This is a genomic window from Granulicoccus phenolivorans DSM 17626 = NBRC 107789 = JCM 15570 (assembly GCF_000423085.1).
Taxonomy (GTDB): Bacteria; Actinomycetota; Actinomycetes; order Propionibacteriales; family Propionibacteriaceae; genus Granulicoccus; species Granulicoccus phenolivorans.
The window spans coordinates 1-41,631 of the sequence record NZ_AUHH01000040.1 but is presented as its reverse complement, the minus strand read 5'-3'; the positions used below and the strand labels follow the sequence as shown (position 1 = coordinate 41,631).

Annotated in this window: 36 protein-coding genes and 2 tRNA genes; 25 read left to right on the top strand and 13 right to left on the bottom strand. The window is 69.5% G+C overall.

The window, feature by feature from the left end:
• The 5 genes from G531_RS22970 to G531_RS0114825 all read right to left on the bottom strand — a co-directional run.
• A partial coding sequence (locus G531_RS22970) for a YcbK family protein (RefSeq protein WP_035759186.1) occupies positions 1-845 on the bottom strand: 845 nt, incomplete at its 3' end.
• A gap of 144 nt (positions 846-989) precedes the next feature.
• Complete coding sequence (locus G531_RS22965) at positions 990-2,144, bottom strand: hypothetical protein (RefSeq protein WP_051215552.1); 1,155 nt, start codon at positions 2,142-2,144, stop codon at positions 990-992.
• Positions 2,145-2,195: 51 nt separating this feature from the next.
• Positions 2,196-2,618 carry a hypothetical protein gene (locus tag G531_RS0114835; RefSeq protein ID WP_026927848.1) on the bottom strand — a complete coding sequence of 141 codons (423 nt, stop codon included), beginning with the start codon at positions 2,616-2,618 and terminating at the stop codon, positions 2,196-2,198.
• A gap of 24 nt (positions 2,619-2,642) precedes the next feature.
• Positions 2,643-3,914 (bottom strand): hypothetical protein, encoded by a 1,272-nt coding sequence (locus G531_RS0114830; RefSeq protein ID WP_211221868.1) that lies wholly within the window; start codon positions 3,912-3,914, stop codon positions 2,643-2,645.
• Entirely contained in the window at positions 3,911-6,319 is a 2,409-nt protein-coding gene (locus tag G531_RS0114825) for a hypothetical protein (RefSeq protein ID WP_026927846.1), read from the bottom strand. Before G531_RS0114825 ends, G531_RS0114830 begins: the two co-directional genes overlap by 4 nt.
• 342 nt (positions 6,320-6,661) lie before the next feature.
• Here G531_RS0114825 and G531_RS22960 point away from each other — a divergent pair, with 342 nt between their 5' ends.
• The gene (locus G531_RS22960; protein ID WP_035759155.1) at positions 6,662-7,360 is read left to right on the top strand and encodes an AfsR/SARP family transcriptional regulator; all 699 of its coding nucleotides are present in this window, start codon (positions 6,662-6,664) and stop codon (positions 7,358-7,360) included.
• A gap of 112 nt (positions 7,361-7,472) precedes the next feature.
• On the opposite strand, the gene G531_RS24790 is transcribed toward G531_RS22960, so the two are convergent.
• Positions 7,473-8,174 carry a winged helix-turn-helix transcriptional regulator gene (locus G531_RS24790; protein WP_051215551.1) on the bottom strand — a complete coding sequence of 234 codons (702 nt, stop codon included), beginning with the start codon at positions 8,172-8,174 and terminating at the stop codon, positions 7,473-7,475.
• 72 nt (positions 8,175-8,246) lie between these two features.
• Between G531_RS24790 and G531_RS22950 the strand changes: the two genes are divergently transcribed.
• On the top strand, positions 8,247-9,056 hold the full coding sequence (locus G531_RS22950; RefSeq protein WP_051215550.1) for an alpha/beta fold hydrolase: 810 nt from the start codon (positions 8,247-8,249) through the stop codon (positions 9,054-9,056).
• Between the two features lie 13 nt (positions 9,057-9,069).
• Here G531_RS22950 and G531_RS22945 read toward each other — a convergent pair whose 3' ends face one another.
• Positions 9,070-11,259, bottom strand: coding sequence for a glycosyltransferase family 2 protein (locus G531_RS22945; RefSeq protein ID WP_051215549.1), 2,190 nt, complete (start codon positions 11,257-11,259; stop codon positions 9,070-9,072).
• 387 nt (positions 11,260-11,646) lie between these two features.
• On the opposite strand from G531_RS22945, the gene G531_RS25795 reads away from it, so the two are divergent.
• Positions 11,647-12,036 carry a hypothetical protein gene (locus G531_RS25795; RefSeq protein ID WP_145978612.1) on the top strand — a complete coding sequence of 130 codons (390 nt, stop codon included), beginning with the start codon at positions 11,647-11,649 and terminating at the stop codon, positions 12,034-12,036.
• Between the two features lie 103 nt (positions 12,037-12,139).
• Here the strand turns inward: G531_RS25795 and G531_RS0114795 are convergent, their stop codons facing one another.
• On the bottom strand, positions 12,140-12,796 hold the full coding sequence (locus G531_RS0114795; RefSeq protein ID WP_026927844.1) for a DUF4352 domain-containing protein: 657 nt from the start codon (positions 12,794-12,796) through the stop codon (positions 12,140-12,142).
• 354 nt (positions 12,797-13,150) lie between these two features.
• Between G531_RS0114795 and G531_RS25790 the strand changes: the two genes are divergently transcribed.
• Positions 13,151-13,549 (top strand): hypothetical protein, encoded by a 399-nt coding sequence (locus tag G531_RS25790; protein ID WP_145978613.1) that lies wholly within the window; start codon positions 13,151-13,153, stop codon positions 13,547-13,549.
• 350 nt (positions 13,550-13,899) lie between these two features.
• Here the strand turns inward: G531_RS25790 and G531_RS0114785 are convergent.
• Positions 13,900-13,973, bottom strand: a tRNA-Lys gene (locus G531_RS0114785).
• A gap of 50 nt (positions 13,974-14,023) precedes the next feature.
• Between G531_RS0114785 and G531_RS0114780 the strand changes: the two genes are divergently transcribed.
• Genes G531_RS0114780 through G531_RS0114770 form a run of 3 tightly spaced genes read left to right on the top strand, consistent with a single transcriptional unit; the run spans position 14,024 to position 15,438 of the window.
• On the top strand, positions 14,024-14,704 hold the full coding sequence (locus tag G531_RS0114780; protein ID WP_026927842.1) for a hypothetical protein: 681 nt from the start codon (positions 14,024-14,026) through the stop codon (positions 14,702-14,704).
• Entirely contained in the window at positions 14,701-15,105 is a 405-nt protein-coding gene (locus tag G531_RS0114775; protein ID WP_035759153.1) for a YidH family protein, read from the top strand. The genes G531_RS0114780 and G531_RS0114775 overlap by 4 nt, the downstream gene beginning before the upstream one ends.
• Before the next feature lie 9 nt (positions 15,106-15,114).
• Positions 15,115-15,438 carry a YidH family protein gene (locus G531_RS0114770; protein ID WP_026927840.1) on the top strand — a complete coding sequence of 108 codons (324 nt, stop codon included), beginning with the start codon at positions 15,115-15,117 and terminating at the stop codon, positions 15,436-15,438.
• A 92-nt stretch (positions 15,439-15,530) separates the two neighbouring features.
• On the opposite strand, the gene G531_RS0114765 is transcribed toward G531_RS0114770, so the two are convergent.
• Entirely contained in the window at positions 15,531-15,884 is a 354-nt protein-coding gene (locus G531_RS0114765) for a metallopeptidase family protein (protein WP_035759152.1), read from the bottom strand.
• Positions 15,885-16,095: 211 nt separating this feature from the next.
• Here G531_RS0114765 and G531_RS0114760 point away from each other — a divergent pair, with 211 nt between their 5' ends.
• From G531_RS0114760 to G531_RS22925, 5 genes are all read left to right on the top strand, one after another.
• Positions 16,096-17,520, top strand: a complete 1,425-nt coding sequence (locus G531_RS0114760; protein ID WP_026927838.1) for an SH3 domain-containing protein — start codon at positions 16,096-16,098, stop codon at positions 17,518-17,520.
• Positions 17,521-17,819: 299 nt separating this feature from the next.
• Entirely contained in the window at positions 17,820-19,250 is a 1,431-nt protein-coding gene (locus G531_RS25305; protein WP_081684160.1) for an alpha/beta fold hydrolase, read from the top strand.
• Positions 19,251-19,321: 71 nt separating this feature from the next.
• Positions 19,322-19,394, top strand: a tRNA-Glu gene (locus tag G531_RS0114750).
• Positions 19,395-19,787: 393 nt separating this feature from the next.
• Positions 19,788-21,404 carry an NlpC/P60 family protein gene (locus G531_RS26495; RefSeq protein WP_081684159.1) on the top strand — a complete coding sequence of 539 codons (1,617 nt, stop codon included), beginning with the start codon at positions 19,788-19,790 and terminating at the stop codon, positions 21,402-21,404.
• 208 nt (positions 21,405-21,612) lie between these two features.
• Positions 21,613-24,051: a nitric-oxide reductase large subunit gene (locus G531_RS22925; protein WP_051215547.1), complete on the top strand. Its 2,439-nt coding sequence runs from the start codon at positions 21,613-21,615 to the stop codon at positions 24,049-24,051.
• 36 nt (positions 24,052-24,087) lie between these two features.
• Here G531_RS22925 and G531_RS0114730 read toward each other — a convergent pair whose 3' ends face one another.
• Positions 24,088-25,182: a TIGR03364 family FAD-dependent oxidoreductase gene (locus G531_RS0114730; RefSeq protein WP_035759151.1), complete on the bottom strand. Its 1,095-nt coding sequence runs from the start codon at positions 25,180-25,182 to the stop codon at positions 24,088-24,090.
• 74 nt (positions 25,183-25,256) lie between these two features.
• On the opposite strand from G531_RS0114730, the gene G531_RS0114725 reads away from it, so the two are divergent.
• The 11 genes from G531_RS0114725 to G531_RS0114675 all read left to right on the top strand — a co-directional run bounded on the left by G531_RS0114725 (position 25,257) and on the right by G531_RS0114675 (position 36,846).
• On the top strand, positions 25,257-25,940 hold the full coding sequence (locus G531_RS0114725) for a phosphonatase-like hydrolase (protein ID WP_026927836.1): 684 nt from the start codon (positions 25,257-25,259) through the stop codon (positions 25,938-25,940).
• 263 nt (positions 25,941-26,203) lie between these two features.
• A complete protein-coding gene (locus G531_RS0114720; protein WP_026927835.1) occupies positions 26,204-27,142 on the top strand; it encodes a phosphate/phosphite/phosphonate ABC transporter substrate-binding protein in 939 nt (312 codons plus the stop codon).
• Between the two features lie 135 nt (positions 27,143-27,277).
• On the top strand, positions 27,278-28,204 hold the full coding sequence (gene phnC, locus G531_RS22920) for a phosphonate ABC transporter ATP-binding protein (RefSeq protein WP_081684158.1): 927 nt from the start codon (positions 27,278-27,280) through the stop codon (positions 28,202-28,204).
• Positions 28,201-29,898 (top strand): phosphonate ABC transporter, permease protein PhnE, encoded by a 1,698-nt coding sequence (phnE, locus tag G531_RS0114710; protein ID WP_026927834.1) that lies wholly within the window; start codon positions 28,201-28,203, stop codon positions 29,896-29,898. The genes phnC and phnE overlap by 4 nt, the downstream gene beginning before the upstream one ends.
• Entirely contained in the window at positions 29,895-30,626 is a 732-nt protein-coding gene (locus G531_RS24785) for a GntR family transcriptional regulator (RefSeq protein ID WP_051215546.1), read from the top strand. The genes phnE and G531_RS24785 overlap by 4 nt, the downstream gene beginning before the upstream one ends.
• Before the next feature lie 124 nt (positions 30,627-30,750).
• Positions 30,751-31,191, top strand: coding sequence for a phosphonate C-P lyase system protein PhnG (locus tag G531_RS0114700; RefSeq protein WP_026927833.1), 441 nt, complete (start codon positions 30,751-30,753; stop codon positions 31,189-31,191).
• On the top strand, positions 31,188-31,907 hold the full coding sequence (phnH, locus tag G531_RS0114695) for a phosphonate C-P lyase system protein PhnH (protein ID WP_026927832.1): 720 nt from the start codon (positions 31,188-31,190) through the stop codon (positions 31,905-31,907). The genes G531_RS0114700 and phnH overlap by 4 nt, the downstream gene beginning before the upstream one ends.
• On the top strand, positions 31,904-33,100 hold the full coding sequence (locus G531_RS22910) for a carbon-phosphorus lyase complex subunit PhnI (protein WP_081684156.1): 1,197 nt from the start codon (positions 31,904-31,906) through the stop codon (positions 33,098-33,100). Before phnH ends, G531_RS22910 begins: the two co-directional genes overlap by 4 nt.
• Complete coding sequence (locus G531_RS22905) at positions 33,097-34,872, top strand: alpha-D-ribose 1-methylphosphonate 5-phosphate C-P-lyase PhnJ (protein WP_035759149.1); 1,776 nt, start codon at positions 33,097-33,099, stop codon at positions 34,870-34,872. The genes G531_RS22910 and G531_RS22905 overlap by 4 nt, the downstream gene beginning before the upstream one ends.
• 13 nt (positions 34,873-34,885) lie before the next feature.
• On the top strand, positions 34,886-35,641 hold the full coding sequence (locus G531_RS0114680; RefSeq protein ID WP_026927831.1) for an ATP-binding cassette domain-containing protein: 756 nt from the start codon (positions 34,886-34,888) through the stop codon (positions 35,639-35,641).
• Positions 35,638-36,846, top strand: coding sequence for an alpha-D-ribose 1-methylphosphonate 5-triphosphate diphosphatase (locus G531_RS0114675; protein WP_211221866.1), 1,209 nt, complete (start codon positions 35,638-35,640; stop codon positions 36,844-36,846). The genes G531_RS0114680 and G531_RS0114675 overlap by 4 nt, the downstream gene beginning before the upstream one ends.
• A 13-nt stretch (positions 36,847-36,859) precedes the next feature.
• Here the strand turns inward: G531_RS0114675 and G531_RS0114670 are convergent, their stop codons facing one another.
• Positions 36,860-38,545 carry a hypothetical protein gene (locus G531_RS0114670; protein WP_026927829.1) on the bottom strand — a complete coding sequence of 562 codons (1,686 nt, stop codon included), beginning with the start codon at positions 38,543-38,545 and terminating at the stop codon, positions 36,860-36,862.
• 248 nt (positions 38,546-38,793) lie between these two features.
• On the opposite strand from G531_RS0114670, the gene G531_RS0114665 reads away from it, so the two are divergent.
• Complete coding sequence (locus tag G531_RS0114665; RefSeq protein WP_026927828.1) at positions 38,794-39,120, top strand: DUF2853 family protein; 327 nt, start codon at positions 38,794-38,796, stop codon at positions 39,118-39,120.
• A 49-nt stretch (positions 39,121-39,169) separates the two neighbouring features.
• On the opposite strand, the gene G531_RS26490 is transcribed toward G531_RS0114665, so the two are convergent.
• Entirely contained in the window at positions 39,170-40,780 is a 1,611-nt protein-coding gene (locus G531_RS26490; protein ID WP_051215545.1) for a septal ring lytic transglycosylase RlpA family protein, read from the bottom strand.
• A gap of 195 nt (positions 40,781-40,975) precedes the next feature.
• Between G531_RS26490 and G531_RS0114650 the strand changes: the two genes are divergently transcribed.
• Positions 40,976-41,368 (top strand): antibiotic biosynthesis monooxygenase family protein, encoded by a 393-nt coding sequence (locus G531_RS0114650; protein WP_026927827.1) that lies wholly within the window; start codon positions 40,976-40,978, stop codon positions 41,366-41,368.
• The last annotated feature ends 263 nt before the right edge of the window (positions 41,369-41,631 follow it).

Here is a 41,631-nt window from a genome sequence, read left to right as displayed (position 1 = left end):
CGCACATCCGCATCACCCGACAAATACGTCCACAACCGCCACACCCCACGCACATCAACATGCGCATAATTACTCCCCACCCCGATCCCCAACTCCCGCCCACCAACCGCCAACGCCACCTCAGCAATCTGCGTCCCCGTCAACCCCGCCACCACAATGTCAGCCGCCTGCCCCGAACAATGCCGACTCAACGTCGGCCGCTTCCCCCGCCCCCGATACAACGCCACATTCCGACCCCACGACCGAAACCCCGAATTGATCCGCACCGGACGCCCCACCCGATCCCGAATCCCCTGCAACAACCCCACCAACACCGGCGAAATCCGCGCCCGATCCGAAACCCGACCCCCACTCGAGGCCAACTCCCCCACCGAGAAACTCGCCGACAACCGCAACCCACGCACCCCCGGACCGGTATCCAACAACGGCAACCCCACCCCATTCGGATCCCAGAACTCCTCACCCCGACCCGTCAACCCCGACACCGACCGCAACACCACCCCCGACGGAAAACCCACCAAGCCCCCCGACCCCAACTCCCCGAACGACTCCGGATCCCCAAACGACTCGGATGCCTCGAACGCCTCATCCGCGAACGACTCCGGATCCACGTACGACTCCGACTCCACGTACGACTCCGGATCCGCGAACGACTCCGACTCCGCGAACGACTCGGGTTCCGCGAAAGCCTCCTCGGCGTACGACTCCCGCTCCCCAACTTCGTCCCCCATGGGTTCGAAGGCCTCCCCGGGCTCGACGAAGACCTGGGGCTGGAATCCGGGCAATTCCCATTCGGCTCCCGGCGCGGCCTCCAGGGGGACTGTCGATCCGCGCAGGACCGACACCTCCGCACTGAACGGGGATTCGAACCCTTCCTCGGTGAAGGTTGCTCCCGGCCCCTGCACCGGGAACTCCTGCTCGGACTGGCTGTCGAGCCACTGTGCAGACATCGTCGTCACCTCTCGCGTTCGAAGCCCGGAGCTCCGGAGTCAGCGCCCAGTCAGCGCGGCGGACTGACCGTTGCGGCGCGTGCCCTCCCCCGGACGCGGCGCGGTCTGGATTGCCAACTTGCGCACCTTCAGGTCCTTGCCGCTGGCGGCCGACCACTCGGTGATGACCCGCCGGCTCTCCTGGTCCAGTGGCCGGGCCCCGGCCGGCAGGGGTGCAGCACCCGGCGGCGGAGCCGGGGCGTACAGGAGCCACGCCAGGCCCTGCTCGGACACCAGGTTCGCCTCGAGCGCCTTCAGCAGCAGGGAGAGTTCGTTGGCCATCGAGAAGAAGGCGAAGGACTTGCTGTGGGCCGGCAGATCCACCTTCTGCCCGATCAGCCGCAGCCGCTCGGCCGCACTCGGTGCGTTCGCCCGCAGATCGACCACGACCGGGGTATCGGCACTGAGCGTCAGCTCCACCCAGCCCAGGGCGGCCACGGCGCTGAGCTCCTCGCGCGCCAGCAGATTGGCCAGCCGCCGGCTGCGCAGGAGTTGCCCCAGCTGTTCGGCGAGACGGTAGATCCGGTCGTCATCGGCCTGGTTCTGCCCCGAGGAGTTCCGGATGTTGGAGATGGCCTGCCACAGCTCGTAGAGCAGTTCCTCGAACATCGCCACGAAGGTCGTATTGGCGGCAGCCGCCTTGGCGTACGGGAAGGGAGAGTTGGCCTCGGTACCGAACGCGAGATCCATCCCGAACATGCGCCAGTACGCGTTGCGCCGGACCGCTTCGGGATCGGGGCGCACCAGGCTGGTCGACGTCCAGGCCGCGAAGAGGTTGCCGGCTCCGAACAGCAGAGCCTCGGTGGCGTCGAGCCACCGTTGCGTCGCCAGCGACGGAATGCCCAGTGCCTCGCCCGAGCGGAACTCCCGAACGACTCTGGCGAGGATCTGCACCGCCCGGGTGTTCTCCAGCGCGAACGCGTAGCCGAGGTGGTCCCAGGGCGGCTGGGGCGAGGCCGGCAGCCCCGCCAGGTCCCCCGTCGCCATCAGGGTCGTACGAGCCTTGCCGGCCGGCCCGGAGATTGCGGCATCCCGCCACACCTGCTCCATGTAGAGAACCAGGTCCATGGGATCCGCGGTGAGGACGGAGCTGGCCGCCTGGGCCGGCGGTACCCCATTGGCCAGCACCAACCGCTGGACAAGTTGCTGGAACATTGCGTCACTTCCTGTTCTTTACCGACTTCAGGGCCGCGGGATCGGGCATGGCTACCCACGCCCCGGACGACGCAGGCCGCCCAGCCCCACCCCGTCACTAGGAAACGGCCCCTGGACGAGGTTCCACTCCGGGGCCTGCAACGAGGACTCCAGATCGGCCAGGAACCGGGCCCGGGCGACGTCCAGGGCCACCCCGACCGATGGCAGCAGGTCCTTCAATCGCTCCAGGTACCGAATCGCCTCGAGCTTGTCCTGCAACGTCGCATCCAGCAGGGTGAGTGCCCTCGCCACCGCGTCCCGGTCCCGATACGTCGACTGGATCGACGTCCGCAGTTTCGCCGCGTCGGCTGAATGCAACTGCTTGAGCACAGCCTCGTCGGCTATCAGGGCATGCGCCAGCACGTCCAGCGCGGCCGCAAGGTCGTCGACCCTGGTCTCCAGGGCGGCCAGCTGCTCTCCCACATCGTTCGCCATTGCTGTCTCCTGTTCCTCGCTGCCTCACGCGGCCGCAACCGTCGTCATCCAGGTGCGGGCTCGATCGATCCATTCGGTGGAGCGGGCCGGGTCCTCGGCTTCTCGCAGGCCACCGAGCGCGATCATCCGGATACCCTCGGCGCCCCGCCAGTACGCCGACCGCCACAGCGCCGGACCGGCGGTGCGTTCCAGCTCGCCGAGCGCCTCGGGCGCCACCCGGCGCGGGTCGAGGACCGCGGCCATGGGCCGGCCCGCCAGCAGCGGCACCGGGGCACTCAGGCACGCATGGGCCAGTTGCGGCAGCCGCTCCACCGAGCGGGCCAACAGCCCCGCCGTCGTCGGCTCGGCCCGGTCGACCGGATGCGCGGCCATCATGGCTCGTTCCAGGTCGTCCCAGGGCCCGGCGCCGAAGACAGCCCGGCAGAACGCACATCCCAGCCGGGTACGCAGCCACCCGACCGGGTGCGGGTCACCCGGGGGCCAGCGCATGATGGTGCGATCATCGCCGACCACGTCGTACAGCGCTGCCACCGAGGCATAGCCGGTGAGCAGGAAGGCGTACACATCGGCAGCGATCTCCGACGCCCACGGCAGCCACATCCGCTGTAGGTGCACGTCATCGGCGAGGGCCCGGACGAGGCGCGTACGCAGGCTCGGCACCCATCCGGTCAGGTGGGCCACCTGATGTCCGGTCTCGTGGAACAGGGAGGTGGGCCGGTAGAGGTTGTGCCGGACCACTTTCACCGCGGCCACCGGATTGACCGTGCCCGGGTTCCACAACCGGATCCCGGCTCGCAGGATGGAGGCGCCCATCCCCTTGTCCACGTAGGTGAGCACGGGCGGGACCGGTATGCCCGCAGCCGTGAGGACCGGTGCCATGCTGGCCACCGCGAGTTGATCGAGCCGGCGCAGCACGATCCGCAGGGTCTCACTGGTCCGCGAGTTCACTGCGTCCCCGAAGAACTCCAGCGTGGTCTCCACCTGAGTGAACCGGCGCCGGAACAACTGCACCGCCCGAGCGGCCGTCGCCAGCGCGGCCGGATCCCGCTCGGCCCGGCCGGCGAGTTCCCGAGCAGTCCGCCCCAACCGCAGCAGGTCCTGCACCGCCTCGTGCAATTGGCGACGCAGTCCCAGCCCGGTCTGGCTCTCCACCGACCGCCAGGCCTCCGCGGTCGCGAACTCCTCCGCGTCCAGGAAGGTGGTGGCCGCAGCCAGCCAGTGGGCGGTCTGCCGCTGCAGGTCCGCCGCCCGGAGTCGTTGGGTGGGATCGGCGGCGACCACCAGGCTGCCGGTCACTTCCACCGCCTCCCCGGGACCACGGTGATCGTGCCGGACGGTGTTCCCCGGAAGGCGTCTCCCGAGAGCACCCGGCGCAGTGCCTCAGGGGTCAGCCGCCCGGCGAGGGCGTCCTTCACCAACTCGAGGCCGGGCACCGCGCGCAGGGTCAGCCGGAGCGTGAGGCCGTCGGCGGGATCGGCCGCGGCCCGGGTGAACTCGGTGATCCGGGCCCGGACCCACTCGGCGAACATGGTCATGGCCCAGGCGCGCAGCCGGCGCTGCAGAACCGAGAGAACGCGGGGCGCCAACCGGCCGAGCAGGGCAGCCGCGAACTCCTCGCCCTCCTCGAGTTCGCCGCGTACGCTCACCGAGCGATCACCCGGGGCGAAGGTGATCCCCCGGATGGCCCGGCCCACCGTCTGCAGGAACACCGGGGCCCCGCGGCCCTGTTGGACGGCCGCCGCGATCTGCTGGGCATCGGGCTCGGAGAGGTAGACCGCGGTGGTGACGGTGGCGGTGCGCAGATCGATCCTGATCCGCGCCTGGCTGGGGCGGCCGGACTGCCCGCCGCGCGCAGCCTGCCCGACCTGGAGCGGTTCGAGGAAGTAGAACCGCTGCCCCACGGCGATCCGCTGACGCGAGCGCAGGTAGATCGGTGGCACCGCGGTTCCCAGGCGGGGCTCACGCACCAGCAGCCCCGCTGCCTGCGGAGTCAGCGGGTGCAATCTCGCCCACACCGCCGGTCCGGCGCCCAGGCGCGCCAGCGCCCGGTCGTTCCGGGCGATCCGGGGCAGCGTGGTACCCGCCACGGCCTCGTAGATGTGCATCCGCACCCGGGCGGGAAGACGGACCCCGTGGGCGCGCAGCGCCGCGGCCAGGGTGGTGCCGCCGAAGGAGCGGACCGCCTCAGCGGTCTGTTCGGTCACCTCGATGGTGGGTACCCGGGTGTACTTGCGGTAGGGCCGCTGGCTGCGGACACCCCGCGGCACGAATGACCCGCCGAGGGAGGGCGCCTGCTGCAGGGCCGTGCGGACGTACCGCGCCGGGAAGTTCGTGGCCACCGAGCGCTCGAAGGCCTCCGCCACAGCCAACTGCATCAGGTCCTCGTTGTCGAAGACATAGTCCTCGGCTTCGGCCAGCCGACGTACCGTGTCCTCGACGGTCGCCGCGAGCACGGCCGGGGCGGCCTCAGCCGGTTGCTCCGCCTCCGTCTCGGCTTCCAGGGTCAGCATCCGCAGGCCGACATCCACGATGGCCGAGGAGAGTGGGCCGGACAGTTGTGGCCCCACCCACTTGCCGATGAGCTTGGCCAGGTAGCCGGCCAGGAACCTGACCACCCGGTCCCGGCCGACCAGGCGGATCCCCACCCGCAGCGCCGGTAGCAGGGCCGGGATGAAGTTTTCGATGGCCGGGGTGAGGTCTTCGCCCTCACGGGCCGATCCGAGGCGGTCCACCAACTCTGCCCGCGCCTCGGCGAGGGTCTGGAGTTCGAGACCCTCCAGCGGTCGCTCGTCCTCCTGGGTTTCGGCGAACTGCTCGAACTCGGCACCCTCCGGTGGCGGGGTCGCAAGGGACTCGGCCAGGGCCGCATCGAAGGATTCGGCCAACGCTTCGGCGTCGGTGAGTACTGCCGGGGACACCGTCCGGCCCTCGTCGCTGACCTGTGCCTCTTCCTCTGCCTCCAGCCCGATCCGCTGTGCCAGCATCCGGGCCGGGCCCCGCAACGGAGCCGGCAGGCGGCCGATTGCGAACGAGATCACCCGCTTCAGGAGGGGTCGGACCAGGGCCTTGAGCTTTCGGAGAGCGAAGTTGAACGCTCCCTTGGCCAGCGAGCCGACCTTGCCGGCGACGTTCTTGGCGACGCGAAGTGCCTGCCGCAGCTTGTTCCGGATCGCCCCGAAGAAGTTCTCGGAGGCCGGCGAGAGGTCGACCGGGTGGGACTCGGCGGCCTCCAGTAGCCTCTCGAGTTGCTCGGGTCCCATTGTCTCGACGTCGGCGCCGCTCAGCGCCTCGCCGACCGCACTGAGGTACTGCTCGGCCTCCAGGGCCACCGGGGCCAGGTGGAGTTCGGCAAACCGTTCCCGCTCGGTGCCCCACGACGCGGGCGCTTCTGCCTCGAAGCGCTGCTCGACCGCCTGCTCGGTCTCGGCGACCAGGTCGGCCACCGCCTCGTCGAAGGCCTCGTCCCGCAGTTCGTCGTACGCCTCGGCGAACCGGGCTTCGGCGGGGTTCTGCTCGGTGAAGCCCGCCGCGCTCTCCGCGAACGGTGACTCGTTCTCCCAAGCGGTGAAGCCTTCCGACTCACCGACCGTGGCCGGCGAACCACTGCCGGACCCTTCGGCGGCGTACGTCTCGGCAAAGGGGGTGTCCGCCTCCCAGGCCTCGGGGGACGCCGTGGCGTAGGTCTCCGGAACAGTGGTCATCACGAGCCTCCTTGCACGGCGGGCCGATCGGCACAGCGATCGCCTCCCAGTACACCAAGGCGGCCGTTTACCGACGTAGCAGCGAGCCGGACCGTAATGTCCCGGGCCGGTACGCCTCCCGTCGGGCTACCGTCCGGTCGGCCGCCTCCGGAGTGCTGAGATCGTCGGCCGTGCGTCCGTCCGGGCGGACCCGGTTGTCCCCCGATTGCACGCGTTGACAGCCTCGTCAGGCCGGGGAAAACTTGAAATCAAGAGAGCATCGCAAGCACGTGGTCGCCGAGCGCCGCGTCCTCCCACCTTCGCTGATCCGGCGGCGCACTTGGATTCTTTGGAGAAACCGAGATGACTTCCTTCGTCAGAGCACGGCGGCGTATTGCGGTCCTCGGCTGCCTCACCGTTCATGCGGAGGCTCCGATTCCACAGCCCGGACGTCGTCTGTTGGCGTTCCTGGCGGTGCATGAGACTCCGGTCACGCGGGGTCAGGCCGCCGGGCGACTGTGGCCCGACCTCCCGGAAGCGCAGGCCCGGACCAATCTGCGCCGGGCCCTGTGGCACGTGCCCGAGCGGTGGATCATCGCCATGGACGGCGAACTGATCCTGGACGCGACCGTGGACCTGACCGCTGCCCGGGCCGCCGCTGCTCGGGGACTGCGCGGCAGCGAGCTGGGCCTCCGGGAAATCCTGGCGCTGTCCAACGACCTCCTGCCGAGCTGGGACGAGGAGTGGCTCCGCGGGTTCCAGGAGAGTTTCCGGATCCTGCGGGTGCAGGGGTTGGAGGCGGCCTGTCGCACGATGGCCGCCGAGCGGCAGTATCGCTATGCCGTCCTGGCCGGTTCCGCGGCGGTGGAGGCCGACCCCTTGTGTGAGTCGGCGGTCAGCGCCCTGATCGACGCCCATCTGGGGCAGGGCAATCGCCACGCGGCAATGCTCTGTTACCGGAACCTGGCCCGAGCACTCGAGCACGAACTGGGAGTCGGGCCGGATCCCCAACTGGCCGCTCGGATCGCCGAGCGGGTACCCCATGACGTGACCGCACCCTGATCCCGCCGAGGTGGGCGGTTCCGCTCCTGCCGGCCGTCGTGCCCACGGGCCGGCGACCGCAAGCGTAAGAAACGGTGCAGCAGATTTTCGCCGGGGCCAGTCAGCGGCAGTTTCACCCGGGTCCAGCGGAGTCTGCTGCACCATTTCCGACGGTCCCGGCGTACGCCTCGATCAGCCGGGCCACCTCCGTGGGGTCGCCGGTGATCTCCATGGCGTCGGGCGCGGCGTCCTCGTAGAGCACCCGGGCCCAGGCCGAGGAGTCCCCGCGTACGCCCGCCCGCGCCCGGTCGGGTTCGGTGCTGCGCTCGATGACGAGCCGATCGGCCCACCGCAGCCGGTAGGCGTACCACACGGCGGCCGGCCCCGAACGCGCGTCGGCGAACTCCAGCTCCAGCTCCAGTGGCGGATCCATCGTCCTCGCCGGGGCCATCGTCAGCATCGACTGCACCATGGCATCCGGCGTCAGCCCACCCCCGGCGTCCGCGCGGAGCGGCGAGCGCACCGCCCATCGCCCCAGGGCCTGGAAGATCGGCTGCAGTTCGCGCGCCCACGGCGTGCACTCGTACGCCGTGGCGCGCGCCGGTGCGGGCAGGGTCACCCGCCGCACCAGGCCGGATCCCTCGAGTTGCCGCAACCGGGCCGTGAGCACCGCCGGAGTTATCCCCCACAGCGCCGCCGCCAACTCGCTGAACCGTTTGGGTCCCAGCATCAGCTCGCGCAGGACCGGATAGCTCCACCGGTCCCCGAGCAGTTCCACCGCATGGGCGGTGGCGCAGGCATCCCCGTGCGAGGCGTAGGTGCGCTTGATCGGCATAGCGCCAGCCTAGACTATTGAAAACATATCTATTACTCTTTTAAACATAGCTCAACTCAACGAGGAGTCCCCATGAGCACTGCGTCCGACACCATCGAGACCACCGGCGTCGCGACCTCCGCCGACGGCACCCCGATCGCCTGGACCCGGTTGGGTGCCGGCCCGGATCTGGTGATGATTCATTGCGTGGGCGTGTCGCGAGCGACCACGATGCAACCCACCCTGCCCGGCGCGCTCGCGGAGCATTTCACCGTGTGGACCTACGACCGGCGCGGCAAGGGCGAGAGCGGAGACACCGAGCCCTATGACGTGCAGCGCGAGGTGGAGGACCTGATCGCAGTCCTCGAGATGGCCGCTGGCCCGGTGACGGTGTACGGGTTCTCCTCCGGCGCGACCCTGGCGCTGATCGCCGCCGCTGCCGGGGCGCCGATCGCCCGGCTCACCGTGTTGGAGCCGCCGTTGTTCGACGATCCCGATCCGGATCGGGCCCTCCTCGCCGAGGGGCGGCGTCGCCTGGCCGCGGGGCCCGCGGAACTGCACCGCTGGTTCAACGTCGAGGTGGTCGGGGTCCCCGAGGAGGTCATGGCCCAGTTGCCGCCGGTAAGCGAGGAGATCCTGCGCGACGCGCCCTCGCTGCTGCACGAGTTGGAGTTCTTGCCGGGCACCCCGGCCCGTCGGTTCGCGTCGGTGCGGCAGCCGGCGCTGTTCATCGCCTCCGAGACGACCGATCCCGCCATCATTCGCTGGGGTCGCGAGCTCGCGGAGGCGTTGCCGCACGGGGAGTCGGTGGTGGTCCCCGGCGAATGGCATGGGGTCGACGATGCCACCCTGACCCGGCTGATCACCGGGGCGGCCGGGGTCGCCCGGACCGATCCGGCCTGATTCGCGACCGGGGTCAGCCGGCGAGTTGCGGGGTGGCCGGGGCGGGCTCCACGGCCTTGGCCTTGCGCCCGGGTGCGGTGAGGGCCTGGCGTACGCCCATCGTGACGTCCTGGAATCCGTCCCGGACACCGACGAACACCACGGTGCCGGCCAGGGCCAGCAGGACGCCGGCGACGGCGAAGCAGCCGCCCAGCACATAGCCCAGCAGGAAGGCGCGGACGGCCACCAGCCCGAGCGCCCCCGCCAACAGGTACGGCAGCAGCACGAACACGGCGGGAGCGGCGACCCGATCGGCGATCTTGGGGGTGCGGGCGAACGGGATCTTGCGCCCGGTGATCCCCTGTTGGACCGATTTCAGGACCCCGGCCAGATTGACCGGCAGCAGCACCATGTTCAGTGCCTGGACGCGGATCACATCCAGCGCGCGGTGCCCCACCCGGCGCAGGTCCGACGCCTGGGCGATCAGGAAGGGCGCTGCGGTCAGGAACAGGTACGGGCTCAGCAACTCCCCGACCATCGGCACCAGCATCAGCAGCGGCGCCGCCACCCCGGTCCAGGCGATCGACCCCAGGTAATCCATCCGCAGGGCGATCTCCCCGACCCGGATGCGCTCCCGGCGCGCCCAGCGTCCTCGCAGCACGTCGACGATCTTGGGCATGATGATCAGCCCGCCGTTGGCCCAGCGCCGCCGCTGGACGACGAGGGATCCGAAGTCGGGCGGAGTGGCGCTGTAGCTGAGGCGCTCGGGGTAGTTGATCAGGCTCCACCCGCGGGCAGCCAGGTCCATGCTGGATTCGGTGTCCTCGATGACCGTGCGGTCCTGGATGTAGGTATGCACCTCGAAGCCCCGCTCCAGGCTGACCTGCTCGATGTCGGTGAGTGCCGCGCGGCGGATGATGGCGTTCGCCCCGACCCAGAAGGTGGCGCCGAAGTAGGTCTTGCCCAGGTGGTGCAGGTGCTGCAGGTCAGTCGTCGCGCCGGCGACCCGCTCCAGTCGGCTGGGTGCGCCCGGGAAGGAGCAGTAGGGGGTCTGGATCACCGCGACCCGCTCGTTGCCGGGCCGAGTGAGTTCGTGCACCAGGCGCAGACAGTAGTCCCGCACCAGCAGGGAATCCGCATCCAGGGTCAGCACGTAGTCGGCGTCCGGAATCACCAGGTCGGCCCGGGCCGGGTCCTCGGCGGGAACCAGCACGTCACCGGCGTCCCCACTCTCGATCGACCACGCCCGACCCATCAAGGACAGGTAGGAGTTGAGGTTCATCGCCTTGTTCGCCTCCTGGGAGAGGGACACGTAGCGCTTGCGTTCGAAGAGGTCCAGATCGGCGGAGAAGATCCGGACCAGCCGTTGGTGCGCGGCGAGCAGCGTCGCCCGGTCGGGGAGGTCGTCATCGGCGGCGCGTCCCCGCAGCAGGTCGGCATCGTGGATGAGGTCGTCGGCCAGCCCGACGAAGACCTGATCGACCAGGAACGCGTCGGCGTGGTCCTCGACCGGCTGTTGCCGGGCAAGTTCGCCGAGCCACAGGCCCGCTCGTTCGTACGCCCCGGCCAGCGCGAAGAGCTGATTCCGGGTGACCACGGAGTCGCCTGCGGCGAGGAAATCTTCGAGCACCTGGGTACTGAATCGATGGGGCTCCGCCAGCGTGGCCGCGATCCGGCCGGGCAACTCCCGGGTGAGATCCAGCTTGGCCCGCACCTCCGGGTCCGTGGGAAAGGGCTTGTCGTCGATGAGCAGGACCACGCGCAGGGAGGGGAACTCCTGGAGCACCGCCGACCACAGGGTGGCGCTCACCACCCGGGGCTCCTCGGCGTAGGAGGGCACCAGGACGGTCATCGACGACGAATCTTCGGCGAAGGCGGCCAACAATTCACCCCGGCTGAGCCGGCGGTGCCGACGCAGCCGGACCAGGGCGCCGGCCCGGCCGACCAGGTACATCGCCGAGGAAAACGACAATGCGGTGGCAGCCACCAGCATGACCACCAGCCAGAGCACGGTATCCACCGCGATGGTCGACACAGCGTGGCGGCGTACGGTGTCGAGCACGAACCACAACCAGAGGGCTACCGTGAGCACGGGGGCAGCCACCCCCACCACCAGGCTGAGGCGCGACGGGGCGGCATGGGCGAAGGTGGGGTAATCGGAGCGATGCGGCGCCGGTCGACTCTCCGGCAGCGGCGTGACGGCACGCTTGGGCACATACGACATGAGGCATGCCACCTTCTGGACCCGACGGCCCGTTCGAAAAACTGGACGAACGGCTCCGTTGCCGGGAGGTGGTACCTCCGCCCAAAAGCTAGCAGCGAACCGCACAAAAAACTGACTCACGGAAGATGAAAAACAGGTAAACTCCGCGAGATGCTGCCTTGTTGGATTACACTTTCCACCCCCTCCAAGGTCTGAACTCCGGCAACCGCCTCCCTCACATAGACCACTTCGCGCGAAAGTTTGCATAGTTCCAATTCCGCAAAACCTCATTTGCTCAGCAAATCTCTTCCGCAGAAATCAGTAGCCGAAATGTTTGTCGAAGTGTGTACTTGATCTGGTGGGAGTATTCAACTCCAACCCCATCAGGCATCCAGAAAGGGATGTGCCATGAACACGAGACTTCTGAAGTTGGGTGCGGCCATTGGGGGACTTGCCCTGGCCGTAACAATGACTGGAGCAGGCGCAGCTTCTGCCGCAACAAAGGGCCAAGGAGCATCCGTCCAGCACGATCCGTACGGCGGCGGCATGTACTGCATATTTGCAGACCAGAACGGCTTCTTGTGGAAGATGATCGACTGCGACGCCCATATCGTCACGACCCCCAAGGGCAGGATAAATGAGACCGTGACGGGCACCCTGGCCCCCTGGGTGACAGCTCCCACGACGACGGTACGGTTCCGTTCCGGACAACTGTGCGACCGCATCTCCGGCGCCCGCACCATGCTCTCCGGGTCCCTCAGCCCGTCCGGCCACTTCACCGCCAAGTGCACCAACTGACCGACTGCGACCCCAGTCCGGCCGACCGGCCGGCCGGACCGAACGAGAGACCACAGCGGTCGGGTCGGGGCGTCAACGACACCCCGACCCGACCCGGGGACGATCAGGACTTCAGATCGATCTCAACTGCGGGGCCGAACAGGCCGCTGTTGAACTTCAAGGTGAAGTCCTTGGCCTGCTCGGGGGTGGCGAACAGCACCTGGCCGTCAGTCGACAGCTTCGGGTTGATCTGCTTCAGAAACAGATTCTTCTCCGAGTCCAGGTACATGATGTTGTCGGAGTCGGTCGAGTACTCCGTACCGTCGGCCTCGACCAGCTTCAGATCACTGCTGGTGATCGTGGCCTGCTTCTGACCGTTGTTCTTGATCGTGACGTCGACCACGACCCAGTTGCCGGACTTGTTGCCGAGCGCGCTCTTCAACTGGGTGGTGGTGGAGACCTTGTTGACGGTGATCTCCAGATCACCGGCGGCCACCGGGGTGCCCACGCCCGGGAGGCCGGCCGGCGCCTGTTCGGCCGGCGCCTCCTGGCCCGAGGTGGCCGTTGCCTGCGGGGCCTGGGATTCGGCCGGCTGCGAGGCGGTGGTCGAGTTGCCACCCTTGGGGCTGGCGATCGCGATCACGACGATGACCGCGATCGCCCAGAACCACCAGCGCTTCCACAGCGGCTTCTTCACCTTGGCGGGCGGCTGGGTGGGGGCGCCCGCCGGGTAGCCGGGACCCTGCATCGGCTGGCCGGGGCCCTGCGTCGGGACAGACATGATGTTCTCCTTCTCCGTTCGGTCGCACCCTGCAACCGCGTACCAAGAACGCTATGGACGCCCTCTGACAAAAAGTTCACCGAATCGACGACACGCCCCCTGACGGTGACTCACCTCACAGGTTGTCGTGATAGCGCAGTCATCCGTGTCCCGACGTATGGGGAAGTATCGAATGACCACTTTGCGCGATGGAGGGAATACCTGTGGAACTCAGCCGCAAACAGGAAGTTGTAGTACCGAAGGGGGACAGATATATTTTCCAGAAAGGGCTAGCCGAATATCTGACCCACGGTGTTCACTTGTAACAGGTGAGGCAGACGTCACACTGCATCAGACATCCGAAGGAGATGTGCGATGAACAAGAAAGCGATGAAGTTGGGTGCGGCAATCGGTGGGCTCGCCCTGGCGGTCACGATGGCCGGAGCAGGTGCAGCATTTGCGGCTCCCGGCAACGGGCAAGGGGCCACGGTTCAGCATGATGCCTACGGAGCGATCATGTGCAATTTCCTTGATGAATCGGGAACCTTTTGGCCCATCACCGACTGTCACGTCAACATCGTCATGACGCCCAGCGGCAAGGTGAACGAGACCATCTCGGGGACCTTGGCACCCTCCATCACCCCACCCACGCGGGCCATGCGGGGCAGCACCGCCACCACCGGGGAGCTGTGCGACCCGAACTCCGGCGCAGTGAACCTCGACTCCGCGACCCTCACCCCCTCCGGCAACTTCAGCGCCAAGTGCTCGGACTAGCCACCGGCACGCGCGCCTTCGTCGTTGACTTCGCCACCGTCTCAGTCGACACCGACTGTGCCGGCCCTCCGAAGATTTCCAAGGGCGAAGGCGACGCCTGATCTGCACCGAGTGCCCGTCACCGAGTGACGGGCACTCGTTCAATTTTCACAACTTTTCATCTCTCGGACATTTGGTTCACGAATAGCGATTGATCCACTACCGAATCCGGCGCCCGAGCCTGCGCCGGGAAATGCGCTGCCTTTGCGACGCAAATTGTCTGCCGCCGAGGATCTGAGGCCGCGCGGGGAGCCGCCGGGCACTGCGGCACTCCACCGGCACTGCCGGAACCTGGCCGAGGTGAGTTCGAGTACCCCCAGTGGGACTCGAACCCACGACCCGCGGATTAAAAGTCCGCTGCTCTAACCAACTGAGCTATAGGGGCATCGAACAGGTTACCCGACGCGATGCCCCACTCATGGCACGCTTGGGTTCATGGAGCCGTGGCAGATCGGACTGGTCGTCGTCTCGATGCTGATCGTGGGCGCGATCGTGTTCGGCGTGGTGTGGGACCGCAACAAGAACGCCGCCCGCGAGCGCGAGCTGACCGCCCCACCCAAGCGCGACATTCCGGGTTTCCACCCCGAACAGGTCGTCCCGGCGTACCTCTCCGAACTCGAGGCGGCCCGGCCGCGCGAGGATGCCCCCGCCACCGAACTCGCCGACCCCGAACGGGACCGGCTGCGCTCCCGCATCGCGGAGTCCCCGCCGGTGGCCGCCGGCTGGCTGGCGCCGGAGTTCATCACCGATCCGCCCACCCGCTGGGCGGTGCTGCCGAACGCCCGGGTGATGGTGTGCGATGAGCCCGTGACCACGATCCGCGAGCTGATGCCCGTACTGGAGCGAACCGCCATGTCCGACCACACCCTGGTGATCATCGCCCCGGGATTTCTCGAGGAGGTGGCCAAGACCCTGGCCGTCAATCACCTGCAACACACCCTGCCCGTGCTGGCCATCGGCTCCGACTCCCCCGACGTACGCCGCCGCGTCCACGAACTGACCGGGGCCGAGGTCATCGACCGACGCGACCTGCAGGCCGGCTGGATCCCCGAGGAGCGACTCGGCCACGCCACCACCTGGGTCTCCGACGCCCAGCAGAGCTGGGTGCTGCGATGACCGATGCGTCCGCGACCCCGCCCGAAGAGGAAGCCACACCGCACCGGTTTCCCAAATCGGTGTACGGCGTCGGATCCGAGCCCGACCCCCGCTTCTCGCTGGCGAACGAACGCACCTTTCTGGCCTGGATCCGCACCGGACTGGGCTTCCTCACCGCCGGCGTCGGCGTGGCCGCACTGCACAACTACCTGCCGAACCTGGCCGTCGAGGCCCAACTGATCGCGGTCGTGCTGGTGCTCACCGGCGTCGTGGTCGGCCTGGTGGCCTACCGGCGCTGGGCGACCCAGGAGCGGGCGATGCGCTTGAACCGCCCGCTGAGCGGTTCGCTGATGATGCCGGTGTACTCCCTGGTCCTGGTCGTGGTCGCCCTGATCGCGGTGACCATTCTGATCCGCAGCTAGGCCCGACCGATGAGCCACGACCGCGTATGGGACCGGGGTCTGCAGCCGGAGCGGACCTTCCTGGCCTGGCAGCGAACCAACCTGTCCCTGCTGGCCGCCACGCTGGTGATCGCCCGGCTGGTCAGCCTGCATGACCTCCTGTTCGGCGCCGTCATCGCCGGCGTCGGACTGCTGATCGTCAGCGCCATCACGGTCCGCACCCAGCGCCGCTACCGCCGGGTCCATCGGGTGTTGCACGCCGGCGACGCGCTCCCGGGCGGACGGGCGAATCTGGCCATGACCGGGATGTTGCTGCTGGCCGGCATCGGCGCCCTGGCGTACACGCTGCTGTGAAACTCTCACCGGCGGTTTGCGGCAACCCTCACGTGCAACTTGAGGCAAGTCGGTGATCAATCCGTGATCTGCCCGCGGCGGTACTCAGCTTCTCAGCCATACCCCAATTCATGCAGGCGGTGATCGGAGATCCCGAAGTGATGCGCGATCTCGTGGACGACGGTGACGTGCACCTCCTCGACCACCTGCCAGAGCGTGTCGCAGATCGACAGGATCGGTTTCCGGAAGATCCGAATGCGGTCCGGGAGCACCATCGAGTAGTTCGTATCCCGCTCTGTCAAGGGAATTCCCTCGTAGAGACCGAGCAGGTGGGGGTCTCCGCCCGGCGCGGTGTCCTCTACTTCGATGACCACGTTGACCATCAGTTCGAACAGCTCGTCCGGAATCTCGTCCAGGGCGTCGTCGACGAGCTCCTCGAAATGGGCGCGGCTGATCTCGATGGCCATGGCTGGAATCTACCGCCGACCCCGAAATCACAGACCTGTAGTTCTTTGGTCACACACGGCGTGTCGCGTTGCGCATGTGGCAAACAGGGTTTGCCGAGTCACCTGAGACTCTCTTAATGTCCTGAGCAGCCTGAGGTGGAAGTGAGTCGGGTCGGGTGACCGACCGGGGAAGCGATTCACTTCCACCCGGTCCGCACCGAGGGAGGAACCCGTGAACGCACTGCGTCGCATCAGGACCACCGCCGCGTTCGGCAGTTCGATCGCCGTCGTGGCGGTCACCGCCGCGATCGGTGGCGTGGTCGTCGCCGACAACGCCTTCGCCGACCCGTTCAGCGTCACCGCCAACGGTGGACTGAACGTACGCTCCGGCCCCGGCTCGACCTACCGCGTGCTCGGCACGGTCGGCACCGGCGCCAAGGTCGACTCGACCGGCGCCGCGCAGAACGGCTGGATCCCGATCACCTACCAGGGCCAGCAGGGTTGGGTCTCCCAGCAGTACCTGAAGGCCGACGGCTCGGGCGCACTGCAGGTCACTGCCGGGCGTACCTTCGCCACCACCGCAGTGAACGTACGCAGCGGCGCCAGCCTGAACGATTCGGTGATCGCGGTGATCCAGGCCGGCACCGAGGTGCAGCCCACCGGTGTCTCCAGCAACGGCTACACCCAGATCAACTACAACGGCCAGCGCCGCTGGGTCTCCAGCCAGTACGTGAGCCAGCCCGGCCCGGCGGAGGATCCGCTGCCCAGCGGCCTGACCTACACCGGCACCGCGACAGCCACCGCCGACCTGATGATCCGCAGCGGCTCCGGCGCTGACGCGCAGGACGTCCGCAGCGTCCCGGCCGGCTACGAGCTCCAGCTGACCGGCGTCACCGAGAACGGCCGCAGCCAGGTCGTCTTCGACCACGAGCTGCGCTGGGTGACCAGTCAGTATCTGTCCACCACGACCTCGGTCAATCCGCCGGAGCAGACCGCCCCGAAGACCACCACCAAGTACGCCACGGTGGCCCTCGACATCCGGTCCACCTCCGCGGACAACTACACCCGGATCACCGAGGTCCCCGCCGGCAGCGCCCTCGAGGTGACCGGCCGGGAGGAGAACGGTCGCGCCGAGATCATCTACTCCGGCGCCAGCCGCTGGGTGACCGCGAAATACCTGAGCGACACCCAACCGAGCGCCGGCACCGGCAGCACCAGCGGCGGGGGCAGCAATAGCGGCGGGGGCAGCACCGGCGGCAGCGCCGGCGGGGACTCCGCGCCGGGCGGCTCGGGCTGGGTGAACACCCCGACCTCGTCCGGCCTGTCCGGACTCACCGCGACCTCCAAGGTGTTGCTGGGTGACCTGCAGCGCCAGTTCCCGAAGGTCAACACCTGGTACGGCGTACGCCCGGACTCGCTCCCGGACCACCCGTCGGGCCGGGCGATCGACGCCATGGTCTACAAGGACTCGGCCACCGGTCAGGCGTTGGCCGAGTGGGTGAAGGCGAATGCGGCGAAGTACAACGTGGAATACGTGATCTGGAACCAGCACATCTGGTCGGTGGCCCGCTCCAGCGAGGGCTGGCGGTTCATGGCCGACCGGGGCTCGGACACTGCCAATCACAAGGACCACGTGCACATCACGGTCAAGAACTGACCGCACATCACCCGCAGGCCCCTTCGGTTACCCGGCCATTTGACCGTTTCGATGCGATCAAACTCAGAGCACCTCAGTCAGAGCGCATTTGAACCCTGTTCAATCGGGATTGAGAACATCGATACGGACAACTCGGCAGCGTGACCGCTCGCGGACCAGGACCACTTCGTCCGCACGTCCCGCCACCACCGCATCAGCATGCCGGCACCGGTGGTCTCCAACAGGGAGGCATGGCAGTCCAACGCGCACGGAAAGCTGCAAGCGATTCGCGCCGCCGGGGCCGGGTTAGGGTCGGAGGCATGGACGCTCCGCTCATCCCGCCCGGCGCCGAGGTCCGCGGTGTGCCGACTCCGCGGGGGACGCTGGCCGCCCTCCACGCGGGTACCCCGGGAACCTCGACCACCCCCGTTCTACTGATCCACGGCGGCGGCTCGGACTCCTCCACCATCTCCTGGTATCACCTCTTCGCCCCGCTGGGTCCGGACCGTGAGGTGTGGGCGATCGACCTGCCGGGGTTCGGCGGCAGCATCGACGTGCCCCCGGTCGGTGGCCCCGAGGCGATGGCCGACCTGTTGGCCGCGGCCGCCCACCACCTCGGCATCGGCCCGGCCGTCGTGGTCGGGGTCTCGATGGGTGGCGACGTGGCCCTGCAACTCGCCCTCGACCACCCGGGGCTCGTCCGCGGGCTGGTCCTGATCAGTCCGGGCGGCCTGACGTCCCGGTTGGGCGGGCGGCTGGCCCACAGCGCAGTCTGGACGCTCACCCTGCTGCCGGATCGGGTCCTGGTCCCGCTGGCTCGATTCGCCAACCGATTTGCCGGCACCGCGATGAAATCCCTGGTGTCCGATCCGGCCACGCTGCCCGCCGCGGTCGTCGACGAGTTCGTCCGCCTCGCGCGTGATCCCCGGGGCAGCATGGGGTACGGGCGATACAACCAGGCCACGGTCGGCCGGCGGGGCATGCGCAACGACAAGACCCCCCTGCTGCACCGCATCGGCGTACCGACCCTGCTGTTCCACGGCCAGGCGGACCGGGCGGTGAACCCCGAACACTCCCGCCGCGCTGCCCAACGGCTGCCCGATGCCCGCCTGGTCGAGGTCCCCGACTGCGGACACTGGGGCCAACTCGACCGCCCCGACCTGTTCCTCGACCTGCTGCAGGATTTCCTCGGCGAGATCGACGGTACGCCGGCCCCCGCTCCCCGGGAACGATCCGGACCCGCACCATCAGCACCGGACACCGCGCCGCACACCCATGTCACTCCCGGGCCGGGCGAGTCGGCACCGTTTCACCTGACCACGCGGTGGTGGCTGGCGCAGCCGGCAGCCCGGGTCTGGGAGGTGTTCACCGACGTGGAGCAGTGGCCGCAGTGGTGGCCGGGAGTCGAGGAGGCCGTCATTCTGACCCGGGGCGACGAGCTCGGCGTCGGCACCGCGATAGCCCTGCGCGTCCACCGTCCGGTCCTGCCCGATCTGCGCCTGCAGCTGACGCTGACCCGGGCCCAGCCACCGCACCGGGCGCACGCGGAGGTCACCGGCGACCTGCGCGGCCACGGCGACTGGTCCGCCGTCGACGAGGCAGCCGGCTGCCGGATCGAGCTCGTCTGGTGCGTGGTCACCCGCAGCCGCCTCACCCGACTCCTGCGCCGCCCCTCCGGCTGGGCGCACCGCCGGGTGATGGACCGGGGACTCGCCGGGCTGCGGGCCCGGCTGGCCGCCGGGCCCGGCTGAGCGCGCCCACGAGTTGGGCAGCACGGGCCGGGTACGGTTATACTCGCCCTTGGCTCTGATTGCAGGGCTGGGTCCCCATCGTCTAGCGGCCTAGGACACCGCCCTTTCAAGGCGGCAGCGCGGGTTCGAATCCCGTTGGGGATGCAATAGCCCGGAGTGCGGTACGACGCGCTCCGGGCGTTCTCGTCTCACCGGCAGGCCACCCCGGGCACGCCCGGCGGGTACACACCGGGTACACAGGAGATTTCCGAGGGCCGCCCGCCGGGAACCCGGGCGATCGTTTCGTTCCGATTCGGGGTGTGAGATCGCACACCTGCGCGGTGCTCGGGTGGCGCTTCACCGCCGGGTCGGCGAGTCTGATGACACGCACAGGATCGCCCAGATTTCTTAGGGCCGAGACCCTCAATAGCACCGAGACAACCCGCGCCAAAGGGCTTTGTACCGTTCCGTTGTAATCGTTACCGGTTTGCAATTACTTCAGCCATGTCTCAGGATTATCCGCGGAACAGGTATACACACGCGAGGCGGGGGTTCCCGATGGGCTTGAAGAAGATGATCGGCGCGGTCGCGGCAGTCGCCGCCATCAGCGCCAGCATGTTGACGGCGGTGAGCCCGGCACAGGCAGCCCCGACGCCGACCCCTACCCCGACTCCGACCCCGACGGCCACCCCGAGCGGGTCTGCCGCCGCGAGCGCGTCCCCGACCCCGAGCGCCACTCCGACTCCGTCGGCCACGCCCAGCGCCACCCCGACGCCGACGCCCACCCCGAGCGCGACCCCGACGCCGACCCCCACCCCGAGTGCCACCCCGACCCCGATCCCCACCCCCACGGCCCAGGCGCAGGCTGCGCTGGAGCCGAAGGGCGCGATCGGCGCGCTGTACACCCAGCTGGGCGCCGCGCGGGTCGGCACCCCGGTCACCGCCGAGCGCTGCGGCCTCGCCGACGGCGGCTGCGTCCAGGACTTCACCAACGGCACCATCATGTGGACCAACGCCACCGGCGCCCAGTTCGTCACCGGCGCGATCAAGGGCCGCTACGCCGCCGAGGGCTGGGAGACCGGCCGCCTCGGCTACCCGGTCAGCGCCGAGCGCTGCGGGCTGACCGGCGGCGGCTGCGTCCAGGACTTCGCCGGCGGCACCGTCTTCTGGTCGCCCGGGCGGGACGCGTACACCGTCGCCGGCGCCATCAAGGGCGCGTACGCCAGCCGTGGCTGGGAGAACGGCGCCCTGGGCTACCCCGTGCAGAGCGAGCGCTGCGGGCTGGCCGGCGGCGGCTGTGTCCAGGACTTCACCGGCGGCACCGTGCTGTGGTCCCCCGGTAACGGCGCCTTCCCGGTCTGGGGCGCGATCGGCGCGACCTACGCCGCCCGCGGCTGGGAGAACGGCTCGCTGGGCTACCCGGTACAGGGCGAGCGCTGTGGCCTGGTCAACGGCGGCTGCGTCCAGGACTACACCGGCGGCACCATCTTCTTCGCCCCCGGCGTCGGCACCTACGCCGTGCAGGGCGCCATCCGCAGCGTGCTCGGCCAGGAAGGCTGGGAGGGCGGCCGACTCGGCTACCCGACCAAGCCCGAGCGGTGCAGCCTCAAGGAGGGCGGCTGCGTCCAGGACTTCGCCGGCGGCAGCGTCTTCTGGGCCCCCGGCATCGGCGCCTACCCGGTGTGGGGTGCGCTCGGCGTGATGTACGCCAACCAGGGCTGGGAGAACGGCGCCCTCGGCTTCCCGACCGGCAAGGAATGGGCCAAGGGCAACGGCTACGCACAGAACTTCGAGGGCGGCACCCTGGAGTGGAACACCCAGGACTGGCGCCGCAAGGCCGCGGTCGACTTCGCCTACGCCCAGCTCGGTGACGCCTACCAGATGGGCGGCAACGGCCCCGACGTGTGGGACTGCTCCGGCCTGACCAGCGCCGCGATGCGCGCCGCCGGGATCAGCGTCCCGCGTACCTCCCAGCAGCAGTACTACGCCGGCCGGAAGATCCCGCTCAGCGAACTGCAGCCCGGCGACCTGGTCGTCTACTACTCGGGCCTGTCGCACGTGGGCATCTACGTCGGCGGCGGCCAGGTGATCGACGCCTCCAACTACTCCAAGCCGGTCGCGGTGCGCCCGCTCAGCTGGGGCAACGACTCACCGCAGGGCATCACCTTCTTCTGAGCCGCGACACCTTCTGCAGCACCGACACCGGACGGACCCCGGGGGAACACTCCCCCGGGGTCCGTTGCGTTCTGCCACCCCACCCCGGTGCCCGCGCTGACAACGTGCGCACCCTCACAGCCGCCGACCGTGGACACCCGCGCACCCTCATGGAATATTAATCATCAGTCGTCCGTGCAAAATACCGTCTTCACAAGGAGTGAGGGTCATGGCGATCGATGTAGAACCTTCCGAATCAGCCCCGCCGAGCCGGGGTTCGGCGGCGCGGCGCAATCGGAGGTGGTGGATCGCGCTGATCGGTGTGGTGGTGTTCTCCTTCACCGTGCTGCTCTACATGGGCGATCAGATCCGCCAGCACAAACCGCCCTATCCGAGCAGCGTGGTCAGCACTGACGGGACCGAGATCATCTCCGAGGGCCAGATCCTGCACGGCCAACAGGTCTGGCAGTCCATCGGGGGCCAGCAGATCGGCTCGGTCTGGGGCCACGGGGCCTACGTGGCGCCGGACTGGACCGCGGACTGGCTGCATCGGGAGGCCGTCTTCATCCTCGATCGGTACGCCCAGCAGGAGGGCGCCGCCAGCTACACCGACCTCGTGCCGGAGCGGCAGGCCGCACTCAAGGAGCGGTTGAAGCAACTGCTGCGGACCAACACCTACGATCCGGCAACGGGTACGGTCACCCTGGATCCGCTGCGGGTGGAGGCCTGGCGGGCAAACTCCGCGCACTATGCCCAGATCTTCGCCGCCGGCCATGAGCCGTACGCCATCCCGGCCGGGACGCTGACCGATCCCGCCGCGATGCAGGCGATGAACGACTTCTTCTGGTGGAGCAGCTGGGCGGCCTCGACGAATGCGCCCGGGGAGCAGTGGACCTACACCCAGAACTGGCCACACGAACCGTTGATCGACAATGTGCCGACCACCCCGAACATCCTGTGGAGCATCATCAGCTTCATCCTGCTGCTGGGCGGCATCGCGGGCATGGTCTGGTATCACAACTACCACGCCGGCGAGGACGAGCGGCCCGAGAAGATCCCCGAGCGCGATCCGCTGCTCGGCTACCGCTCGACCCCGTCCCAGAAGGCCACGATCAAGTACTTCTACCTGGTCGGCTTCCTGTTCGTGCTGCAGATCGCGGTCGGGATCATCACCGCCCACTACGGCGTGGAAGGGGGCGCGCTGTACGGCATCCCGATCGACAAGATCCTGCCGTACTCGGTCACCCGCACCTGGCACACCGAACTCGGGGTGCTCTGGATCGCCACCGCCTGGCTCGCCACCGGCCTGTACGTGGCCCCGGCGGTCGGTGGGAAGGAACCGAAGTTCCAGCGGTTCGGGGTGAACTTCCTGTTCGTGGCCCTGGTGGTCGTGGTGCTCGGGGCGATGGCGGGCCAGTGGTTCTCGCTGACCGGTCGGATGACTCCCGGAGCGACCCTCACCTGGTGGTTCGGTACCACCGGCATGGAGTACCTCGACCTGGCCCGGTTCTGGCAGATCGGGCTGTTCGTCGGCCTGATGCTGTGGTTCGTGCTGATGGCCCGCGGCATGTGGCCGGCCTTGGCACGCTCCCGCCGCGGGGAGGGCAATGTCCCCACCGAGACGGCACCGCTGGCCGGCGGCGGGCAGCGGACGCTGATCGTGATGCTGCTGATGAGCTCGTTGGCGATCGCCGGCTTCTTCGGGGCGGCGTTCGGGATGGGCCACAACACGCATCTGTCGATCACCGAGTACTGGCGCTGGTGGGTGGTGCACCTGTGGGTGGAGGGCTTCTTCGAGGTCTTCGCGACCGTGGTGATCGCGTTCCTGTTTGCCCGGCTGAAGCTGATCCGGGCCTCCTCGGCGGCCACGGCCACGATCTCCTCGACCACGGTCTTCCTGCTCGGCGGCATCATCGGCACCGGCCACCACCTGTACTTCACCGGATCCAACGATGTGGTGATGGCCTGGAGCGCGGCGTTCAGTGCCCTGGAGGTCGTCCCGTTGGCCCTGGTCGGCTTCGAGGCCTTCCGGAATCTGCGGTTGCTGAAGGTGAGCACCTGGGCCGCGGGCTACAAGTGGGCGGTCTACTTCTTCGTCTCGGTGTCGTTCTGGAATATGCTGGGCGCCGGCATCTTCGGGTTCCTGATCAACCCGCCGATCTCGCTGTTCTTCGTGCAGGGGCTGAACCTGACCCCGCTGCACGGCCACACCGCCCTGTTCGGGGTGTACGGGATGCTCGGCATCGGCCTGATCCTGTTCTGCGTACGCAGCCTGATGCCGGGCCGGGAATGGCGGGAACTGCCGATCAAGATCGGGTTCTGGGGACTCAACATCGGCCTGCTGATGATGGCGCTGATCAGCCTGCTGCCGCTGGGGCTGGCCCAGGCGTGGGCCTCGATCAACGACGGCCTGTGGTGGGCGCGCAGCGCGGAGTTCCTCTCCACCCCGGCCTTGGACGTGCTGAAGTGGCTGCGTACGCCCGGCGACATCGTGTTCACCATCGGCGGGCTGTCGATCGGGGTGTTCATGGTCGGGCTGCTCACCGGGCACTCGCTGCGCAAGCACGGCGCCCGGCAGAAGCTCGGCTCGGTGTTCACCGAGGATCCCGCCGAGGTGGCCGAAGCCGAGGAGGCCTTGGCGTCCGAACCGGTCGATCGGCGCGACTGAGTCGCCCCCGGACCAGGGGCCGGCTGCGGCCGGGAGTCAGCCGACCAGCGGCTCCCGCGCAGCCAGCCCCAGCCCGATCGTCATCCCCAGCCCGGTGGTGACCGAACACACCTCGACCACCTCGTCGAGGCGCCGCCGCAGGTAGGGTCGCTCGGCCTTGGCGTACACCCCCTGCCAGCGCTCCAGCACCGGCGGCGCCACCCCGAGCACGTCACTGACATCGGCGCGGATCACCTCGTCGATCCGGGCCTCGGTGAACGGGTCGGCCGCTTCGGCGTACCGATGGGAATCCCCTACCAGCAACGTCCCGTCGGGCCGCTGGGTGAACATCACGTTGCAGTCGTAGGTGAGCAGGTCGGGCTGGTCGGCCGCCAGTTCCGCGCGTACGCCGGCCGCCGCCGTGGTCCGGGAGAAGGCGTCGTAGCGCAGCAGGGAGGACCCGGTGAGCACCGCCGGCCGCAGCCGGAATCCGGGGTCGGCCCAGCGTTGCATCTGCAGCAGGCAGCGGCGGATCCCGTGCTCGGCGGCGACGTCGGGATAGAGCTGGTCGAGGTCGAAGTTGGCGCAGATCACCACGCGACCGGCCGCGACCGGACCGCGGGAAGTCTGGATCCGGGTCCCGTCGTGGCCGAGATAGCTGGTGCCCCAGCGGATCTCGGCGCGGTCCTGGGCGGCGAACCACTGCCCGAGCATGGGGACGGCGGTGCGGGGATCGACCCGGATGTCGGCGGTCAGGGCCAGCCCGGCCAGGGCTCGACCCGATCCCCCGAGGGCGCGGTTGGTCTCCGCGGCATCGAGCAGCCGGACCCGGTCGCTGTTGCCGGCGACCTCCTCCAGGACGGCCAGCTGGGCGCGGGTGCGGGCGACCGCCAGCCCGCCGGACTCCTCGGCCCAGAAGCCGGCGCGGCCGGCCAGGGACAACCACCGCTCCCGGGCCACCGCCGCCAGGTCGGCCAGCTCATCCACCTGTCCGGTCACACAGACGTGGCCGAAGTTGCGTACCGAGGCGCCCACCGCGGCCCGGGTCCGGTCGATCACCAGTACCGAGGCGCCCGACTCCCACGCCGCGACAGCATGGCCCAGGCCGACGATTCCGGCTCCGACAACGACGACATCCCAGGTCTCGGTCACGGCCGCGAGTCTAGTCAGCCGCCTCGGTCGGGGGCGCCGGTGGCTCCCGGGTCGGCGCCCCTACGCTGAACCCCATGATCGGTTTGGTCACACTGGACATGGCAGGAACCACTATCGAAGAGGGCGGTCAGGTGTACGCCGCCCTGCAGCACGTCGTGGAGGAGGCCGGCGCCCCGGTCGCCCCGGCCGATCTGCGCACCCATCTGGGCACCGACAAGGCCACCGCGATCACCGCGCTGCTGCGCGCCGGTGGGGTGGAGCCGACCCCGGAGCTGGTGTCGGAGCGGTTCCACCGGTTCCGGGACCTGCTCGCCCGGGCGTACGCCGACCACCCGCCGCGGCCGATGCCCGGCGCGGAGGACGTGATCGCCGAACTGCGCGCCCGCTCGATCAAGGTTGCCCTGACCACCGGTTTCGACCGGGTGATCGTCGACCTGCTGCTGGGCGGACTCGGCTGGTCGACCGAGCCCGACGCGCGGCTGGTCCTGGATGCGGTGATCACCACCGACGACGTCGCCGCCGGCCGGCCCGCGCCCTACCTGATCTTCCACGCGATGGAGGCCACCGATGTCCGCGCGGTCGCCGGCACCGTCTCGGTCGGCGACACCGTGGCCGATCTGACCGCCGCGCGCTGCTCCGGGGGCATCGCCGTCGGGGTGTTGTCCGGGGCCGCCGGGCGCAGCGAATTGGCGCAGGCCGCGCCGGACCACCTGATCGATTCGGTCGCGGATCTGTTGACGCTGCCGATGTTCTCCTGACCGCGTTCTCCTGACCGGAATCCGTCTTCTCCTGAGCGGTTTCCACGTACTCCTGACCGGTTTTCCGCACGAGCGAACCGCGCTCTGCCGACCCGCCGGCACCCGCGACCCGGGCCCGGCTGGTCGGCGTCCCAATCCTTCCCCTGTGAGTCGACAGCAGTTAACTCGCCAGTAATCCGAGTGCACCACGGCAGGGATTATCTGATCTCTGGGACCCAACTGGCCCCCCGGACGCCCAGTTTCAGTTCTCCCAAGGAGTCCCCGTGTTCTCTCGCTCTTCGCTCGCTGCCGTCGCCGCGGTCGGGGCCACCGCCCTGCTGCTGTCCGCCTGCGGCTCCTCCGCCCAGTCCGCCCCGACCAGCAGCGCCAAGGACACCATCGTGTTCGCGGCGGTGCCCTCCGAGCAGTCCTCCAGCCTGCGCTCGCAGTACGAGAACGTCATCAAGGTGCTCGAGAAAGACACCGGCAAGAAGGTGGAGTTCCAGGACGCCACCAACTACGCCGCGGTCATCGAGGGGCAGCGCGCCGGCAAGATCGACATCGCCGGTTACGGTCCGTTCTCCTACAAGATCGCCAAGGACGGCGGGGTCCCGATCGAGCCGGTGTCCTCCGCGGTCAAGAACCCCGGAGACACCCCCGGCTACCACTCCACCGCATGGGTCCCGGCCGATTCCACGATCACCGATCTGAGCGGTTTCCGCGGCAAGAAGGTCTGCTTCGTCGACGCCGCCTCCACCTCGGGCTTCCTGTTCCCGTCCGCGGGCCTGCTCGAGGTCGGCATCGATCCCAACAAGGACGTCACCCAGGTCCTGGCCGGCAAGCACGACGCGTCGATGCTGTCGACCGCCAGCGGCCAGTGCGACGCCGGGTTCGCCCAGGACTCGATGGTTCCCGACCTGATCAAGAAGGGTCAGCTCAAGGAGGGCCAGCTGAAGCAGGTCTGGGAGTCCCCGCTGATCCCGGGCTCCCCGATCGCGATGAACACCACCACCCTGGATGCCGACACCCAGGCCAAGGTGCGTACCGCCCTGCAGGAGCACGCCAACGTGAAGTGGATGGTCAGCAACGGCATCTGCACCGATGAGGCCTCCTGCAAGATGCCCGAGGACAAGCCGTACTCGGTGAAGGTCGACGACAAGTTCTACGACCCGATCCGCCAGGTCTGCGACGCCACCCACGCCAAGGCCTGCAACGCCGCCTGATCCCAGGAATCGACAGCGCCCGGTCCGGGCCTCGCGCACCGGACCGGGTTCGTCGTTCCCACCCACCATCCCCGCAGCGTCCCCACGTACGCAGCACCTCCGCTCACCAACCCCGCACGCATCGGAAGGCTCACCATGAGCAGCTCCCTCACTCCCCCCTCGGCCACCAAGAAGGCGTCGCAGCCGACCCCGCAGCCGCTGCCGGTCCCGCCGGCCGCCGCGGAGCCGGCCCCGACCGTGGTCCGCTTCGACCACGTCACCAAGCAGTTCAACCCGCAGGTACGCGGCCTCGACGACGTCAGCGTCGAGATCGCCCGCGGCGAGATCACCGTGTTGCTCGGCCTGTCCGGGAGTGGCAAATCGACCTTCCTGCGGCACGTGAACGGGCTGCAGCAGCCCACCTCCGGCCACATCAACGTGCTCGGCCAGGCGATGGAGCACGCCAGCAAGCCCACCCTGCGCAGCATGCGCCGCCGGATCGGCTTCATCTTCCAGGACTTCAACCTGGTCGGTCCGATGTCGGTGCTGGAGAACGTGTGCACCGGCCGGCTGGGCGCCCTGAAGGGTCCCCGGCTGGGCCTGATGTTCTATCCCAAGCAGGTTCGCCAGGAGGCCCTGGAACAGCTGGAGCGGGTCGGCCTGGTCGACCGGGCGTACCAGCGCGCCGACACCCTCTCCGGCGGCCAGCAGCAGCGGGTGGCGATCGCCCGCGCGCTGATCCAGCACCCCGACATCCTGCTCGCCGACGAGCCCGTGGCCTCCCTCGACCCGGTCTCCAGCCGCGGCGTGATCGAACTGCTGCAGCAGATCTCCCGGGAGAAGTCACTGACGGTGATCTGCTCGCTGCACCAGGTCGAGATCGCGCTCAACTTCGGGGACCGGATCATCGGGCTGCGCAGCGGCAAGGTCGTGATGGACGAGCGGACCGCCGAGGTCGGGCGCGATGAGGTGCTGAGCATCTACTCCAAGGTTTCCGACGTGCCCGACTACCCCGACTTCTCCGAGTCCGCCGGGGCGGTCGAGGTCGACCTCGCCGGCCTGAAGCCGGAGGACCGGGGATGACCGCCACCCTCGTCACGCCGCCGCGGACGAGCCCGATCCCGCCGGAGAAGGGCTTCCTGCAACGCCTGCAACCGGGCCGGGTGGTGGCCGCGGTGGTCATGCTCGCCCTGGTCGTAGGAGGCATCTGGGCCAGCATCGAGCTGAAGATCAACATCGCCTCCCTGATCGATTCCCGGGACAACGCGATCAACTTCATCGGGCGGATGTTCCCGCTGGACTTCCCCTCACCCGGCGAGACCGCGGCCCTGCTGTGGGAAACCCTGTCGATCGTGCTGCTGGCCACCGCCCTGTCGGTGGTGCTCTCGTTCTTCCTCGCCCTGCTGGCGGCCCACAACACCTCCCCGGGCACGGCCAGCATGATGATCTCGCGGTTCCTGATCGTGCTGGCCCGGGCCATTCCGGACCTGGTCCTGGCCGTGCTGTTCTTCCGCATGTTCGGCCTGGGCGGACTCCCCGGCATCCTCGCCATGGGGCTGCATTCGATCGGCATGGTCGGCAAGTTGTACGCCGACTCGCTGGAGGAGATTCACGGTGGGACGTACACCGCGATGCAGACCAACGGAGCCACCTGGTGGCAGCGGGTGGTCACCGGCTACCTCCCCCTGTGGACCCCGCAGCTGATCTCGGTCGGGCTGTACCGCTTCGACATCAACCTGCGCGGCTCGGTGCTGCTGGGCTATGTCGGGGTCGGCGGGATCGGCCTGGCGATGGCCGATGCCCTCGGCTCGCTGCAGTACCACCGGGGCATGGCGCTGGCCTTCGTCATCCTGGTCGTCTGCATTCTGGTCGAGGTGCTCTCCGGCGCCCTGCGTACCGCCATTCACGGCAACCCCGGCGCCAACCGGAACCGACTGGCCCGGCTGTTCCCCGAACAGAGCCTGTGGGTCACCGAGGGGAACGTACGCCGGGTCCGCGACACCCCGCCGTGGACGGTCGGCCGGGCCGGGCGATTCCTGGCGATGGCCGCGGTGCTGGTCCTGCTGATCGCTGCGGTCTTCGGGGCCAAGGTCGATCTGGGCGCCGCCGGGGCCGGGCTGCTGAAGCTGCCGGAGACCCTGGGTCACTTCTTCCCGATGGAGACCGACCCGGAGATCCTCACCGCGATCGTCGACGGCATGGTGGTCACCATCCAGATCGCCCTGGCCTCCACCCTGATCGGGGCGATCGTGGCCATTCCGGTGGGCGTGCTGGCCGCGCGCAACGTGTTCCCGAACCGGTGGCTGAACACCACCTTCCGGGTCCTGATCGTGGTCATCCGCGGCATTCCGGAGCTGATCCTGGCGATCGTGTTCGTCGTCGTGTCCGGTCTGGGCGGGGTCGCCGGTACGCTCGCCCTGGCCGTCGGCACCGTCGGGATGCTCGGCAAGCTGGTCGCCGACTCGTTGGAGGAGACCGACGTCCGGGTCCAGGACGCGATCCGCGCCAATGGGGCCACCCGGCTCCAGGTCTTCTTCAGCGCCACCCTCCATCAGGTGACCCCGGCCCTGGTCGCGCACGTGATGTACATCTTCGACAACCACATCCGCTCGGCGACCCTGCTCGGGGTCGTCGGCGCCGGCGGCATCGGCTTCCTCCTGCTGAACGCCTCGCGGGTGCTGGAGTACCCGACGGTGACCACCATCGTGCTGGCGATCCTGGTCGTGGTGCTAGTGGTCGAAGCCCTGTCGATCCTGGTTCGCCGAGCGCTGCGATGAGCCCTGAGGCAGCGCCCGGACCCCGGGTCGACGCCATCGTCGCTCTCCTGGTCGAGGAACTCCGTGCGCTGCCGCACGGCACCCGGGCCCCGGGGGAAGCCGAACTGATCGCGCGGTTCGACATCCCGCGGGGCCGGGCCCGCCAGGTGATCAGCCAGTTGGAGAGCAATCACCTGGTCACCCGGCGCCAGGGTGCCGGCACCTACGTGAATCACTCGATGGAGTATCGGGTCGACTCCACCGCCTCACTGCACCAGGTGGTCGCCCGGGTGGGCGGGACGGTGCGGACCACCCTGCTCGTCTCCGATTCGGTGCCGGTGACCGCCGAGATCGCCGCCCGCCTCGGCGTACCGGAGGGAACCCGGGTGCCGCACCTGCGCCGGCTGGGCTACATCGACGGCCGCCCCGGGGTGTTCCTGGAGGAATACCTGGTCCCGCAGGTGCACGAGTTGGTCGGGGTCGCGCTGGGACTGATCGAATCGGTCGAGGATGTGCTGCGCGGATACGGCCACGCCCCGGCGCGCACCTGGTGCCGTGGCACGGCCGATATTCCGCCGCCGCAGGCCCGCGACGTGCTGTCCCTCCCCGCCGGGCAACAGACCTGGCGGGTGGAATCCGTGCTCACCGACCGTTCCTCGGGGGCACCGCTGGCTGCCTCGGTCAACTGGTCCCGGATGGACGTCGTGCACATGGTCTTCGAGTTCAACATCAATCCCGAGGCCACGTAACCGTCCGGTGCGGTTGGTGACCAATTCAGGCACCGTTTACCTGTCTGTTCACCTCCGGGACAGCCCTCCGGGGCTTTCTCTCCATCCTGCAGAGGCAACGTTGGACTCAACCCGAGGAGGATCCATGCCCCCCACCACCGGTTCGGCCCGCAGCAGCAGCCTGCTCGCGGCCGCCCCCACCGACGACCTGGTTGCCCTGGCCGACCGGGCGTTGGCCACCGCGCCCCTGGCGCCGCTCGAGGTCGTCCGACCCCCGGAGGTGGGCAGCGTCCTGATGCAGGTACGCGAACCCATCGCCCGGACCCGGTTCCACCTGGCCGACCTGCTGGTCTCCTCGGCGGAGGTACGCCTGGCCGGGCAGCCCGGCTGGGCGATGCGGGCCGGCGCCGATCTGCGCGGGGCACTGGCCCAGGCGGTCTGCGAGGCCGAACTGGCCCGGCGCGGCCCGCTGGCCGAGGAGATCGCCGCCCTGCTCGATCGGGTCGAGACCGCCCAGCAGCAGGCCCGGGCCGCGGAATGGCAACGCCTGCAGCCCACCGCCGTCACCTTCGAGGAGGTCATGTGAACACCCTGACCGAGGCCCACCCGCGCCCCGTCGAACCCGGGGCCGCGATCCCCGGCCTGCTGGACGCCGAGCAGCGCCAACGCATGTTCCGGGCCCTGATGACCGCGCTGGCCGAGCCCGGCCGGATCACCCGGCTGAGCGCCGGGCCGGTCCCGAACCCCACGGTCGAGGCCGAGAGCCCCGCGATCGAGGCCGAGAGCCCCGCGGTCGAGGCCGAGAGCCCCGCGGTCGCGGCGGAGAGTTTCGCCCCGGTCGCCGCGCCGCTGCTGGTGCTGGCCGACCTGCTCACCCCGGTCGCCGCCACCGACGAGGGCGCCGCGGCCGACCTGCGCCGGATCGCCGCGCGCACCCGTGCCCCGCTCACCCGGTTGGATCGGGCCCGGTTCGTGCTGGCGTACGCTCCGATCGCCGGCACCGACCTCGCCGCGCTGGATGCGGGCACCGCGCTGCGCCCGCACACCGCGAGCATGCTGTGCCAGCAGGTCGAACAGCTGAGCACCGACCCCGCCACCCCCACCGCCGCGACCTGGACACTGCGCGGCCCCGGGATCGACGGCACCACCACCGTCGGGGTGACCGGCCCGGACGTCGGGTTCGTCGCCGCGCGCGCGGCCGTCACCGCCGACTTCCCCCGCGGGGTCGACATGTTCCTGATCAGCACCGCCGGCGACGTCCTGGGACTGCCGCGCACCACCCGGATCGAGGTCACCCGATGAGCTACGCCGGCACCTCCAAGGGCGGCACCTCGGCAATCCTGGCCGCCGAGGACCTGATCCGCGTCGAACGCGCCGAGGCCGGCCTCGACTCCGTCGACACCGGTCAGGTGCGGGCCCTGTTCGGGGCCAGCATCGACCGGTTGATGGGCGAAGCCGGTCTCTACGACGAGGACACCGCCGCGGCCGCGCTGCTCCAGGCCGGCGGCGACCTGCCCGAAGCTACCCACCTGCTGCGCGCCCATCGCTCCACCCTGCCCCGGCTGGCGGTCAGCGAGCCGATCGATCCGGATCAGGTCCAGTTGCTGCGCCGGGTGGTCCCGGCGACCCGGGAACCCGAGGGCCCGCAACTGCTCGGCAACACCCGCGACTACTCCGCCCGGCTGCTGCGTCGCCCCGGCGCCCCCGATCCCCTGCCGGTCTCCGATCAGCTGCGCCACGCGCAGCAGGAACAGCCCGTCGCGCTGCCCCACCCCGATGAGCCGGTCCGCCGCTTCTCCGCCTGGATGCGGGCGCAGGACCGGATGGTCGACCGGGTGGATCCGACCGATCCCGAACCGTTCGACCCGGCGTACCAACCGGTCGTGCTGCCGGTCAGTCGCTCCGCGCTGCTGTCGGCGATGGCGGTCGCCGAGACCGGCGGCCTGATCAACATGTGGTACCGCTCGATCCTGGGACCGGACGGGTACGCCGATGAGGACGTGACCCTCGGCGACGTCCGCCATGTCCGCGCCGAGGTCCGGGTAACCCATCCGCACACCGGGGAACCGGTCGCCATCGCCCGGATCCGGTTCACCGACTGCGAGGCGATCTCCCATCTGGACGAGCGCGGCGAGGACCCGGCCCGCTTCGATGTCGGCTACGGCATCGCGCTGGGGCACAACGAGCGCAAGACGATCGCGATGGCCACCCTGGACCTGGCGGCGCAACGCTACGGCAACGGCGAGGAAGGGCTGAAGCTGCAGCAACTGCTGATGATGACCACCGACCCGCTGGCCTCCAACGGGTTCCTGGAGCATCTGAAGCTGCCGCACTATGTGACCTTCCGCTCCCAGCTGGACCGGGCCGAGGCCGCCCGCCAGGAGCAGCGCGAACACGGTGGGGGCACCGGGCTGCTGATCGGGACGACCGGGCCTGCCGATATTGAATCCGCCGACACCCCGGCCGGCACCGACCGGGAAGGACTACCCGTATGAGCATCGACGACGTGCTGCACAGCGCCGTACCACCCCAGGACCGGCCCGTGGTTCTGGACGAACAGGGGCAGCGGGAGGTACGCCGGGCGATCCTGGCCGCCATCGCGGTGCCCGGCCATCAGGTGCCGTTCGGGTCCCGGGAGATGCCGGTGGCGCGTGGCTGGGGCTCCGGCGGCCTGCAGGTCACCGTCGCCATCGGGGGTAGCCAGGACCGGATCAAGGTCATCGATCAGGGCGACGATCAGGGCGTCAACGCGGTCAATCTGCGCCGGTTGATCGCCGGCACCCTCGGCGCCGAAACCACCGAGGACACCCGCGACTGCACCATCACCCAGTCCCGGCACCGGATTCCGGAGCAGGCGATGACCGACGAGCAGGTGCTGGTGCTGCAGGTGCCGGTCTCCGAACCGCTGCGCCCGGTGGAGAAGTCGATCGCGGCCTGCGAGCGGATGCACGCCGAGGCCGACTACTCCCGGATCTGGGTGGCGATGTATGAGGATCTGGTCACCGGCGGCGTCGTCAACGCGTCCTCCGGCTACCCGGTCCTGGTCAATGACCGGTACCTGATGGCGCCCAGCCCGATCCCGCGCTGGGACGTGCCGCGCCTGGATCAGGGCGACCGGCTGACCATCCTGTGCCACGGCCGGGACAAGAAGGTGTACGCCGTCCCGCCGCATACCTCGGTCCGGCCGATCACCTTCGACGATGTGCCCTTCGAGGTCGAGTACGCCCGGGACCAGCGCTGCATCCGGTGTGGTTCCACCGATGTGTATCTGGTCGAGACCCGGGAGGGGACCTACCTCTGCTCGGACGTGGAATGGTGTGCCCGGGTGCGTACCGGCGATGTCGATGTGGCCGAGCACGAGCGGCAGATCCCCCGGGCGTACTACCCCGATCCGGCAAAGCGGGTCCGTGGGGTCGGGATCCGGTTGCAGGGTCGCTCCGCCCTGGGACACAGCGAACACACCGGCCGGACCGCCCCGGGCGAGGAATGGGCGCTGCAGGTGACTGACCTGGTCAAGGTCTTCCCCGGCCGACTCGGGTCCTCCCCGGTCCGGGCGGTCACCGGGGTCAGCTTCGACGTCGCCCCCGGGGAGGCCCTCGGGGTGATCGGCGAATCCGGCTCCGGGAAGTCGACGATGATGAACTGCCTGATCGGCAACGAACGGGCCACCGCCGGCACCGTACGCCTGGCCGCGGTCGACGACGGCCGGACCAACGTACTCGACCTCGATGACGCGGCCCGCCGCCGGCTGCGGCTGGACGTGATGAGCGTGGTGCACCAGGACCCGGCCGCCGGCCTGGACCTGCGGATCAGCGCCGGCGGCAATATCGCCGACCGGCTGACCGCCGCGGGGTGGCGCTCGTTCTGGGACATTCGCCAGCGGGCCGCCGCCCTGCTCGACCGGGTCGAGGTGCCGCTGCACCGCATGGACGACGTGGTCGGACAGTTCTCCGGCGGCATGCGGCAGCGGGTGCAGATCGCGCGGGCGCTGGCCACCGACCCGGAGGTGCTGCTGCTCGACGAGCCGACCACCGGCCTGGATGCCTCGGTCGCGGCCGGCGTACTCGATCTGCTGCGCGAGCTCATCGCCGAACGGGAGATCGCGGTGGTCGTGGTGAGCCACGACTTCCAGGTGATCCAGGCGCTCACCGATCGGGCCCTGGTGATGCATCGCGGCGCGGTGATCGAGCAGGGGCTGACCGACCAGTTGTTCGCCGATCCCCACCACGCCTACACCCAGCGGCTGGTGGCCGCTGCCCACGTCTGAGCCGGAGGTACCCATGACCGAGATCCTTCGGGTCGAGCACCTGAACAAGACCTTCCACCTGCATGCGATCGACCGCACCGTGGTCTCGTTGCGCGATGTGTCCTTCACCGTGCGGCGCGGCGACCACCTGGCCCTGGCCGGGTCCTCCGGGGCGGGCAAGTCCAGCCTGCTGCGCTGCCTGTACCGGACCTACCTGCCCGACTCGGGCACGGTCCGGCTGACCCTGGCGGACGGGCCCCGCGAGCTCACCACGCTGTCGGACCGGCACATGGCCCGGCTGCGCGGCCGCGAGTTCGGCTATGTGTCCCAGTTCCTGCAGGCTCCGCCGCGGGTCGGGCCGCTGGAACTGGTGACCCAGGCCGCCCGGCGCCGCGGTCTGCGGCACGATCCCGCGGTGGCGGTCGCCAAGGACTCGCTGACCCGGCTCGGCATCGACGAGGCGCTGTGGGACATGGATTGCGCCGTGCTGTCCGGAGGCGAGCGGCAGCGGGTCAACCTGGCCGCCGGGACCGTGTCGCCGCCGCAACTGCTGCTGCTGGACGAGCCGGTCTCCGCTCTCGATCCGGCCAACCGGGAGAAGGCGCTCGCGCTGATCGAGACCCTCCGGGCCCAGGACGTGACCGTCGTCGCGGTCTATCACGACATGCAGATCATCCGCCGACTCGCCAACCGCGTCCTCGTCCTCGCCGACGGACGCACCATCGCCGAAGGAAACCCGACCGATGTGCTGGGTCAGCACATCGACGCTCTGGAAGAGGTGTCCCTGTGACCTCCATCGAACTCGATCAACTGGCCGGCACTTGGCAGTTCGGCCCCGCTCCGCGCGACTACGTCCTCAGCCATGTTCGGGCGGTGACCGCCGACCGGGTCAGCGACGACTCCTGGGTGGTGGTCCGCGAGGGCCGGATCGCCGACATCCGGGACACGCCGGTCGGTGACCCGCGTACGGTCGACGGGAACGGGCTGCTGCTGATCCCCGGCATCGTGGACATCCACTGCGACTCCCTGGAGAACGAACTGATGCCCCGGCCCAACGCGCCGGTTCCGGGAGAATTCGCCCTCACCTCGCTGGAGGGACGCCTGGTCGGGGCCGGAATCACCACGATCTATCACGGGGTCCGATTCGGCCACCAGGGCTTCCGCGGCGGCCCGCGCGACATCGACACCGCCCAGCAGATGTGCGATCTGATCGACGCGACCGTCTCCTACCGGGTCGACCACCGCGTCCTGCATCGGATGGACGTGCTCTCGGCCCCGGGTGCGGAGGCCCTGACGCAGCGGTTGGCCACCCTCCCCGCCGGCGAGGTGCCGCCGCTGGTCTCCCACGAGGATCACACCCCCGGCCAGGGGCAGTACGCCGATCCCCAGCACATGATCAACTACAACATCCACAAGGACGGGATGACGCCGGAGGCAGCGCGGGAGAACGTCGCCCGGTTGATCCGGGAGGGCGCGGAGAAGGACGAGCTGAAGCAGGCGAATCTGGACTGGTTGGGCCGGCTGGCCGGGACCGGGGAGATCCGCCTGGCCGGGCACGATCCGGACACCCCCGAGGTGGTCGACGGCCTGGTGGCCCGGCACTGCGTGGCGGCGGAGTTCCCGACCACCCTGGAAGCGGCCCGGGCCGCCCGCCGCAACGGCCTGCAGATCGTGGCGGGGGCACCCAACCTGCTGCGCGGCCACTCCCATGCGGGCAACCTGTCGGCCCGAGAACTGGCCGCCGAGGGACTGCTGGACGCGCTGGCCTCGGACTACCTGCCGACCGCGCTGCTGGGTTCGGCCGGGCTGGCCGCCCGGACCGGGTTGGTCGACCTGCCGACCGCGGTCGGCTGGCTCACCCGGGGCCCGGCGGAAGCGGCGGGATTGACCGACCGGGGCGACCTGCGGGAAGGGCTGCGCGCCGACTTCGCCCTGGTCGACGACTCGGTCGGGTCGTGGCCGCGGCCGGTCACCACCCTGTTTGCCGCCGGCTGAGCTACCGGCTGAGTTACTGGTCCTGCGGGCGCGCGAACGGGCTGCGGGGCTGGGCCGGCTTTTCCGACTTGGCCGGCTTGGCCGGTTGTGCCGGGTCGGCTCCCGGGGCCGGGGCGTCGGTCGGCGTACTGGTGCCGCTCGGAGTGCCGGGGCCGCTCGGAGTCCCGGGGCCGGTGGCCGGCGCCGCATGCCGGGGGGCCGCATCGCCGCTCGGCCGGAACAGCCAGGAGTCCGGGGGCGCCTGCGGGGTGAATCCGCTCGGACCGGTCTTCGCCGACCCGTCGGCGTTCTCCGTCGGCAGGGCGTTCTCCGTCGGCAGGGCGTTCTCCGTCGGCAGGGCGTGGGTCGGCCCGCTCGACGTGGCCCCGGTCGGCTCGGCATCCGCACCGGGCAGCGGCGGAAGGGCACGTCGCCCGGCGGTGTCGGTCAGCGGATCCGGCTCCTCCGGGGCCACCCCCAGGGCGCGTCGCCCCGCGGTGTCGGTCATCGGGTCCCGGTCGGACTCGGGAGCCAACCCCAGTGCCCGCCGCCCGGCGGTATCGGTCATCGGGTCCCGGTCGGGCTCCGGAGTCAACCCCAGCGCCCGCCGACCCGCGGTATCGGTCATCGGCTCCCGGTCGGACTCGGCTGCCGGCGCGGGGCCCGCCGCATGGGTGGGGACCGGCGCTGCCGCGTGGGCGGGAGCGGAATCGGCCTCGGGGCCGTTGTGCTCCGTACCCGATCCGGTCTCCGCACCGGCCTTGGTCCCCGCCTGCTCGGTGGCCGCGGGGCTCACGCCGGGCTCGGGGCTCGGGGTGGTTTCGGGGCTCGGGGTGCTTCCCGGCGCCGCTTCGGTCTCCCGACCCGACTTGGTCTCGGCACCCGACTTGGTCTCGGCACCCGACTTGGTCTCGGCACCCGCGGCCGGACCCTGCTCCACCCGCGGAAGATGGGTGGTGCGCTCGGCATCGGTGACCCGGGGCAGGTGCTGGGTCGCCTCGGCAGCCTCGGTCGGTTTCAGGATCGAGGTCTCGGCCTCCGGCGGGGTGGTCTCGCTTCGAGCCCCGATCCCCGTCCGCGACGGCGCGGACCACATCGATCCCGGCGCCCCGGCCGGCTGCGCGGGACCGGTGGTCCCGGGTGCTTCCGCCGCCCCGGTGGCCCCGGGTGCTTCCGCCGCACCGGCGGGCCGCTGGGTCAGGGCCGGATGCGACTCGGTCTGCAGCAGACCGCGCTTGCCGGGGGATTTCACCCCGCGCTGTTCCGCCACGGTCCGGATCCCCTGGTCGCTCAGCCGCAGGCCCCAGGCGTACGCCTGACGGTCGGCGGCGAGATTGTTGGCGTACTCGGCGTTGCGCTCCAGCAGCAGCAGTCCCGCCGCGCCCAGCACCAGCACCACCGCGGCGACGATCGGCACCACCGGATTGCCGTAGAAAGGAGTGTTCGGCAGCAGGGACCACACCAGCACCACCGCGGCGATCCCGGCGAGGATGCCGCAGATCAACCCACCGATGGTGAAGTCCCGCTTGCGTTCGGTGACCAGGGCCAGCGCACGGGCCGCGGTGAAGGCGGCCACGTCGGGCTGCGCCGACCAGTCCCGGCCGATGAGCACCTTGCGCCCCTCCGTGGCCGGGCCGCCCTTGTCCTTGATCACCAGCTCAGCGTTGAGCTTGCGTTCGGACTTCAGTCGGTCGAATGTTTGAGCAAAGACCTGATCCATTGCACCCGCCTTCCACGTTGCTTCCTCAGTGTACGGAGACACGCCGCTACACCGTTATGGCGCGCGGAGCAAATCGCGCAGTCACCCCACAGAATATGTGGGCCTGAAACACGCCCCGGAATCTTCTCAGTCGGAATCTGCAGGTCTAGTGTGACGACTGGGACGCTCCAGCGGCGCCCCCAGCCGGGCCCATCCTGGTCCCGACCCCACCGCGCCCGGGACCTTCGGGCCACGAACAAGGAGTTGCCATGGCTGATTGGGCAGCCGATGTCAAGAAGTACGTTCCCGACGCCAACGAACAGGCGATCGACGGGATCATCAAGCACTGCGGAATCGCGCTGCGCAACCAGGACTCGTCCCTGGTTTCGTTCAAGGACAAGGCCGAGACCGACCGGGTCAAGAACGGCTTCCTGAAGAAGAAGCTGGAGGTGACCGACCCCGAGGTGGCCGACGCTGCTCTGGCCGCCGTGGCCGAGAAGCTCAAGTCCGCGCACCGCAAGAACCGGGTGACGGTCTACTACCTGCTCGCCGATCACTTCGGCAAGCTCGATCTGTTCGTCAAGAAGGCCAAGTAAGACCCACCACTGTGGTGGTCACCCTCACAGCGGGGTGACCACCACGTTCTCACAGCGGGGTGACCACGACGTTCGGCAGCACACCCTGCGAGGTGTTCCCGATCGCCGAGAAGGACGCGGTGGACAGGTCGATGCAGCGACCGGAGACGTAGGGTCCGCGGTCATTGATCCGCACCACGACGCTCCTGCCGTTGTCCAGGTTGGTCACCCGGGCATAGCTGTTCAGCGGCAGGGTCTTGTGGGCCGCGGTCAGATCATTGGGGTTGAACCACTCACCACTGGCGGTCATCTGCGGGTCCCCGTAGTAGGACGCCGAGCAGCGCTCGCCCTGCGGGACCGTCGGCGTACCGTCGCTCACTTGGCCCGTGACGGTGTCGTAGACGCGCTTACCACCCTGGAAGTACTGGGTGATGGTGCCCGATCCGGCCTGCTCGAAGCTGGTCGGGTAGCCGAGGCCCCCGTTCTCCCAGCCCTGGGCCGCGTACGACGCGCCGATCGCGCCCCACACCGGGTAGGTCCCCACGCCCGGGGCCCAGAAGACGCTGCCGCCGGCGAAGTCCTGGACACAGCCACCATTGCGCAGCCCGCACCGCTCGGCCTTGGTCGGGTAGCCCAGTGAACCGCTCTCCCAGCCCATGTTCGAGTAGAGGGCCCGGATCGCGCCCTGCACCGACTGCAGCCCCACGCCCGGGGCCCAGAAGACATTGCCCCCGGCGAAGTCCTGGACACAGCCGCCATCACGCAGGCCGCAGCGTTCGTCGGCCACCGGGAAACCCAGCGAGCCGTTCTCCCACGCCTGGGCCGCGTACTGTGCCCGGATCGCGCCCCACACCTGGTGCACCCCGGAGCCGGGGGCCCAGAAGACGGTGCCACCGGCGAAGTCCTGGACGCAGCCACCGTCGCGCAGCCCGCAGCGCATGCTGTTCTGCGGGTACCCGAGGGCTCCGTTCTCCCAGGCCAGCGAGCCGTACTTCCAGGCGATCGCCCCGCCCACGGCGTACGCCGGCTGGCCCGGCGCCCACAGCACGGTGCCACCGGAGAAGTCCTGGACGCAGCCGCCGTTGCGCAGCCCGCAGCGCTCGGCGCTGACGGGGTAGCCCAGACCACCGGACTCCCAGCCCTGCCCGGCGTAGTTCTCCTTGATCGCGCCACCGACGAACTGGGCGCCGGTCGACGCGGACCACAGGATGGTGCCTCCGGTGAAGTCCTGGACGCAGCCGCCGTTGGTCAGCCCGCAGCGCTCCGGGGAGACCGGCGTACCGACGCGGCCCTGGGCGCCGCCGAGGGCGTAATAGGTCTCGGCGATGGCGCCGCGCGGGGTCAGCGCATCAGCCTGCGCGGAAGCCGTCGGGGTTGCGCTCGGCGTCGCACTCGGGGTGGCCGTGGCGCTGGCCGACGGGGTGGCGCTCGCCGAGGGAGCGGCGCTCGCCGAGGGGGTTGCAGTGGCGGACGTCGTCGCACCGGCCGAGGCGGTCGGAGTCGGCGCGGCGGGAGTCGGGCTGGCACTGGCCGCCGCCGGGGTCGCTGTCGGCGTGGGGGTCGCCGTCGGCGTGGGCGTCGGGGTCGGCGTAGGGGCGGCGTACGCGGGGGCGGTGGTGAACACACCGGCGCCGACGACGGCCGCGGCGATCGCCGCAGAAAGCTTTCGTGCCAGACTCATGAGGTTTCCCGTCAGTAAGCTGAGTAGACCGCAACTATCCTGAGACAAGTCTGAATCAATTGCAAACTGGTAACGATCCTTCGGAACGGGCTGCGGACCCTGATCGGGCCGGTTGGTGCCGGTTTTACCGGGGGATGCTCTCGTGATCCGCCGCCGGCAGCCGACAAAAATCAGGGGAGTGCCATGATGGGGATCATGACGATCATCAAGATCAACGCGATCACCGTTCCGGCCGACAGCGGCGACGAATTGGCTCGCCGATTCGCAAAGCGTGCGGGTGCGGTGGATGGCCAAGAAGGTTTCGAGGGGTTCGAGTTGCTCCGGCCCGAGGACCCCGAGCGGCCCTGGCTGGTGGTGACCCGGTGGCGCGATGAGGAGTCCTTCCAGAATTGGCTGAACTCCCAGGACTTCGCCAAGGCCCATGCCGGTGTGGCCAAGAGTGATGGGGCCGCCGGGCACGGGACCGCGGAGGATCGTGGGGCAGGGCAGGCCGGGCACGGGGCCGGGCAGGCCGGGCACGGGCATGGGGCCGGCCCCGTCGGCGTGAGCGCCGAGCTGTGGAACTATCAGGTCGCCGACCTGAGCTGAGCGTCCGAGGACATGGCGAGCGCCGGGCCGACACCCGGCGCTGTCCGCCGTAGCGGCCGCGGCAGTGGGTACGCCGGGCGACTTCCCGCGATGGCAAGCTCGGCCGGGCCCCGTCCCGCGACAGCAAACTCGGCCGGGCCCCGTCCCGCGACACCAAACTCGGCCGGGCCCCGTCCCGCGACAGCAAACTCACCCGGACCCCGTCCCGCGACAGCAAACTCACCCGGACCCCGTCCCGCGACAGCAAACTCACCCGGACCCCG

Bases quoted from the DNA above. Each gene is read 5' to 3' on its own strand.
- G531_RS0114680 (WP_026927831.1), top strand. From the start codon at position 34,886: ATGACCGAGATCCTTCGGGTCGAGCACCTGAACAAGACCTTCCACCTG.
- G531_RS22960 (WP_035759155.1), top strand. From the start codon at position 6,662: ATGACTTCCTTCGTCAGAGCACGGCGGCGTATTGCGGTCCTCGGCTGC.
- G531_RS24785 (WP_051215546.1), top strand. From the start codon at position 29,895: ATGAGCCCTGAGGCAGCGCCCGGACCCCGGGTCGACGCCATCGTCGCT.
- G531_RS22950 (WP_051215550.1), top strand. From the start codon at position 8,247: ATGAGCACTGCGTCCGACACCATCGAGACCACCGGCGTCGCGACCTCC.
- G531_RS0114795 (WP_026927844.1), bottom strand. From the start codon at position 12,796: ATGTCTGTCCCGACGCAGGGCCCCGGCCAGCCGATGCAGGGTCCCGGC.
- G531_RS0114770 (WP_026927840.1), top strand. From the start codon at position 15,115: ATGAGCCACGACCGCGTATGGGACCGGGGTCTGCAGCCGGAGCGGACC.
- G531_RS0114665 (WP_026927828.1), top strand. From the start codon at position 38,794: ATGGCTGATTGGGCAGCCGATGTCAAGAAGTACGTTCCCGACGCCAAC.
- G531_RS0114835 (WP_026927848.1), bottom strand. From the start codon at position 2,618: ATGGCGAACGATGTGGGAGAGCAGCTGGCCGCCCTGGAGACCAGGGTC.
- G531_RS26490 (WP_051215545.1), bottom strand. From the start codon at position 40,780: ATGAGTCTGGCACGAAAGCTTTCTGCGGCGATCGCCGCGGCCGTCGTC.
- G531_RS0114700 (WP_026927833.1), top strand. From the start codon at position 30,751: ATGCCCCCCACCACCGGTTCGGCCCGCAGCAGCAGCCTGCTCGCGGCC.
- G531_RS0114725 (WP_026927836.1), top strand. From the start codon at position 25,257: ATGATCGGTTTGGTCACACTGGACATGGCAGGAACCACTATCGAAGAG.
- G531_RS26495 (WP_081684159.1), top strand. From the start codon at position 19,788: ATGGGCTTGAAGAAGATGATCGGCGCGGTCGCGGCAGTCGCCGCCATC.
- G531_RS22945 (WP_051215549.1), bottom strand. From the start codon at position 11,259: ATGTCGTATGTGCCCAAGCGTGCCGTCACGCCGCTGCCGGAGAGTCGA.
- G531_RS0114670 (WP_026927829.1), bottom strand. From the start codon at position 38,545: ATGGATCAGGTCTTTGCTCAAACATTCGACCGACTGAAGTCCGAACGC.
- G531_RS22905 (WP_035759149.1), top strand. From the start codon at position 33,097: ATGAGCATCGACGACGTGCTGCACAGCGCCGTACCACCCCAGGACCGG.
- G531_RS25305 (WP_081684160.1), top strand. From the start codon at position 17,820: ATGGACGCTCCGCTCATCCCGCCCGGCGCCGAGGTCCGCGGTGTGCCG.
- G531_RS22925 (WP_051215547.1), top strand. From the start codon at position 21,613: ATGGCGATCGATGTAGAACCTTCCGAATCAGCCCCGCCGAGCCGGGGT.
- G531_RS22965 (WP_051215552.1), bottom strand. From the start codon at position 2,144: ATGTTCCAGCAACTTGTCCAGCGGTTGGTGCTGGCCAATGGGGTACCG.
- G531_RS0114775 (WP_035759153.1), top strand. From the start codon at position 14,701: ATGACCGATGCGTCCGCGACCCCGCCCGAAGAGGAAGCCACACCGCAC.
- G531_RS0114780 (WP_026927842.1), top strand. From the start codon at position 14,024: ATGGAGCCGTGGCAGATCGGACTGGTCGTCGTCTCGATGCTGATCGTG.
- G531_RS25790 (WP_145978613.1), top strand. From the start codon at position 13,151: ATGAACAAGAAAGCGATGAAGTTGGGTGCGGCAATCGGTGGGCTCGCC.
- G531_RS0114825 (WP_026927846.1), bottom strand. From the start codon at position 6,319: ATGACCACTGTTCCGGAGACCTACGCCACGGCGTCCCCCGAGGCCTGG.
- phnE (WP_026927834.1), top strand. From the start codon at position 28,201: ATGACCGCCACCCTCGTCACGCCGCCGCGGACGAGCCCGATCCCGCCG.
- G531_RS0114650 (WP_026927827.1), top strand. From the start codon at position 40,976: ATGACGATCATCAAGATCAACGCGATCACCGTTCCGGCCGACAGCGGC.
- G531_RS25795 (WP_145978612.1), top strand. From the start codon at position 11,647: ATGAACACGAGACTTCTGAAGTTGGGTGCGGCCATTGGGGGACTTGCC.
- phnC (WP_081684158.1), top strand. From the start codon at position 27,278: ATGAGCAGCTCCCTCACTCCCCCCTCGGCCACCAAGAAGGCGTCGCAG.
- G531_RS24790 (WP_051215551.1), bottom strand. From the start codon at position 8,174: ATGCCGATCAAGCGCACCTACGCCTCGCACGGGGATGCCTGCGCCACC.
- G531_RS22910 (WP_081684156.1), top strand. From the start codon at position 31,904: ATGAGCTACGCCGGCACCTCCAAGGGCGGCACCTCGGCAATCCTGGCC.
- G531_RS0114765 (WP_035759152.1), bottom strand. From the start codon at position 15,884: ATGGCCATCGAGATCAGCCGCGCCCATTTCGAGGAGCTCGTCGACGAC.